This window comes from Pseudooceanicola algae (assembly GCF_003590145.2).
GTDB lineage: Bacteria > Pseudomonadota > Alphaproteobacteria > Rhodobacterales > Rhodobacteraceae > Pseudooceanicola > Pseudooceanicola algae.
Genome location: NZ_CP060436.1, coordinates 3415830 through 3472937 on the forward strand (window position 1 = coordinate 3415830; position 57108 = coordinate 3472937).

At 62.4% G+C, this 57108-nt stretch carries 50 protein-coding genes, 1 tRNA gene and 4 pseudogenes (2 of these 55 running past the window's edge); 29 read left to right on the forward strand and 26 right to left on the reverse strand.

Annotation, left to right across the window (positions count from 1 at the left end; translation table 11 throughout):
• The 6 genes from PSAL_RS15970 to trpB form a co-directional block, all read left to right on the forward strand.
• On the forward strand, window positions 1-45 hold the 3' portion of the coding sequence (locus PSAL_RS15970) for a LysR family transcriptional regulator (protein WP_119838282.1). Its footprint begins 837 nt before the window's first position; only the last 45 of its 882 coding nucleotides appear in the window; its start codon lies beyond the left edge, outside the window; it ends in the stop codon at window positions 43-45.
• Window positions 46-221: 176 nt separating this feature from the next.
• Window positions 222-2039, forward strand: a complete 1818-nt coding sequence (gene rpsA, locus PSAL_RS15975) for a 30S ribosomal protein S1 (protein WP_269212607.1) — start codon at window positions 222-224, stop codon at window positions 2037-2039.
• Window positions 2040-2430: 391 nt separating this feature from the next.
• Window positions 2431-2721, forward strand: coding sequence for an integration host factor subunit beta (ihfB, locus tag PSAL_RS15980; RefSeq protein WP_119838284.1), 291 nt, complete (start codon window positions 2431-2433; stop codon window positions 2719-2721).
• Window positions 2718-3062, forward strand: coding sequence for a lipopolysaccharide assembly protein LapA domain-containing protein (locus tag PSAL_RS15985; RefSeq protein ID WP_119838285.1), 345 nt, complete (start codon window positions 2718-2720; stop codon window positions 3060-3062). Before ihfB ends, PSAL_RS15985 begins: the two co-directional genes overlap by 4 nt.
• A gap of 9 nt (window positions 3063-3071) precedes the next feature.
• Window positions 3072-3755 (forward strand): phosphoribosylanthranilate isomerase, encoded by a 684-nt coding sequence (locus tag PSAL_RS15990; protein ID WP_119838286.1) that lies wholly within the window; start codon window positions 3072-3074, stop codon window positions 3753-3755.
• A 278-nt stretch (window positions 3756-4033) separates the two neighbouring features.
• The gene (trpB, locus tag PSAL_RS15995) at window positions 4034-5284 is read left to right on the forward strand and encodes a tryptophan synthase subunit beta (protein WP_119838287.1); all 1251 of its coding nucleotides are present in this window, start codon (window positions 4034-4036) and stop codon (window positions 5282-5284) included.
• Between the two features lie 76 nt (window positions 5285-5360).
• On the opposite strand, the gene PSAL_RS16000 is transcribed toward trpB, so the two are convergent.
• The 3 genes from PSAL_RS16000 to pth all read right to left on the reverse strand — a co-directional run bounded on the left by PSAL_RS16000 (window position 5361) and on the right by pth (window position 7712).
• Window positions 5361-5747, reverse strand: coding sequence for a DUF2237 family protein (locus tag PSAL_RS16000; RefSeq protein ID WP_196222728.1), 387 nt, complete (start codon window positions 5745-5747; stop codon window positions 5361-5363).
• 169 nt (window positions 5748-5916) lie between these two features.
• Window positions 5917-6951 carry a DUF2332 domain-containing protein gene (locus PSAL_RS16005; protein WP_119838288.1) on the reverse strand — a complete coding sequence of 345 codons (1035 nt, stop codon included), beginning with the start codon at window positions 6949-6951 and terminating at the stop codon, window positions 5917-5919.
• Window positions 6948-7712 carry an aminoacyl-tRNA hydrolase gene (gene pth, locus PSAL_RS16010; RefSeq protein ID WP_119838289.1) on the reverse strand — a complete coding sequence of 255 codons (765 nt, stop codon included), beginning with the start codon at window positions 7710-7712 and terminating at the stop codon, window positions 6948-6950. Before pth ends, PSAL_RS16005 begins: the two co-directional genes overlap by 4 nt.
• A 114-nt stretch (window positions 7713-7826) precedes the next feature.
• Here pth and PSAL_RS16015 point away from each other — a divergent pair, with 114 nt between their 5' ends.
• The gene (locus tag PSAL_RS16015) at window positions 7827-8510 is read left to right on the forward strand and encodes an FkbM family methyltransferase (protein WP_119838290.1); all 684 of its coding nucleotides are present in this window, start codon (window positions 7827-7829) and stop codon (window positions 8508-8510) included.
• Window positions 8511-8620: 110 nt separating this feature from the next.
• On the opposite strand, the gene PSAL_RS16020 is transcribed toward PSAL_RS16015, so the two are convergent.
• Entirely contained in the window at window positions 8621-9247 is a 627-nt protein-coding gene (locus PSAL_RS16020; RefSeq protein WP_119838291.1) for a 50S ribosomal protein L25/general stress protein Ctc, read from the reverse strand.
• Between the two features lie 319 nt (window positions 9248-9566).
• Between PSAL_RS16020 and PSAL_RS16025 the strand changes: the two genes are divergently transcribed.
• Both PSAL_RS16025 and PSAL_RS16030 read left to right on the forward strand, forming a co-directional pair.
• A complete protein-coding gene (locus PSAL_RS16025) occupies window positions 9567-10427 on the forward strand; it encodes a lysozyme family protein (protein ID WP_119838453.1) in 861 nt (286 codons plus the stop codon).
• A gap of 134 nt (window positions 10428-10561) precedes the next feature.
• Window positions 10562-11587 (forward strand): LLM class flavin-dependent oxidoreductase, encoded by a 1026-nt coding sequence (locus PSAL_RS16030; protein WP_119838452.1) that lies wholly within the window; start codon window positions 10562-10564, stop codon window positions 11585-11587.
• 7 nt (window positions 11588-11594) lie between these two features.
• On the opposite strand, the gene PSAL_RS16035 is transcribed toward PSAL_RS16030, so the two are convergent.
• The 3 genes from PSAL_RS16035 to PSAL_RS16045 all read right to left on the reverse strand — a co-directional run bounded on the left by PSAL_RS16035 (window position 11595) and on the right by PSAL_RS16045 (window position 16022).
• A complete protein-coding gene (locus tag PSAL_RS16035) occupies window positions 11595-12770 on the reverse strand; it encodes an alpha-hydroxy acid oxidase (RefSeq protein WP_119838451.1) in 1176 nt (391 codons plus the stop codon).
• A 174-nt stretch (window positions 12771-12944) separates the two neighbouring features.
• Window positions 12945-13736 carry a tryptophan synthase subunit alpha gene (trpA, locus tag PSAL_RS16040; RefSeq protein ID WP_119838450.1) on the reverse strand — a complete coding sequence of 264 codons (792 nt, stop codon included), beginning with the start codon at window positions 13734-13736 and terminating at the stop codon, window positions 12945-12947.
• Window positions 13737-13889: 153 nt separating this feature from the next.
• Window positions 13890-16022: a DEAD/DEAH box helicase gene (locus PSAL_RS16045; RefSeq protein WP_119838449.1), complete on the reverse strand. Its 2133-nt coding sequence runs from the start codon at window positions 16020-16022 to the stop codon at window positions 13890-13892.
• 341 nt (window positions 16023-16363) lie between these two features.
• Between PSAL_RS16045 and ychF the strand changes: the two genes are divergently transcribed.
• Together ychF and PSAL_RS16055 are read left to right on the forward strand one after the other, a co-directional pair.
• Complete coding sequence (gene ychF / locus PSAL_RS16050) at window positions 16364-17461, forward strand: redox-regulated ATPase YchF (RefSeq protein ID WP_119838448.1); 1098 nt, start codon at window positions 16364-16366, stop codon at window positions 17459-17461.
• A gap of 342 nt (window positions 17462-17803) precedes the next feature.
• Window positions 17804-17893 (forward strand) — tRNA-Ser (locus tag PSAL_RS16055).
• 96 nt (window positions 17894-17989) lie between these two features.
• Here the strand turns inward: PSAL_RS16055 and PSAL_RS16060 are convergent.
• Window positions 17990-18262, reverse strand: coding sequence for a hypothetical protein (locus PSAL_RS16060; protein WP_119838447.1), 273 nt, complete (start codon window positions 18260-18262; stop codon window positions 17990-17992).
• Window positions 18263-18593: 331 nt separating this feature from the next.
• Here PSAL_RS16060 and PSAL_RS16065 point away from each other — a divergent pair, with 331 nt between their 5' ends.
• From PSAL_RS16065 to PSAL_RS16075, 3 genes are all read left to right on the forward strand, one after another.
• Window positions 18594-19601 (forward strand): TAXI family TRAP transporter solute-binding subunit, encoded by a 1008-nt coding sequence (locus PSAL_RS16065; RefSeq protein WP_119838446.1) that lies wholly within the window; start codon window positions 18594-18596, stop codon window positions 19599-19601.
• Between the two features lie 139 nt (window positions 19602-19740).
• Window positions 19741-21822, forward strand: coding sequence for a TRAP transporter permease (locus PSAL_RS16070; protein ID WP_119838445.1), 2082 nt, complete (start codon window positions 19741-19743; stop codon window positions 21820-21822).
• Window positions 21823-22187: 365 nt separating this feature from the next.
• Complete coding sequence (locus tag PSAL_RS16075) at window positions 22188-23642, forward strand: GAF domain-containing sensor histidine kinase (protein ID WP_231388550.1); 1455 nt, start codon at window positions 22188-22190, stop codon at window positions 23640-23642.
• 314 nt (window positions 23643-23956) lie between these two features.
• Here the strand turns inward: PSAL_RS16075 and PSAL_RS16080 are convergent, their stop codons facing one another.
• From PSAL_RS16080 to PSAL_RS16125, 10 genes and pseudogenes are all read right to left on the reverse strand, one after another.
• The gene (locus PSAL_RS16080; protein WP_119838455.1) at window positions 23957-24658 is read right to left on the reverse strand and encodes a FadR/GntR family transcriptional regulator; all 702 of its coding nucleotides are present in this window, start codon (window positions 24656-24658) and stop codon (window positions 23957-23959) included.
• An 84-nt stretch (window positions 24659-24742) separates the two neighbouring features.
• Window positions 24743-26269, reverse strand: a complete 1527-nt coding sequence (locus PSAL_RS16085; protein ID WP_119838443.1) for a tripartite tricarboxylate transporter permease — start codon at window positions 26267-26269, stop codon at window positions 24743-24745.
• Window positions 26270-26272: 3 nt separating this feature from the next.
• On the reverse strand, window positions 26273-26725 hold the full coding sequence (locus PSAL_RS16090) for a tripartite tricarboxylate transporter TctB family protein (protein WP_231388551.1): 453 nt from the start codon (window positions 26723-26725) through the stop codon (window positions 26273-26275).
• Between the two features lie 202 nt (window positions 26726-26927).
• The gene (locus PSAL_RS16095; RefSeq protein WP_119838442.1) at window positions 26928-27893 is read right to left on the reverse strand and encodes a Bug family tripartite tricarboxylate transporter substrate binding protein; all 966 of its coding nucleotides are present in this window, start codon (window positions 27891-27893) and stop codon (window positions 26928-26930) included.
• 697 nt (window positions 27894-28590) lie between these two features.
• Window positions 28591-29388: an SDR family NAD(P)-dependent oxidoreductase gene (locus PSAL_RS16100; RefSeq protein WP_119838441.1), complete on the reverse strand. Its 798-nt coding sequence runs from the start codon at window positions 29386-29388 to the stop codon at window positions 28591-28593.
• Window positions 29389-29404: 16 nt separating this feature from the next.
• Window positions 29405-29683 (reverse strand): hypothetical protein, encoded by a 279-nt coding sequence (locus tag PSAL_RS16105; RefSeq protein ID WP_119838440.1) that lies wholly within the window; start codon window positions 29681-29683, stop codon window positions 29405-29407.
• 21 nt (window positions 29684-29704) lie between these two features.
• Complete coding sequence (locus tag PSAL_RS16110; RefSeq protein ID WP_119838439.1) at window positions 29705-30805, reverse strand: mechanosensitive ion channel family protein; 1101 nt, start codon at window positions 30803-30805, stop codon at window positions 29705-29707.
• A gap of 3 nt (window positions 30806-30808) precedes the next feature.
• Window positions 30809-32410: a sodium:solute symporter gene (locus tag PSAL_RS16115; RefSeq protein ID WP_119838438.1), complete on the reverse strand. Its 1602-nt coding sequence runs from the start codon at window positions 32408-32410 to the stop codon at window positions 30809-30811.
• A 179-nt stretch (window positions 32411-32589) separates the two neighbouring features.
• A pseudogene (locus PSAL_RS16120) lies at window positions 32590-32837 on the reverse strand (transposase); the annotation flags it as partial.
• A gap of 1 nt (window position 32838) precedes the next feature.
• On the reverse strand, window positions 32839-33159 hold the full coding sequence (locus PSAL_RS16125) for a hypothetical protein (protein ID WP_196222739.1): 321 nt from the start codon (window positions 33157-33159) through the stop codon (window positions 32839-32841).
• A 204-nt stretch (window positions 33160-33363) separates the two neighbouring features.
• On the opposite strand from PSAL_RS16125, the gene PSAL_RS16130 reads away from it, so the two are divergent.
• The 8 genes and pseudogenes from PSAL_RS16130 (at window position 33364) to PSAL_RS16165 (ending at window position 41036) form a co-directional block, all read left to right on the forward strand.
• Entirely contained in the window at window positions 33364-34623 is a 1260-nt protein-coding gene (locus tag PSAL_RS16130) for an ABC transporter substrate-binding protein (protein ID WP_119838437.1), read from the forward strand.
• An 89-nt stretch (window positions 34624-34712) separates the two neighbouring features.
• Window positions 34713-35582 (forward strand): carbohydrate ABC transporter permease, encoded by an 870-nt coding sequence (locus tag PSAL_RS16135; RefSeq protein ID WP_119838436.1) that lies wholly within the window; start codon window positions 34713-34715, stop codon window positions 35580-35582.
• The gene (locus PSAL_RS16140) at window positions 35572-36396 is read left to right on the forward strand and encodes a carbohydrate ABC transporter permease (RefSeq protein WP_119838435.1); all 825 of its coding nucleotides are present in this window, start codon (window positions 35572-35574) and stop codon (window positions 36394-36396) included. The genes PSAL_RS16135 and PSAL_RS16140 overlap by 11 nt, the downstream gene beginning before the upstream one ends.
• A gap of 35 nt (window positions 36397-36431) precedes the next feature.
• Window positions 36432-37199, forward strand: a complete 768-nt coding sequence (locus PSAL_RS16145; RefSeq protein ID WP_119838434.1) for a glycerophosphodiester phosphodiesterase family protein — start codon at window positions 36432-36434, stop codon at window positions 37197-37199.
• On the forward strand, window positions 37196-38218 hold the full coding sequence (locus PSAL_RS16150; protein WP_119838433.1) for an ABC transporter ATP-binding protein: 1023 nt from the start codon (window positions 37196-37198) through the stop codon (window positions 38216-38218). Before PSAL_RS16145 ends, PSAL_RS16150 begins: the two co-directional genes overlap by 4 nt.
• A gap of 50 nt (window positions 38219-38268) precedes the next feature.
• Entirely contained in the window at window positions 38269-39138 is an 870-nt protein-coding gene (locus tag PSAL_RS16155) for a MurR/RpiR family transcriptional regulator (protein WP_119838432.1), read from the forward strand.
• 377 nt (window positions 39139-39515) lie between these two features.
• A pseudogene (locus PSAL_RS16160) lies at window positions 39516-39927 on the forward strand (transposase); the annotation flags it as partial.
• Window positions 39928-40007: 80 nt separating this feature from the next.
• Window positions 40008-41036, forward strand: coding sequence for an IS110 family RNA-guided transposase (locus PSAL_RS16165; RefSeq protein ID WP_119837610.1), 1029 nt, complete (start codon window positions 40008-40010; stop codon window positions 41034-41036).
• Window positions 41037-41364: 328 nt separating this feature from the next.
• Here PSAL_RS16165 and PSAL_RS16170 read toward each other — a convergent pair.
• The 5 genes and pseudogenes from PSAL_RS16170 to PSAL_RS16190 form a co-directional block, all read right to left on the reverse strand.
• Window positions 41365-41718: pseudogene (locus PSAL_RS16170) on the reverse strand (transposase); the annotation flags it as partial.
• A 68-nt stretch (window positions 41719-41786) separates the two neighbouring features.
• Window positions 41787-42938, reverse strand: coding sequence for a calcium:proton antiporter (locus PSAL_RS16175; protein WP_196941867.1), 1152 nt, complete (start codon window positions 42936-42938; stop codon window positions 41787-41789).
• A gap of 28 nt (window positions 42939-42966) precedes the next feature.
• The gene (locus PSAL_RS16180) at window positions 42967-44784 is read right to left on the reverse strand and encodes a mechanosensitive ion channel family protein (RefSeq protein ID WP_196222737.1); all 1818 of its coding nucleotides are present in this window, start codon (window positions 44782-44784) and stop codon (window positions 42967-42969) included.
• Window positions 44739-45290, reverse strand: coding sequence for a hypothetical protein (locus tag PSAL_RS16185; RefSeq protein ID WP_147407609.1), 552 nt, complete (start codon window positions 45288-45290; stop codon window positions 44739-44741). The genes PSAL_RS16180 and PSAL_RS16185 overlap by 46 nt, the downstream gene beginning before the upstream one ends.
• A 35-nt stretch (window positions 45291-45325) precedes the next feature.
• Entirely contained in the window at window positions 45326-45964 is a 639-nt protein-coding gene (locus PSAL_RS16190) for a GntR family transcriptional regulator (protein ID WP_119838413.1), read from the reverse strand.
• A gap of 75 nt (window positions 45965-46039) precedes the next feature.
• On the opposite strand from PSAL_RS16190, the pseudogene PSAL_RS19275 reads away from it, so the two are divergent.
• Window positions 46040-46264 (forward strand): annotated as a pseudogene (locus tag PSAL_RS19275) (NAD-dependent epimerase/dehydratase family protein); the annotation flags it as partial.
• A 63-nt stretch (window positions 46265-46327) separates the two neighbouring features.
• On the opposite strand, the gene gntR reads toward PSAL_RS19275, so the two are convergent.
• Entirely contained in the window at window positions 46328-47353 is a 1026-nt protein-coding gene (gene gntR, locus PSAL_RS16200; protein WP_119838411.1) for an HTH-type transcriptional regulator GntR, read from the reverse strand.
• A 118-nt stretch (window positions 47354-47471) separates the two neighbouring features.
• On the opposite strand from gntR, the gene PSAL_RS16205 reads away from it, so the two are divergent.
• From PSAL_RS16205 to PSAL_RS16220, 4 genes are read left to right on the forward strand one after another with little or no spacing between them, the layout of a single operon-like run.
• The gene (locus PSAL_RS16205; RefSeq protein WP_119838410.1) at window positions 47472-48494 is read left to right on the forward strand and encodes a TRAP transporter substrate-binding protein; all 1023 of its coding nucleotides are present in this window, start codon (window positions 47472-47474) and stop codon (window positions 48492-48494) included.
• 60 nt (window positions 48495-48554) lie between these two features.
• Window positions 48555-49130: a TRAP transporter small permease subunit gene (locus PSAL_RS16210; RefSeq protein WP_231388552.1), complete on the forward strand. Its 576-nt coding sequence runs from the start codon at window positions 48555-48557 to the stop codon at window positions 49128-49130.
• Window positions 49130-50455, forward strand: coding sequence for a TRAP transporter large permease (locus PSAL_RS16215; RefSeq protein WP_119838409.1), 1326 nt, complete (start codon window positions 49130-49132; stop codon window positions 50453-50455). The genes PSAL_RS16210 and PSAL_RS16215 overlap by 1 nt, the downstream gene beginning before the upstream one ends.
• 10 nt (window positions 50456-50465) lie before the next feature.
• On the forward strand, window positions 50466-52250 hold the full coding sequence (locus PSAL_RS16220; protein ID WP_119838408.1) for an IlvD/Edd family dehydratase: 1785 nt from the start codon (window positions 50466-50468) through the stop codon (window positions 52248-52250).
• A gap of 328 nt (window positions 52251-52578) precedes the next feature.
• Here PSAL_RS16220 and PSAL_RS16225 read toward each other — a convergent pair whose 3' ends face one another.
• Complete coding sequence (locus PSAL_RS16225) at window positions 52579-53946, reverse strand: Hint domain-containing protein (RefSeq protein ID WP_119838407.1); 1368 nt, start codon at window positions 53944-53946, stop codon at window positions 52579-52581.
• A 789-nt stretch (window positions 53947-54735) separates the two neighbouring features.
• On the opposite strand from PSAL_RS16225, the gene PSAL_RS19395 reads away from it, so the two are divergent.
• Entirely contained in the window at window positions 54736-55344 is a 609-nt protein-coding gene (locus tag PSAL_RS19395; protein ID WP_119838406.1) for a Hint domain-containing protein, read from the forward strand.
• Window positions 55345-55408: 64 nt separating this feature from the next.
• Window positions 55409-55708, forward strand: coding sequence for a hypothetical protein (locus tag PSAL_RS16235; RefSeq protein ID WP_119838405.1), 300 nt, complete (start codon window positions 55409-55411; stop codon window positions 55706-55708).
• 266 nt (window positions 55709-55974) lie between these two features.
• On the opposite strand, the gene PSAL_RS16240 is transcribed toward PSAL_RS16235, so the two are convergent.
• Window positions 55975-57108, reverse strand: partial view of a M20/M25/M40 family metallo-hydrolase gene (locus PSAL_RS16240; protein ID WP_119838404.1) — the 3' portion only. The gene runs 519 nt beyond the window's last position; 1134 of the gene's 1653 nt are visible here — the last part of the coding sequence; its start codon lies off the right edge, out of view; its stop codon occupies window positions 55975-55977.

Genomic DNA, 57108 nt, shown 5'->3' on the forward strand with positions numbered 1-57108 from the left:
CTTCTGGCCGGGGAACGCCCCCTGCGGACCCAGCGGCAGGGCTGATTCCCCCGGAGCCGGGCCCGGATGCACGAACCCCGATTCCAGCGGTGGTTCCCCTGATCCGGCAGGAAATGGCCCTGAAGTGGCCCCGAACCGGGGCAGGGACCCGGCCCGGCGACCACTTTACCCTTGATTTGCAGGGGCGCGGCGCTTATCTAGCCCGCGTCGACAAGGCGCAAATGCCGCGATCAGGGAAACGAGCAGGGGTCGGACCAATCCGGCCCTCTTTGTTTTGCGGCAGCTTAAGTGACCAACCCCAAGACCGGCGGAGACAACCGCTCGGCCAGTATAGTGTCAAAAAGGAAATCAGAGACCAGATGGCTCAAAACACATCGATGGAGGAATTCGAAGCCCTCCTGAACGAAAGCTTCGAAATGGACACCCCCGAAGAGGGTTCGGTTGTCAAAGGCAAGGTCATCGCGATCGAAGCGGGCCAGGCCATCATCGACGTCGGCTACAAGATGGAAGGCCGTGTCGAGCTGAAAGAATTCGCGAATCCCGGCGAATCCGCTGAAATCGCTGTCGGCGACGAAGTGGAAGTCTTCCTGCGTTCCGCAGAGAACGCCCGTGGCGAAGCCGTCATTTCCCGTGAAATGGCCCGCCGCGAAGAAGCCTGGGACCGCCTCGAAAAAGCCTATGCAGACGATGCCCGCGTCGAAGGCGCGATCTTCGGCCGCGTCAAGGGCGGCTTCACGGTCGACCTCGGCGGTGCCGTGGCCTTCCTGCCCGGCTCGCAAGTCGACGTTCGCCCCGTGCGCGACGCCGGCCCGCTGATGGGTCTGAAGCAACCCTTCCAGATCCTGAAAATGGACCGTCGCCGTGGCAACATCGTTGTGTCCCGTCGTGCCATCCTGGAAGAATCGCGTGCCGAACAGCGTGCTGAAGTCATCTCGAACCTGACCGAAGGCCAGGCGGTCGACGGCGTGGTCAAGAACATCACCGAATACGGCGCCTTCGTCGACCTCGGCGGTGTGGACGGCCTGCTGCACGTCACCGACATGGCGTGGCGTCGCGTCAACCACCCCTCGGAGATCCTGTCGATCGGCGAGACCGTCAAGGTCCAGGTCATCAAGATCAACAAGGAAACCCACCGTATCAGCCTCGGCATGAAGCAGCTGCAGGAAGATCCGTGGGACCTGGTGGCTGCCAAGTACCCGCTGTCCTCCGTGCACACCGGCCGCGTCACGAACATCACCGACTACGGTGCATTCGTGGAACTGGAACCGGGCGTCGAAGGCCTGGTTCACGTGTCCGAAATGTCCTGGACCAAGAAGAACGTGCACCCCGGCAAGATCGTCTCGACCTCGCAGGAAGTCGAAGTCATGGTGCTGGAAATCGACCCGGCCAAGCGTCGCGTTTCCCTTGGTCTCAAGCAGACCATGCGCAACCCGTGGGAAGTCTTCTCCGAGACCCACCCCGAGGGCGCCGTTGTCGAAGGCGAAGTCAAGAACATCACCGAATTCGGTCTGTTCGTCGGCCTGCCGGGCGACATCGACGGCATGGTTCACCTCTCGGACCTTTCCTGGGACGAACGCGGTGAAGACGCTATCCAGAACTACCGCAAGGGCGACATGGTCCAGGCGATGGTTTCGGAAGTCGACATCGACAAGGAGCGTATCTCGCTCTCGATCAAGAACGTCGGCGGCGACAAGTTCGCCGAAGCCGTTGGCGGCGTGAAGCGTGGTGCCATCATCACCGTGAACGTCACCGCGATCGAAGAAGGCGGCGTCGAGGTGGAGTTCGAAGGCATGAAGTCCTTCATTCGTCGCTCCGACCTGTCGCGTGACCGTGCCGAACAACGCCCCGAGCGTTTCTCGGTCGGTGACAAGGTCGACGTGCGCGTCACCAACGTGGACAGCAAGTCCCGTCGCCTCGGCCTGTCGATCAAGGCCCGCGAAATCGCCGAAGAAAAAGAGGCCGTCGAACAATACGGTTCCTCCGCTTCCGGCGCATCGCTTGGCGACATCCTTGGCGCAGCGCTGAAAGGCGACAACTGAGCCAGCCTGTCGGCGCGGCCCTGAGGGGCCGGATGAAACAGAACGGCTCCGGGGTAACCCGGGGCCGTTTTCCGTTCGAACGGGCTTCTGGCGTGGCTTCGCGTGCCGCTCAGGGGCCTCCCGAAGGCCTTCACACAGGCCTTTGGGCAGGGCAGGTCCAGTTTGCCCGGCCTCACGAATCAACCTCAGCCATACAATTCTGTGCATCGGGATTCCCGCAGCGGCCCGCTCAAACCGCCAGATCGCATCGGCGGATTTGTGAACGCGGTGGCATAAATCTGACGATTCCGGCGTATCGATGTCAGACTGGTTGTTCCCGAAGGCCAAGAAAACTCATATAGTTCCGGGAATTGGTGACCGCACAAACCAACTCTCGGGGAGAGATATCCAAATGATCCGGTCGGAACTGATCCAGAAAATCGCGGATGAAAACCCGCATCTTTACCAGCGCGACGTGGAGCGGATCGTGAACACGATATTCGAAGAGATCACCGAAGCCATGGCCCGCGGCAACCGCGTGGAACTGCGCGGTTTCGGGGCCTTTTCGGTCAAACGCCGCGAAGCCCGCACGGGCCGCAACCCGCGCACCGGGGATGCAGTCGAGGTCGAGGAAAAGCATGTGCCCTTCTTCAAGACCGGCAAGCTGTTGCGGGATCGCCTCAACGGGAACGAAGAAGAATGATGAAGTATATCCGCTATGGTCTGGAAGCCGTCATCGCGCTGGTTCTGATCTCGATCGCCGTGGCGAACCGGGACCTGGTGACGATCCAGCTGCTGCCCGAAGGGCTGGCAGAAATCGCCCATATCAACCCCTCGGTTACCTTGCCGCTGTTCCTGATCATCCTGGCGGGCATCCTGGTCGGGCTGCTGATCGGCTTCGTCTGGGAATGGCGCCGCGAACACAAGCACCGCGTCGCCGCCCGCAAGAAGGATCGCGAAGCGCACCAACTGAAGCGCGAAGTGACCAAACTGAAGGGCGAGAAGGTCAAGGGTCAGGACGACGTCCTGGCGCTGCTCGACTAGGGACCCGCCATGCCTGTCCTCATCCAGCCCGCCCGCGCCCTTGGTTGCCGGGTCAAGATCTGCGGCCTGAGCCGTCCCGAAGACGTCGCCGCCGCCGCCGGGGCGGGTGCCACCTATGGCGGCTTTGTCTTCTTCGGCAAATCCCCCCGCAATGTCTCGATCCCGCAGGCGCGGGACCTGGCCCTGCTGGCGCCGGTCGGCTTTGCCAAGGTCGCGCTGCTGGTCGATCCCGATGATGCGCTGCTTGATGCGGTGACAGACGCCGTGCCGCTCGACTTGATTCAGTTGCATGGCCGCGAAGCCCCCGAACGCCTCGCCCAGATCCGCGCCCGCACCGGCCTTCCGGTAATGAAGGCGGTCGGCGTCGCCACGGCCGACGATCTCGCCACGCTTGACCTCTATACCGGGGTGGCTGACCAGATACTCGTCGATGCCAAGGCGCCCAAGACTGCCGATCTGCCCGGCGGCAATGGCCTCTCCTTCGACTGGCGCCTGATCGCGGGCCGCAGCTGGTCCTGTCCCTGGATGCTGGCCGGTGGCCTCACGCCGGACAACGTGGCCGAAGCGATTCGCCTGACCGGTGCTCCGCAGGTCGATGTTTCCTCCGGCGTCGAATCCGCGCCCGGCCTGAAGGATCCGACCCTGATCCGCGCCTTCACCCAGGCGGCCCTGGCCCCCATCCCCACGACCTGACGACACCGGCAAGGCGGCGAAGACCGCATCGAGCGTTCGCCCCGCGCCGGGGGCTTACGTCCGCCTGCGCGCGCCCTCCAGCCATCCCAATGTTTCCCTGTTCCAAATATCCCGGGGAGTCTCCGGTACGGAGACGGGGCAGAGCCCCTCTTCCCGTTCCGCCCTTTCACGCCCCCACGACACCGCCTCCCTTGCGAAACCCCGCGGGCGCAAGGCTCTCGCCCTTGCTGCCTCCCGGCTCTCGGGCTACACCGATCCCGACAAACGGGAGCCCTGGGATGAACGACCTCTTCAACAGCTTCATGAGCGGACCCGACGAAAACGGCCGTTTCGGCAATTTCGGCGGGCGCTTCGTGTCCGAAACCCTGATGCCGCTGATCCTCGACCTCGAGGCCGAATACGAAAAGGCCAAAACCGACGACAGCTTCTGGGCCGAGATGAACGACCTCTGGACCCACTACGTCGGCCGCCCCAGCCCGCTTTACTTCGCCGGTCGCATGACCGAGGAACTGGGCGGCGCGAAGATCTACCTCAAGCGGGACGAGCTGAACCACACCGGCGCGCACAAGATCAACAATGTGCTCGGCCAGATCATCCTGGCCCGCCGGATGGGCAAGACCCGGATCATCGCCGAAACCGGCGCGGGTCAGCACGGCGTGGCCACCGCCACCGTCTGCGCGAAGTTCGGCCTGAAATGCGTCGTCTACATGGGCGCCCACGATGTCGAGCGCCAGTCGCCCAACGTCTTCCGCATGCGCCTGCTGGGCGCCGAGGTCATTCCCGTCACCTCGGGTCGTGGCACGCTGAAGGACGCGATGAACGACGCCCTGCGCGACTGGGTCACCAACGTGCGCGATACCTTCTACTGCATCGGCACAGTCGCCGGGCCGCACCCCTATCCGGCCATGGTGCGCGACTTCCAGTCGATCATCGGCAAGGAAGTCCGCTGGCAGCTGCCCGAGCACGAAGGCGAAGGCCGCCTGCCTGATACCGTCATCGCGGCGATCGGCGGCGGCTCCAACGCCATGGGGCTGTTCTATCCCTTCCTCGACGACAAGGAGGTTGGCATCATCGGTGTCGAAGCCGGCGGCAAGGGCGTGAACGAAAAGATGGAACATTGCGCCTCGCTGACCGGCGGGCGCCCCGGCGTGCTGCATGGCAACCGCACCTACCTGCTGCAGGACGGCGACGGCCAGATCCTCGAGGGCTATTCGATCTCGGCCGGTCTCGATTACCCCGGCATCGGGCCGGAGCATTCCTGGCTGCATGATATCGGGCGCGCGCAATATGTCTCGATCACCGACAAGGAGGCGCTGGAAGCCTTCCAGTTCTCCTGCCGGACCGAAGGCATCATTCCCGCGCTGGAGCCCAGCCATGCGCTGGCCCATGTCATGAAGATCGCGCCGACGTTGCCGAAGGACCATATCATCGTGATGAACATGTGTGGCCGGGGCGACAAGGACATCTTTACCGTGGCCAAGCACCTTGGCTTCGACATGAGCGATACCGAAGGCCGCACCGCGGATTGATCCCCGGTCTGGCCGACAATCAACTTCCAACAGACAATCGGCCCCTGCCTTGCGGGGGCCGATCTCGTTTTACGCCTCAGTCGTCTTCCGGATCCTCGGCGTATAGCTTCAGCACTTCCAGCGACACCACCTCCAGCGCGCGGCGGTGGGTGCCCCGCAGGTTGACCAGCGGCGCGCAGCCCTCGTCATGGGCCTGCAGGAACCGCGCGGCACAAAGGCACCAGCGATCTCCGGCCCGCAAGCCGGCGAACTGGAAGGCGGGCAAGGGCGTCGACAGGTCATTGCCGACATATTTCGAATAGGCCAGAAATTCGTCGGTCATCACCGCGCAGACCGTATGGCTGCCCTGGTCGGCCGCGCAGGTGTTGCAGGACCCGTCGCGAAAGAATCCGGTTAGCGGCGTGTTGGAGCAGGCATCCAGCTCTCCGCCCAACACATTGACCGACGGTTCCTTGTTCAGCATTGTCGCACCTTCTTCCGGGGGCGCATCCGGTCCGGGCAGCGCCCTCGGATGGCGGGGTCAGGATGGGGCCGGATCAACTGTCCGGGCGGGCTCCGTCATGCAGCCTTCGCAGCATCGTATCAAGATCACGATGAAAATCCATAGAGGCTCTGCTTCATCGGGCGCGCGCTCAGCAGGCCTGGAACCAGCGCCCGTGGAAATCCATCCGTCCCAGCGGGATGTCGTAGGCACCGGGCCAGAGGCGCAGGCGCACCGGGGCGCCGGGGCTCTTGTCGTCCATCTCGAAGGACAGCCAGGCCAGCGGCATATCGTCGGTTGCCCGCAGGGCGGCCGAGGCAAGCGCGGCCTGACAGGCGGCGGCGGTGGCGGTCGGGAAATACTGCCAGGCGATGGTGTGATAGACCAGATCGACCTGGCCCGCAGGGCGGTTCGCCAGCCGGCGCGCCAGCCAGCTTCCCGCGTCTTCCCGGTCGACCGAGGGCGCCGGCAGCGACAGGATCGCGTCGAGCCGTTCCATCCGGTCGGGTTGATCTGGCCAGATATAGCTGCGCAGCCGCAGCATGTCGGCGCGATTGGCGCGATCAAGCGGGTTCACATCCGCGCCGCCGCGCCCGGCAATACGATATGCCCCGCCAGCCGGCAGCGGTCCGGACCAGTCCGGGCGCAGGGTCAGAACCGGATGTTCCGGTCCCACCCGCTTGGCCCCGGCGATCAGGCCGAAGCTGTCGAATTGCAGGTTCAGCCCGGCCGAGGCTCCCAATTCGCTGAGCCGCAGGTCAATCCCCGGAAAATGGCGCGCAATCTGTCCCGCCGCGACGATCAGCGCTGTGGCGCGGCGGGGTTCATTGGTCTGGGGCGCATTGTCGAGCCAGTGGAGCAGGGTGTCGGCCTGGCTGGACAAGGCCGCCTGCACCGCCTCCCACAGGGTGTCCTCATCCGCGCGGCTCGGCGGGTAAAGGGCGGCCAGACGCGCGTCGGCCCCGGTCAGCACAAGGGCGTGCAATCCCCCCGCCAGGCGCAGGGCGACCGCATCCGAGCGCAGGTTGCGTGGCTCCCAGGCAAACAGTCGGTCGGTTACGGCGTTGCCCGGTGCCATGCGCCGGGCCAGCAGGGACAGCAGCCGTTCCATGAAAGGCGAGCCGAGCGAGGCACAGGCGCGGGCCTGGTCCAGGAAATGCGCCTGAAGGTCGGCAGCGGGCGTCACCGGAAGCGGTCTCTGAGCCGCTCGAGCGGCGAGCGGGCATCGGTGGTTTCTGCCGCCTCTGCGGATTGGGCGGTGTCGATGGGCTTGGCGGCGGCGGGGGCAGGCGTCGTCGCTTTTGGCGGCGTCGCATCGGGCTTCGGCGCCTTGGCGGGCTTTTTCTGCGTCCTGTTGTCCGTGCCGCCCCCGCTGCGCGGCGGGTTCACCCGCAGCGCCACGGCGTTGAGGAACTTCGCCGCCTCACCGGAGGCAAGCTCCGGTGCGCCATCCGAAAGACCGCGCAGCAGGTCGTCCAGCCAGTCCTGATCGGCCTTGGCGAAATCCGACAGTACAAAGGGCGCGACACGGTCCTTGTGGCCCGGATGGCCGATGCCAAGGCGGATACGCTGGTATTCGGGGCTGACATGGGCGTGGATCGAGCGCAGGCCATTGTGCCCCGCATGGCCGCCGCCCTGTTTTACCCGGCATTTGCCGGGCGCCAGGTCCAGCTCGTCATGAAAGACGGTGATGTCTTGCGGGCCAAGCTTCCAGAACCGCATGGCTTCGCCCACGGATTGGCCGGAATTGTTCATGAAGGTCGTCGGCTTCAGCAGCAGGACCTTCTGCGATCCCAGCCGACCTTCCGCGACCTCGCCCTGAAATCGCGCGCGCCAAGGGCCGAAGCCGTGATCAGAGGCGATCCGGTCCAGCGCCATGAAGCCGATATTGTGCCGGTTGCCGGCATATTTGCCACCGGGATTTCCGAGGCCCACGAAAAGCTGCATCTTGGTCTCCTGCTCGCGCGGCAAGGGTATCCCAGCCACTGCGGGGGGTCCAGCGCGGCGGCCTTTCCCGGCGGGCCGCGATCTGCGAGAAAGGGTGAAAACGCGGAGGCTTCGGTGGCGGAATATGATCTGGACGGATTGCGGCTTGTCCTGCCCGAAGACCTCGGCTCGGCCGGGATCGCGGCCAAGCTGGCCTCGGGGGGCTATGAACGGGACGAGGCGGCTGCGGTCAGGATGCGCCTGAAGGCCGGTATGCGGGTGCTGGAGTTCGGCGCCGGGCTGGGGTTCCTGACGGCGATCGCGGCGCGGATTGCGGGTCCGGCGAACGTCACCAGCATCGAGCCCGTGGCCGCGATGCTGCCGGTCATCCGGGGCAACCTGGAGCGCAACGGGCTGGCGGGCGTGGACCTGCGCCACGGGGCCGTGGCCGCGGGTGTCGATGACGAGGTCGAGTTCGTGACCGTCGAGTCCTATATCGGCAGCGCCCTGGCGGAGACGGATCAGACCGGCACGCTGGTACCGCGCGCCGATCTGGACGCACTGCTGGAAGAGGTAACCCCCCAGGCCGTGATCATGGATGTCGAAGGAGCCGAGATCGGGCTTTTCGATAACCCCTGGCCGGTGAAACCGCGTCTTGTGGTGCTGGAACTGCATCCCAAGCGTTATGGTGGGGACGAGATCGCGCGGATCTTCACCTGCATGGCCAAGACCGGCCTTGCCTATGATCCCGGCGCGTCACGCGGGCCGGTCGTGGTGTTCCGCCGGATTCGTCGCAAGGGGCGCCGGGCAGAGGGCTGAAGTGGCTTGCCGTCGAAGGCGCCGTTTCGCGGACATGAAAAAGGCCGGCCCCCTGAGGGACCGGCCTTCGATCTTCTGCTGTCCTGAACGCCCCGGAAGGGGCCCCGGGATCAGGCTTCGGCGCCTTCTTCGGCTTCTGCTTCATCGGAGTCATCCGAGGAGGCAAGACCGGAGGGGGCCGTGATGTTGGCAATCACGAAGTCGCGGTCGATGGTCGGCTTGACGCCTTCCGGCAGGTCGACCTGGCTGATCGTGATGGTGTCGCCGATCATCTTGCCGGTCAGGTCGACATAGATGTGCTCGGGGATCTCGCCGGCGATGACCGAAAGTTCGACATCGGCGCGCACGATGGTCAGAACGCCACCGCGCTTGATGCCCGGTGCGGCGTCCTGGTTGATGAACTCCATGGGAATATGGAGGTTCACCCGCGTGGTGCGACGCAAACGCATGAAATCGACGTGGGTCGGAAGGTCCTTCACGACGTCACGCTGAACGCCGCGGCAGATGACGCGGACGTCTTCCTGGCCTTCAACCTTGAGGTTGAAGAGGGTTGCCAGGAAACGGCCTGCCTTCAGGCGTTTCAACAGGTCGTTGAAGGGCAGTTCGATTGCCAGGGGCGCGTTGTCGCCGCCATAGACAACACCCGGAACCATGCCAGCGCGACGCGCTGCGCGAGCGGCGCCCTTGCCCGTCCCCGCACGTTCCTGGGCTACGAGGTCAGGAATTTCTCCAGCCATGTTCGTAATCTCCTAGTTGAGGCGGGCATCCTCCAAGGCTGTATGCCCGCGTGAAGCCCGGCGCTTACATGGAAACGGGGGGGAAGAAAAGAAGAATTTTGGGGTTCGGGAAGGGATTGGGGGATGAGGAGGAAGGGGGGGGCTGACCGGTTTCCTTGTGGTGGGCCGGCGAAGGGAACGAGGGGCTCTGCCCCGTCTCCGTGCCGGAGCCTCCCCGGGATATTTTGAACAGGGAAACGTTGGAGGTGAAGGGAATCTCAAATGTTTGACGGCAAGGTCGGGCGGGTTCGGATCGTGGCTTTCAGAAAGGAAGGGGATCATGGGGCGGATTGTTGGTGTGGTCTGGGTTCTGGGGCTTCTTGGCGGGATGCCGGGAGCGACGGCTCGGGCGGAGATGGGATCCTTGATCGGGGGCGTCCTGCTGGGGGCCTCCGTGATGCGAGGTGAGGCGGAGGATGGTGCCTCCGGTGCGGCGGGGGCTACGCCGGTGGGGCCGTTGCGAGGTGGTGCCTGGGCCCTTGGGCACAGGGCGCGGCCCCTGCAGTTGTCGGAGGGCGCAATGTCGGGCGAGGCGCTGGAAGATGTCATGGCGGCGGTGGTGCGCGAGTTGGGGCCAAGCCTGTTCGGGGGGCGGGCCGAGGGGACGTTATTTGCTCCGGTGCTTCGGTGGGACGGCGGTGATGGCCTGGCCCTGATCGGGCGGATCCCGGCGGAGAAGCTGCGCCACCTGATCGCCACGGCGGAGGCGGGCAGCAAGGGCTATGACGCGGTGCATCATGGGGCGGCGACCGGCACGCCGAGGCGCCCGACGCAGATGAGCCTGGCCCAGATCCGCCAGTGGATCGCGGCGACTCCGGGGCAAAACCATGCCATCGGGCGGTACCAGATCATTCCCAAGACCCTGGAGCACATCGTCGACGCCCTTGGCATAAGCGGGGATGCGGTGTTTTCTCCGCGACTGCAGGATCGAATGGCGGATTTCCTGTTGGAGCAGGCGGGATACAGCGCCTTTCTTGGCGGGGATCTGTCGCGCGTGGGTTTCATGAACAACCTTGCGCGGATTTGGGCGGGGTTGCCGAATTCCTCGGGTCAAAGCCACTATCATGGCTATGCGGGCAATCGCGCCGTGATCAGCTGGGCCCGGTTCGATGCCGCGATGACCGAGATCTTTCCGAGCTGAGACGGTCGCTGCGGCGGCGCACAGGTCCTTGCGCCCTGCCGAACGGCCCGTCCCATTGCCCCGACGCCCCGGTGCCCCCTATCTATCGGGCAAGGCGGTCCGGATCCCGGGCGCGCAGGAAATGAGGTTTGAAAATGAAGAAACTGGGCTTCCTGTCCTTTGGACATTGGTCAACACAGAACGGATCGGCGGTGAAAAACGCCAGTGACGTGCTCCTGCAAAGCATCGATCTTGCTGTTGCTGCAGAAGAGCTGGGGCTGGATGGGGCTTATTTCCGGGTGCACCATTTCGCCCGGCAACTGGCGTCTCCCTTTCCGCTGCTGGCAGCGGTGGGCGCGCGGACCTCGACGATCGAGATCGGGACCGGCGTGATCGACATGCGCTATGAAAACCCGCTGTATATGGTTGAGGATTCCGGTGCGGCGGATCTTATTGCCGGGGGGCGGCTGCAACTGGGCATTTCACGCGGCTCGCCTGAGCAGGTGATCGATGGCTGGCGCCATTTCGGCTATGGCCCGGACAAGGAGGCGGGCGAGGATGAGGCGGCTTTCGCGCGCCGCCACGCCGAGATCTATCTGGCGCATCTTGAGGGCAAGGGCTTTGCCGAGCCGAACCCGCAGCCGATGTTCCCCAACCCGCCGGGCCTGTTGCGGCTGGAACCTCATGCGTCTGGGTTGCGCGACCGGATCTGGTGGGGGGCCGCGTCGAACGCGACCGCCGAATGGGCGGCGCAACTGGGCATGAACCTGCAAAGCTCCACCCTGAAGGTGGACGAGACGGGCGAGCCGTTCCATGTGCAGCAGGCCAAGCAGATTCGGGCCTATCGCGCCGCCTGGAAAGCCGCCGGGCACACGCGGCAACCGCGCGTTTCGGTCAGTCGGTCGATCTTTGGCATCGTGAACGACCAGGATCGGATGTATTTCGGCCAGGGCGGGAAGGAGAGCGACAGCATTGGCATCATCCATGACACGCGGGCCGTCTTCGGGCGTGGCTATGCGGATGAACCGGACCGCCTGATCGAACAACTGAAGGCCGACGAGGCGATTGCCGAGGCCGATACCCTGTTGCTGACCGTGCCGAACACGCTGGGGGTGGATTACAACGCCCATGTGATCGGGACGATCCTGACCCACGTGGCCCCGGGGCTCGGCTGGCGCTGAGGGAAGCTCAGGGCGCCTGCCAGCGCCCTGAGAAATCTTCGGGCACCATCAGGATGTCGCGGCTCACGTCGCGGATATCGCGTTTGCCGCAAAGCGCCATGGAGGTATCCATCTCCTTGGCGATCACCTCGAGCGCGGCGGTCACGCCGGCTTCGCCAAGCGCGCCGAGGCCATAGACGAAGGCCCGGCCGATCATCGTGCCATCGGCTCCCATGGCCAGAGCCTTCAGCACGTCCTGGCCCGAGCGGATGCCGCTGTCGAGGTAGACCTCGGTTTGCCCGCCGACCGCCTGCAGGATCGGGTCCAGCATCCGGATCGAGCTGAGCGCGCCGTCCAGTTGTCGGCCGCCGTGGTTCGACACCACGATGGCGTCGCAGCCCATTTTTGCGGCCATCTTCGCATCCTCGGGGTCCAGCACGCCCTTCAGAATGACCTTGCCGCCCCACATTTCCTTGATCTGGGCAATCTTGGACCAGTCGAGACGCGGGTCGAACTGCTCGGCTGTCCAGCTCATCAGCGAGGCCGGGTCCCCGACGTCGGTGACATGGCCGACGATATTGCCGAAGCCGCGCCGTTTGGTGCCAAGCATTTCGAGCCCCCAGGACCAGCGAGTGGCGAGGTCGGCAAGTGTCTTGGGCGTCAGCTTGGGCGGGGCTGAGAGGCCGTTTTTCAGGTCCTTGTGGCGCTGTCCGAGGATTTGCAGGTCAAGTGTGATGACCAGGGCCGAGCAATTGGCCGCCCGCGCCCGTTCGATCAGGCGGCGCAGATAATCCTGGTCCTTCATCGTGTAGAGCTGGAACCAGAAGGGCGCCGAGGTGTGTTCGGCCACGTCCTCGATCGAACAGATCGACATGGTCGAGAGGGTGAAGGGCACGCCGAATTTCTCGGCGGCACGGGCGGCCTTGATCTCTCCGTCGGCGCGCTGCATGCCGGTCAGCCCGACCGGGGCAAGGGCGACCGGCATGGCTACGTCCTGACCGATCATGGTTGAGCGCAGCGAGCGGTCGGACATGTCGACCGCGACACGCTGACGGAGGCGAATGTCGCTGAAATCCGAGGTGTTCTCGCGGAAGGTCTGTTCCGTCCAGGCGCCGCTTTCACAGTAATCGTAGAACATGCGCGGCGCGCGGCGCCGGTAGAGGCGTTTGAGATCGTCGATGGAGGTAATGACGGGCCGGGACATGGGCGCTCCTCTTCGCTGATATGCTTGGGTAGCAATGCGCAAGGGGCAGGGCAAGGCGCAGGTGAAGGGGGCTCTGCCCCCTCTTGAGCCGGTGGCTCAATTCATCCCCGGGATATTTGGCACAGGGAAACGGGTGGAAGGGGCTTTGCGAGCGGGCCGTTTTCGCCGTGGGCGTCAGGCGGAATGGGCGCCGTCGGCGAGGCCCTTGACGAAGGCGAGGACCTCGGCCGGGGATTTTCCGGAGCCGATCAGGTCGACGATGGCAGAGCCGACGACGCAGCCATCGGCGACGGAGGCGATGGCCTGAGCGCGTTCTGGCGTCTTGATGCCGAAGCCGACGATGACGGGCAGGTCGGTGGCGGATTTGATGCGGGTGACCTCGGGCGCGACGTCGGTGGCGTTGGCCTCACCCGCGCCGGTGATGCCAGTGATCGAGACGTAGTAGACGAAGCCGGAGGTGTTCTGCAGGACCTTCGGCAGGCGCTTGTCGTCGGTGGTCGGCGTGGCGAGGCGGATGAAGTTCAACCCGGCGGCCTGGGCGGGGATGCAGAGTTCGTCATCTTCTTCGGGGGGCAGGTCGACGATGATCAACCCGTCGATGCCAGCCTCCTGCGCCTGGGTCAGGAAGGTGTCGACGCCGCGGGAATAGATCGGGTTGTAATAGCCCATCAGGACGATCGGGGTGCTGTCGTCCCCGGCGCGGAAGGCGCGGGCCATGGCAAGGGTCCGGTCGAGGGTCATGCCCGCGTCCAGCGCCCTTTGACCGGCGAGCTGGATGGTCGGGCCGTCTGCCATCGGGTCGGTGAAGGGCAGGCCGAGTTCGATCACGTCGACACCGGCGGCCGGGAGGCCCTTCATGATCTCGAGCGAGGTGGAATCGTCCGGGTCGCCCGCCATGATATAGGTGACGAAAGCCTTGCGCCCCGTGGTGGCGAGTTCGGCAAATTTGGCGTCGATGCGGCTCATGAGGCTGACCTGTCCCGTTCCTGTCCCGTTTGGCCAAGGGTTTGGCCGAAAAGGGGGAGCGAGGCAAGGGGCAGAGGCTGTGCAAGCGAGGATGGGGCGCACAAGGGTAGGCGGTGCAAAGTCGGGGCGGCGAAGGGATCGCCGCCCGGCTCGTTACTTGCCGCGCTTGGGGGCGCTGCCCTGAGGTTTGCCACCCTTGCCGGCCGGTTTGCCGAAGCTCGGCTTGCCGCCTGCGGGTTTGCCACCGCGGGGTTTACCGTCACGGGGCGGCTCGAACCGCTTGGAGGTATCGGATGCGCGACCTGCGGGCGGGCCGGAAGGTTTGCCACCCTTGCCGCCAGCCGCAGGTTTGCCACCTTTGCTGAAGCTCGAGGGTTTGCCGCCCTTGTTGAAGGCGGGTTTGCCTCCTTTGCCGGCTGCGGGCTTGTCGCTTTTCCATTTGGGTTTCGCGTCGGCGCCGCGGGCGACATGCTTGGGCGCGTGGCCTTCGCGCAGACCGGCGGGTTTTTCGCTGCGGTCACGCGGGGACGCGGGTCGGGGGGTCTCCTCGGCGGGTGCCGGCTGAGTGGCCTCGGCCGCGTCCTGCTGCGGGGCCGGACGCGGGGCGGGGCGTTCGCCGCGATCGGGGCCGCGATCCTGGTCGCGCGGTTTCTGGAACTTGCCGGGCTTGGGGCTGCGGGCGCCTTCAGGTGGGCCATCGGCGCGGCGCACGGTGACGCCGTCTTCCAGTGTGCCGCCATCCCCTACGGTGGCAAGGAAGCCATCGACGCTGGAATTGGCCAGCTCGACATAGGTTTCGTCCTGCTGGACACGGATGGCACCGATGGCTTCTTTCGGCAGGTTGCCGGCGCGGCAGAGCAGGGGCAGCAGCCAGCGGGCCTCGGCACGGTCATCGCGACCGACGGACAGGGCGAACCAACTGCTGGGACCGAAGGGCGCGCGTTCGGCGCGCTCGGGGCGTTCACCGCGTTCGGGACGGGCCGGGCGGGCATCGGGGGGCGACAGGTCCTCGGGTGCGGAGTTGCGCGAGCGGAACAGGCGCAGGTAGGCGGCCGCTACGGTTTCGGGCGACTTGTCGGCCAGCAGGCGGGCGGCGAAGGCCGCGTCGTCTTCCGAGATCTCCTCGCTCCAGGTCGGGTCGTTCAGAAGCCGTTCCTCGTCACGGCGCAGGATGTCGTCGGCGCCGGGGGCGGCGATCCATTCGGCGGTGACCTTGGCGGTCTTCAGCAGGCGGTCGGCCTTGCGCGCGGATTTCGGCGGCACGATCAGTGCCGAGATCCCCTTGCGACCGGCGCGGCCCGTCCGGCCCGAGCGGTGCAGCAGGCCTTCGACGTTCGAGGGCAGCTCGGCGTGGATGACCAGTTCGAGGTTTGGCAGGTCGATGCCGCGGGCGGCCACATCGGTGGCGACGCAGACGCGGGCGCGGCCATCGCGCATGGCTTGCAGCGCATGGGACCGCTCCGCCTGGCTCAGCTCACCCGACAGGCAGACCACGGCGAAGCCCCGGTTGGCAAAGCGGGCGGTCAGGCGGTTCACCGTCGCGCGGGTATTGGCGAAGACGATGGCGTTCTGGGCTTCGTGGTAGCGCAGCACGTTGATGATCGCGTTTTCGGCGTCATGCTGGGCGACCTGCACCGCCTGGTAGGCGATGTCGGCGTGCTGGCCCTTGCCGGTGATCGTCGTCACCCGGACGGCGTCGCGCTGGTACTTCTTGGCCAGCGTCGCGATGGTGGCCGGAACGGTGGCCGAGAACATCAGCGTGCGGCGATCCTTCGGCGCTTCGCCGAGCATGAATTCCAGATCCTCGCGGAAGCCGAGGTCGAGCATCTCGTCCGCTTCGTCCAGCACCACGGCGCGCAGGCCCGACATGTCGAGCGATCCGCGCTGGATGTGGTCACGCAGGCGGCCTGGCGTGCCGACGACGATATGGGCGCCGCGATCAAGGGCACGGCGTTCGTCGCGCATGTCCATGCCGCCGACGCAGGACACCACGCGGGCGCCGGCCTTCTTGTAGAGCCAGTCGAGTTCCCGCATCACCTGGAAGGCCAGTTCGCGGGTCGGCGCGATGACCAGTGCCATGGGCACGCCCGGCGGGCCAAGGCGGTCATCTTCGCCAAGCAGCGTCTTGCCGATGGCAAGGCCGAAACCGACGGTCTTGCCGGACCCGGTCTGGGCCGAGACCAGAAGGTCGGCGTCTTGCAGTTCGGGGTTGGTGACAGCCTCCTGGACGGGGGTCAACGTTTCATAGCCGCGCTCGGTCAGCGCATCGGTAAGGGTCTGGATCATCTGGAAGCCGTTCTGAAAGGGTAGGCGACGGGGCAGGTGCCGGTCGCATCGCCCGCGTCAGGACGACAGGGCGGAAAAAAGGTCCTCTAACGCAAAGGATGAGAAGTGTATACCGCATTTTTCGCGGAAAGGGGAGAGAGTTGCTGTCGCCCTGGTTTCCGAGCTGTGAAAACCTGGCCGTGACCGGGGCTGTTTTCCTTTTTCGCAGGCCCAGGCGGTGGCAAAACCTGCCAATTGCCCTGAAATACATGACCTCGGGCCGTCTTGCGCGGTTTGCGGCGGCTTGCGGCAGGGGCCCGGGCGCTTTATGAGGCGCGCAACAGCTGAAAAGGAGCGTGGCAATGGGATTCAAGATGGGCATCGTGGGGCTGCCGAATGTCGGCAAGTCGACCCTGTTCAACGCCCTGACCCGGACCGCCGCCGCGCAGGCGGCGAACTTCCCCTTCTGCACCATCGAACCCAACGTGGGCGAGGTCAACGTGCCCGACGCGCGGCTTGACGCACTGGCCAGGATCGCCAGTTCGAAGCAGATCATCCCGACCCGCATGACCTTCGTCGATATTGCCGGTCTGGTGAAGGGTGCTTCCAAGGGCGAAGGGCTGGGCAATCAGTTCCTGGCCAATATCCGCGAAACCGACGCCATCGCCCATGTGCTGCGCTGTTTCGAAGACGGCGATGTGACCCATGTCGATGGTCGCGTCGATCCGGTAGCCGATGCCGAGACCATCGAGACCGAGCTGATGCTGGCCGATCTTGAAAGCATCGAAAAGCGCCGCGCCGGTCTGGTGCGCAAGCTGAAGGGCAACGACAAGGAAGCCCAGCAGCAGGACCGTCTTCTGGCCGACGCCCAGGCCGCGATCGAGGATGGCCGCCCGGCCCGTACCGTGGACGTGGACGCCGAAGACCGCCGCGCCTGGAAACTGCTGCAATTGCTGACCTCGAAGCCGGTGCTCTACGTCTGCAATGTCTCTGAAGAAGAGGCCGCCACCGGCAATGCCCATTCCGAAGCTGTCGCGGCAATGGCTGCCGCCCAGGGCAACGCCCATGTGCTGATCTCGGCCCGCATCGAAGAAGAAATCTCGCAGCTCGACGCCGAGGAATCCGAGATGTTCCTGTCCGAAATGGGCCTTGAGGAGCCGGGGTTGGATCGCCTGATCCGCGCCGGCTACGCCTTGCTGCACCTGGAAACCTATTTCACCGTCGGCCCGAAAGAGGCCCGGGCCTGGACCATCCGCGAAGGCACCAGCGCCCCGCAGGCCGCCGGGGTCATCCATGGGGATTTCGAAAAGGGCTTCATCCGCGCCGAGACCATCGCCTTTGACGATTTCGTCGCCTGCAAGGGCGAGGCGGGGGCCAAGGAAGCCGGCAAGATGCGCGCCGAAGGCAAGGCCTATATCGTCAAGGACGGCGATGTGCTGCATTTCCTGTTCAACACCTGATCGCGGCATTTCCCTCGCATTTCAAGCACGGCCCGCCCCGGAACAAGGGCGGGCCGTTTTCGGTTTCGGGCAAGGGACGCCGGTCTCGCCGAGGGCGGCATCGCGAGGCGGTGGTGCCTCTGCCGCGCCGGATGGCCCCCATGACGCGTACTGCGAAGTCCTTGCAGGGCGCTGAATTCCGCGTGGACATGAACGAATTGATTTGAAGGCCGGGTCGCAAACAGGCCTCGTTCCGGTGAGCTTTCGGCGATTTTTCAAGGGCTTGGCCGTCCCGCCCCGAATTGTCGCATCCCGGAGATTCCGCCTTGTATTTCCTCGGCTTGCGCGGTTATACCCGTCAGCGGAGATGTGGCCGAGTGGTCGAAGGCGCTCCCCTGCTAAGGGAGTAGGCCCGGAAGGGTCTCGTGGGTTCGAATCCCATCGTCTCCGCCACCACCCCCTGATTACATGATGAAATGCCCGAGAGGCGAAGCAGCCTTGCGTGATGCGGGGGCGCGGACCTGCGTCCACCCGCACGCCGCTGTATGTTTATCGTATGGCTTCAGCCAGTATCACGTCCCGGGAATCAAAAGCCCCGACGTGATGGCCGGGGCTGCTAGAATCGGAGCCGCCCATGATCTTCCTGGTGTCCTCTGCGGCCAAGTAGCTTTCGCCATCCGGATAGTGGTGGACGAAATCCTCAGTCTGGAGGGTGCCTCCGATGCCGTCGAAGACGATCCCGAATTCGGAGGTGTGGCTGCCCTCGAACTTGATCTCGGTGCTGTCCGGCAGTTGCTTGTTGTAGCGACGAGAGAGGATCAACAGGTGCAGTGCGCCCCTGGAGCCCCTGTTGGGATGCTCATGGCCAGGGTCTTCGGCTCACGGGTGCCTGTGCTTCACCGCGGCACGCCACGGCTGCATGTTCCCGTTTCACCTGCACCTGAAGGCATCAATCGCCGGTGCATCTGTGCCCAAGGTGCCTGTCTTGCCAAACCAGGCCCGGATCATTTCCGGGACGCCCCGCCTGACAGGGGGCCGGACGGCCGCTGTCTTGCCAAAATGGAAGGGGGCGCCAAGGCAACCTTGTCGGAAGGGCGGAAAAGACACTAGAGTTCCTCATCTTAAAGACGATTTCCAAAAGGGAGAGCTCTCGATGAAACATCTGACACTTCTGGCCGGTATGGCCGTCGCTGCCACGCTGACGGCCGGGTCCGCCAGCGCGCAGGACATGTCCTTCTTCCGCATCGGTACCGGCGGCACCGCTGGCACCTATTACCCCATCGGCGGCCTGCTCGCGAACGCGATCTCCAGCCCTCCCGGATCGCGCGCCTGCGACGAAGGCGGCTCCTGCGGCGTGCCGGGTCTGGTGGCCTCGGCGCTGTCGGCCAACGGCTCGGTCGCGAACATCAACGCGATTGCAGGCGGCACGCTGGAATCGGGCTTTTCGCAGTCCGATGTGGCGACCTGGGCCTATACCGGCACCGGCATCTGGGAAGGCAAGGAGCCGGTCGAAAGCCTGCGTGCCATCGCCAACCTCTATCCTGAGTCGATCCACCTGATCGCCCGCGCCGATGCCGGGATCTCCGGCGTCGCAGACCTGAAGGGCAAGCGCGTCTCGATGGACGAACCCGGCTCGGGCACGCTTGTCGACGCCCGCATCATCCTGGACGGCTATGGCCTGACCGAGGATGACATCGATGCCGAGTTCCTCAAGCCCGACCAGGCGGCAGACCGGATGCGTGACGGCGCCATGGACGCCTTCTTCTTTGTCGGTGGCTACCCTGCCGGTGCGATCGCGGAACTGGCCAGCCAGCATGACGTGACCATCGTGCCGATCTCCTGTGACGAGGCCCCGATGATCTGCGAGAACTTCGGCTACTTCTCGAACGACACGATCCCGGGCGGCACCTATGAAGGCGTGGCAGACGACACCGAGACCCTGTCGGTCGGCGCACAGTGGATCACCTCGGCCGATCAACCCGAAGAGCTGATCTATGGCATCACCAAGGCGCTGTGGAACGAGAACACCCGCAAGCAGCTGGACGCGGGCCATTCCAAGGGCAAGATGATCACCGCCGATACGGCGCTGGACGGTGTCGGCATCCCTCTGCACCCGGGTGCCGAGCGTTTCTACAAGGAAGCCGGTCTGCTGGCCGAGTAAGCCGGCCCGACCTGACACACCCCGGGGGGGGCGCGTCGCCGCGCGCCCCCCCACCAGGCCGCGCAAAACCGGGGCCTGGCACGACCTTCCCCCCTTTGCTAATTCTCTTTTCCCTGTTCTCAGCCAGTCCGGACGCCAGATGACCCAAGACCGCCAGAAATCGCCGGAAGGCGAGGATATCCACACCCTCAGCGCTGAAGAGCTTCAGGCGCTGGAAGAGAAGTTCGATCCCGAACTGCGTTTCAGGGTGCTGGCCCCGCCGCTGGCGATGGTCGCCGGGGTGCTGCTGTTCCTGCTGGCCTGCTATCACTTCTACACTGCCGGTTTCGGCATCCCGCAGGCAACGACCCACCGCGGTTTGCACATGGGCACGACCCTGGCGCTGGTGTTCCTGAGCTTCTCGGCCTTTGGCCGCAAGGAAATTCCCCCCTCGGCCACGGCGCCGCTTGGCCTGCCGCTGTTCGACTGGGTCCTGATGTTCGCCGGGGCCGTCGCCGCCTTCTACGTGCCCTGGATCTATGCCGACCTGGCGTTCCGCGTCGGCAACCCGCTGCCCATCGACGTGGCCATGGGGACCGTGCTGATCGTCGTGCTGCTGGAGGCCGTGCGCCGCTCCATGGGCTGGCCGCTGCCGGTGATCGCGATCATCTTCATCAGCTATGCCTACTTCGGCCAGAACATGCCCGGCATCCTGGTCCATCCCGGCGCCAGCTGGTCCAACATCGTCAATCACCTCTACCTGACGTCGCAAGGTATCTACGGCACCGCGCTTGGCGTGATCGCGACCTACGTCTTCCACTTCGTGCTGTTCGGCGTCATGGCGACGCGTATCGGGTTGGGGCAGCTGTTCATCGACATCGCTTCGGCGCTTGCGGGGCGCTATGCCGGCGGGCCGGCCAAGGTGTCGGTCGTGTCCTCGGCAATGCTCGGCTCGATCTCGGGTTCGTCGATTGCCAACACGGTCACTACCGGGTCGCTGACCATTCCGGCGATGATCCGCATCGGCTATCCCCGCCACTTTGCCGCGGCGGTCGAGGCCGCCTCGTCCACCGGCGGGCAGATCACGCCGCCGGTCATGGGGGCCGTGGCCTTCCTGATGATCGAATACCTCGGCGTGCCGCTGACAACGATCCTGACGGCGGCGTTGGTGCCTGCGTTCATGCACTTCTTCGGCGTGTTGGTGCAGGTTCACCTGGAAGCCCGCCGCCTTGGCCTGCGCGGCCTGTCGGCGGCAGAGCTGCCCAATGCCTGGAAGGTCTTCAAGGCCGGGTGGCTGTCGGTTCTGCCGCTGGTGATCCTTGTCGCCATCCTGCTGTCGGGGCGTACGCCGTTCTTTGCTGCCTTCTGGTCGATCTCGGCCTGTATCGCGGTGATGGCCATCCAGCAGGTCATGGCCTCGGGCCTGATGGGCGGGATCAAGGGCACGGTGCAGGGCGTCTGGGAAGGCTTCATCCTTGGTGCGCGCCAGTCGCTGGCGGTGACGGCCGCCGCCGCGCTGGTCGGCGTGGTGATCGGTGTGGTGACGCTGACCGGGGTCGGCTTCAAGATCGCCTACATGGTCACCGGCGTGGCTGCCGACTGGGCCACCAACGTCTCGGGCTGGCTGGCCGTCCTGCCGTTCGAGATCATGGGCGTGCAGACGCTGACGCTTCTGTTCACGCTGATGCTGACGGCTGTCGTGTGCATCCTGATGGGTTGCGGCATCCCGACCACGGCGAACTACATCATCATGGTCGCCGTGGCCGCCCCGGTACTGGGCCTGCTGCAGGTCGAGCCGCTGGTCGCGCACTTCTTCGTCTTCTACTACGGCGTGCTGGCGGATGTGACGCCGCCTGTCGCCATGGCCGCCTACGCGGGCGCCGGGATCGCGGGATCGAATGCCTTCAAGACCGGCAACACGGCCTTCCGCCTGAGCATGGGCAAGGCGCTTGTGCCCTTCATCTTCGTGTTCCAGCCCGCGCTGTTGCTGGTCACCGAAGACTTCACCTGGTCGGCCTTCGCCCTGGCCTTCGGGGGCGCAGTGCTGGGCATCTGGGCCTTGTCGGCGGCGGTCTCGAACTGGCTGTTCGCCCCGCTGCACTGGATCGAGCGTCTGGTGCTGACACTGGCGGCGGTCCTGCTGGTCGCGCCGGACCTGACGGCGACGGTGATCGGTGTCGTGCTGATCCTGCCAACAGCGATCCGCCAGTTGATCGGGAACCGGCAGGCGACCTCCACCTGAACGACCGGCGCCGGGGGGCTCTCCCCCCCCCCCGGCGCGCCCCTGACCTGCCACGGTATTTGCCTCCATCGCCGATAAGAGCCCGGCCCCACCTGAGGACAGACAACGCAGCGACCAAGATTTGTGGGCGAACAGATCAGCGGCACCCTTTCGAAGCGTGTGGCAGGCGGGAAGTGCGCGTACCTGTGTCGCATGCAAGGGATGTCGGATCGCCGGAGCGGATCGCAAGATGGTCCGCTACCTGACAGCACGCCGGACAGCGACCGGCATGGACGTGAAAAAGAGGGGTATGGGCGCCTGACCGGGCGCATCAAAGGCGGCATGAACACCAAGCTGCACTCGTCATCTACTGGCTGTGAAACTCGATGAGTTCAGACCCCAGACTGGCCTACACCCCGTTCCCTTGGTGGGCAGTCGCTTTGAATACCTGCGAAACGCTGGAAAAGACTTGCTTCCTGGCAAGCTTGAATTGCAGTCCGACAGAAAATTTCCTATTCGTCGCAGGTCCGAAAGTGGTACCTCGACGGGGCGCCGTATTCCCTCCCCAGATCACACGCGCGTCTTGCTTAAGGGCCAACCGCGAGGAAACCGGAATGAGTGATAAGGCCGTGAAGCAAGCTGTCATCCAGGATCATGCCGCCTTCCTGGACGGAACACACAAGTTCCAGGCTGATATCGAGATGCTGGCGAACAGTCCCTTGATCGGCACCATTCTCGAAACAGTGATGCTGGCGACGAACATGCGTTTTGCGGCTGTCGCACGGGTCACGGCGGATCACTGGGTGGCGTGCCGCACGGTGGATGAGGTCAATTTCGGCCTCAAGGCAGGCGACGAGATCGAGATCCAGTCGACCTTCTGCCAGACCGTTCGCGATACGTCGCGCAAGGTCATGTTCAGCGATGTAGCGACCGATGATGTCTATCAGGGTCATCCGATCGCGGCCAGGTTCGGCATCGTAAGCTATGCCTCGATCCCCATCCATCGCGGTGACGGGACCTTCTTTGGCACGCTGTGTGCGATCGACACGGAGCCGCGTGATGTAAAACACCCGCGTTCCGTGGCAATGCTGGAAATGTTTGCCGATATCATCGGGCAAAGCCTTGAAACAGAAGAACGCCTGGAAGCCCATGAAGAGATGATTGCTCACGAGCGCAAGCTGAGCCGCATTCAAGAGGAGTTTGTCGCCGTTCTGGGGCACGACCTGCGAAATCCTGTCGCTGCGATGGACGCCGGCTTCCGGATGCTGAGCAGGGAGCCGATGACGGATAAGGCGCAGAAGATCCTGCCGATGATGCGCTCCTCGCTGCACCGCATGAACGATCTGATCGAAAACATCATGCTGCATGCCAAGGCGCGTCTGGGCGGCGGCATTCGCATCTCGGATCAGCCCGACGCCCCTTTGGCCGAGGCGATAACGCATGTCGTCGAGGAAGCCCGCGCCGCCGCTCCCGAACACGATATCAACCTTGATTTGAAGTTTGACCGCCCCGTTCGCTGCGATGCCGCGCGCGTCGCGCAGGCGATTTCCAATCTCTTGTCCAATGCCGTCCGATACAGCACAGCCGGTTCGCGCATAGCCGTCCGGGGCTTGATCATCCCGGACGGCATCGAAATCAGTGTCGCAAACGAAGGCGCCGCCGTTCCCGAAGATCTGCGTCAGGATTTGTTCAACCCGTTCCAGCGCGGCGCGCATGCCGCCGGAGAAGGGCTGGGGCTTGGCCTTTATATCGCGTCGTCCATCGCCACCGCCCACAATGGCCGGATCGACGTCACATGCGAACAGGGCGTCACCACCTTCAGCTTCCGGATGCCTGTGTAGAAGACTTTATAGCCCCGATGGACGGCCCAATAGACGGCGAGGACCAGGCGCATGGAGAAAACCCCGTAGGGCGGCCAGCCTTGAGCATTCCCGAAGGCATTCAGAGATTTCATGTGTTTTCCTTTGTTTCAGCGTTCCATTGAGCGCGCTGAGATGGGCAGCCGGTACATGGCTGCAGGCCTGTGGCCGGCACGCAAAGGGTAGTTTTTTCTGAAATGCCAAGGCTCCGGCTGAACAAGTCGCTTCCGTCCGGGCGGCGGTCTGATCGTCAGCCCTTCGGCGTCTCTGGCTTGATCTTGCAATGCATGGGGACGTCAGTCCTCTTGCGTGCCCACGAACATCCGGTCCTTCGCGGCGGTGATGTGGTGGCGCATTGTTGCTTGTGCCACCTCGGGCTGCTTCAGGCGGATCGCCTCAAGCACCGCGCGATGCTCTGACAACACCAGCTCCTGGCGCACGGGGGCGTCAAGCAGGGTCAGCGACCGCGACAGCTTGACACCATAGGCAATCTGATCGCTCAGGGATTCCAGCACTGACGAGAAAAACGCGTTCTTCGTCGCGCGGGCGACGGCCAAATGCAGACTTTGATCCGCTTCCACACCAAGTGCGTTCTGCTGATAGCTTTGCTCCATCACTTCATAGGCTGCATCCATCGCCGCCAGGTCCTCGTCGTCACGCCGCCGGGCCGCCCAGGCGGCGGCAGCGCCTTCGACATCTATCCGAAATTCATAGCAGCGCTGAACATCCGAGACGGTTTCAAGCGGCACCAGGCTGATCAGCTCGCGGTCGGGACGGCGCAGCACATAGCTGCCGGACCCACGACGCGATTGCACGATGCCATCGTCCCGCAGCCGGGACAGGGCCCCACGCACAATGGGTCGCGAAACACCGAAGCTTTCCGCCAGCATCTCTTCGGTGGGTAGCCGGCCGTGGACTGGGTATTCCTCTTCGAGGATCTTGGTCAGCAGCTGATCGTAGACCTGATCGGCCAGTGAAGGTCGCCTTGCCTCTGACAACGTCATCTCCTTGCTTGGGGGCGGTGCGCGGCGCTGCAATATGCGCGGCCGCCCCTCGGAAAGGGACGGCCAGAGATCCGGGGCCTACTCGGTCTTGGCGACTTCGGGCGTCTTTGCCGGTTTGCGGATCACCAGGAAGTAGATGAACACCAGCGTCAGCGCGACAAAGAACAGGCTGTCGGGGTTGGTGAAGAAGGTCGTCGGATCACCGTTCGACAAGGCCAGGGACCGCCGCAGGAACTCTTCCAGGTTTGGCCCCAGGATATAGCCCAGAAGCATGGTGATCACCGGAAAACCGTTGCGCCGCAGGTAGAAGGCCAGGATCCCCATGCCAAGCGCCATGAACATCTGGAAGGTCGAATAGGTCGAGACGAAGCTTCCGACGACGGCCAGGAGCGCGATAACGGCATAAAGCACATCCTTGCGCACCGAGACGATCTTGATGAAATACGGCCCGATCAGCCAAAGCGTCAGCGGGATCAGCACCACGGCGCTGAACAGCAGGGCAGCCAGCATCGGGGCGATCAGCCCGGCCTGATCGGCCATCAGCTGCGGTCCCGGCTGGATGCCGTTGATCACAAGAACGCCCAGCATGATCGCGGTAATCGGATCGCCGGGAATGCCAAAGGTCAGCATCGGCACCATGGCGCCGCCACAGACCGCGTTGTTGGCGCTTTCCGAAGCGGCGATGCCCTGCGGGTTGCCCTTGCCAAAGGTTTCGGGCTCGGACGAAGTGCGCACCGTCTCGGTATAGGCCAGGAACGACCCCATCGAGCCGCCTGCGCCCGGCAATGTGCCGACGAAATAGCCGATCAGAGAAGACTTGAGGTAGCAGCGAAGGCCGATCTTGCGGATATCAGACCAGGCCGGCAGGAAGTCACGGCGGCGGATCTTGACCTTGCTGGCCGCAGCGGCCGCAGCGGTGATATCCGTGCGCGAGCTTGCCTGGGTCAGAACCTCGGCAATGGCAAAGGTGCCGATGATCACGGGCATCAGGTCGATCCCGGCGGTCAGGCTGGAATAGCCATAGGTGAAGCGGGTGATCGGCTCCATCGCATCAAGCCCGACAGTCGCCAGCATCAGGCCGATACACGCGGCCAGCCCGGCCTGCGGAATGCGACCGCGTTGCGCGATCACCACGACGATCAGCGCGAAGGCCAGCAAAGAGAACTTGCCCGTGGTCTTCACCAAAAGCGACAGTTCGGCCACGAAGGGGGCGAGCGCGATCAACAAGAGCGCCCCAAGTGCCCCACCGAACATGGACCCCAGTGCAGCATGGCCTAGCGCCAGCGCGCCCTTGCCCTGTTGTTGCAGCGGGTAGCCGTCAAGGGCGGTCATCATGGAGGACGGTGCGCCGGGAATGTTGATCGTGGTGGCCGTGATCGATCCGCCGCACATGCCGGCCATATAGATACTGGCACAGGCCATCAGCGCGGTTTCGACGCTCAGCGAATAGGTCAGGGGCAGCAAAAGTGCCATTGCCAGCGTCGCAGTCAGGCCCGGAATGGCGGCGAAAATCGTGCCGATCACGAAACCAAGGATCACATAAGTGAAATTGACCGGGTCGGCCAGCAGGGAAAAGCTGCTGAAAACTAGGAAGATGAAATCCACGACTTAACCCCACAGTGTCGGGAGTCGAACCCCGAACAATTGTTGGAACATGATGAAGGCGACAACGACGATTGCGGCCGAGATGAGGGCCTTTTGCAGCAGCTTCTCAAACTTCGAAAACAGAAGGATCAGCGCAAAGACGAAAAGGCCGGAAGACAGGAAATACCCCAGCGGCTGGAATGCCACGATGTAAAAGAAGATCGCGACAACGACCCAGACGTGGGTGTAGTTTCGACCCTCTTCCACTGGGTCGGCCTCGGGTCCGGATCGCAGCGCCTGCAGGATGAGGATGCAGCAAAAGACGATTGCCAGACCGCCGATCAGGGTCGGAAAGAAGGCAGGGGTCAGCCCGCTTTCAGCAATCGGCGCGCCCAGGCTGAGGGCGGTAACCAAATAGCCAACAGACGCCGCAAGAGTGAAATACAGAAATATCAATTGCCTGTTAAAGAGCATCATCTTCTCCCGAGATGTCTGTGATGGGGCCGTCAACGCATGGCGGCGGTTGGGACCTCAGGGTCCCGTGGCCACGGCTGACCGGGCATCTGGCTTCAATGTAAAAAGGTCAGCGGTCGGCCAGCGGCAGCCTTGGCTGCGTCGCTGGCCCCGCCGAAGTCATGCCTCCGGCTTTTTGGGCCGAAGACATGAAAGGCGCAAAGGCTTACAGGTTCAGTTCGTCCATCAGCGAGAACGTCTTGGTTTGCAGTTCGTCAACCCAGACGTCAACGTCACCGGAGCCGAGCCAATCGGCGGTCACGCCGATCTGCGCCAGCCAGTCCTGGAACTCGGCACTGTCGTAGGCCGTCTTGAAGCTGGTCTCCAGCGTCTCGACCGCGTCATCGGGGGTGTTTGCAGGCGCCGCCAGAACGATAAAGCTGCCGGTCTGCAGGTCATGCCCCTTGGATTTCAGCGTCGGCACATCGGTGTAAGTGGCGTTTTGCACAGAGGTCAGCTCGACCACGCCCTTGGCATCGCCGGATGCCAGAAGACCGCTGAAGTCACCAAGGCTGGAAATTGCCGCATCCAGTTCGCCCGAAAGCAGTGCTTCGGCTTCGGCACTGGACGAGCCGGCATAGGTGATGACGTTGAAGTCCACGTCGAGCAGTTGTTCCAGCTGCATTGCCGAGAGGTAGGGGCCAGAGCCTTTGGGCGCCACGCCGATACGCACTTCGCCGGGGTTTTCCTTGGCGCGGGCAATCAGATCCTCGTAGCTTTCGATGCCGGAATGCTTGGACACGACGATAGCGTCGGCCTCACTGGTGATGCGTGCGATCAGCTTCATGTTGTCGAGCGAATAGCCCGGCACCATCTGGCCGCGCGGCAGGGTGATGATGCTGTCATAGGTCAGCACGCCAACGGTGTGGCCATCCGGACGTGCGTTGGCCATCTGGATCAAACCGGTGGCGGTCACCGCACCTGCGATGTTTTCCACATAGATGGATTTCGGCAGATCCTGCTCGGCGATGTTGCTGATCTTGCGCGAAATCGCGTCTGCGCCGCCACCTGCGGGCCATGGCACGATCAGGCGAACATCACGGGTCGGAAAATCCGCCGCGGCAACAGATGTGCCGAGGATTGCCACGCCAAGCGCAGCGCCAAGTGCCGTTTTCAAGCTTTTGTAAAACATAGATCTGTTCCTCCTCTACAGATGTCGTGTGCCAGACAGGTCTGACGTCTTGCGTGCAACGAACGGTTCGGAAAAGCAGTGCTTTTCCGGTTCGGCATCATGAATGTGGGGCGGTATTGTCGTAAACGAATTGCGCGATGAGGCCAGATAGGCTGGCTAGCCCATGGCCGTGGCAGCTCCGAGAGAGCGAGTGCGCACTGTGCGCTTACTGCTACGGTCTTGTGCTTTGCGCATGGAAGCACATGTGACTGTGCTTGCGATGCAGCTGATACGATCCTCCCCTATCGTCTCTGCGTACGGCTTCAGCATATATCTGCCATCTTGGCGGAGTCGTTGAAGCTTGGGTGAGCTTAGGCAGGGAATATTTACAAATCAACACAAATATATCCGTTGATCACATTTATTCGCACGGAATGTTCGATTATTTGTTCAGTATATATACATATTTCAGACAATGTCGAAGCAAGCGCCTCTGGGCGGTGCGCCCCTTGGCGCAAGCCCATCAACCTATTCCGGCCAGCGTCTCTTGCGGGTGGGGCAGGCTAGGCGATGTTGCACACGTCGGTGTGGCGAGGATTCACATCTTGCGTCCATGCGGATTGACAGACCGCATGGACGCAAGACATCTCCCGCCCGCTAGGGGCCGAAAGCGCGGTACGGCGGAGCCGCGTGCTGGCGGATGTCCGGCCCCGCCTTGTCACATGGCGATCGCTGCGACCGAACCACCATCGACGCGGTAGTTTGCACCAACGACGAAGCTTGCCTGCTGCGAACACAGGAAGGCGATGGTATGGGCGGCTTCCTCCGGCTTGCCACGCCGTTCCAGCGCCAGCCAGGGGCGCTCGGTCTTCAGGAACTGCCGGATCGCCGCGTCGCGGTCGGTGCCGTCCGCCTGAGCCTTCTTGTCCATCATCGCATCGGTCATCGGCGTCTCTATGAAGGCCGGGGAGACGCAGTTGACCAGCACGCCACGCTGCGCCGCGGGGCCGCTGAGGCCCTTGGCGAAATTCAGCAGGCCCGCCTTGGCGACATTGTAGACGGCTTCGTCCGCGTAAGGCTGCACTGCGTTTTCAGAGCACAGGATGACAATCCTGCCCCAGCCACGGCTTTCCATCGCGGGCTCGAATGCGCGAACGGTGCGCACGACCGACATGAAGTCCGTCTCCCAGGCCTCGTGCCAGTCTGCGTCGCTCATCTCCAGCGGGTGACCCTTGGCGCCGGTCACGCCGGCCGCGCAGATCAGGATGTCCGGCATGGAGATGCGCTCCTCGGTAGTGGCGGCCAGCCCCCTGATCTGCGCCGGGTCGCGCAGATCGGCCTGAAGGGCCGTCGCGTTGTCGCCCAGGTCCTGCGCGGCGCGAGCGACGTCATCGCCCTTGAGGTCGACGAGGATGACCTGAGCGCCCTCCGCAAGAAGAAGCTTGGCTGTTGCCTTGCCGATGCCGGAGGCGCCTCCAGTGATCAGCGCGGTCTTTCCCTTCAATCCGTAGTCCATCGGTCCGTTCCTTTCGTCAGATCAGTTGCAGGTTCAGTTCGTCCGCCACAGCATTCACGCGGGCCGCATCGTTTGGGGGGGGCGCGAGCCCCGGGGCTATGTGGACGTCGGGGCGCGAGAGGAAGAACGGAATGCCGGTCCCCGCGTCCAGAGCCGCGCAGGGCCTGCGCCGCCGGAGCGGGTCACGGTCGAAGACGTGGCTCTCCGCGAACCCGGCCGCGATCCGGGTCAGGTGATCCGGAAGATGCAGATGGGCACCGCCCGATGGGAAAAGTGATTGGGATGGTCCTAGCATGTTCGTTTATTCTTCTGACAGTCAGCCCGGCGTGCTCTCTGCCTTGGCAGGCAGCAGTTCTCCGCGCAGGCGGGGCAGGGCCTCCGGATGCTCGGCCCGGATCCATGTGATGACCTTCTCGCGGACCTCGCAACGCAGGTCCCAGGCCTGGGGCGATGTGCGGGCGCTCATCAGGCCGCGCAGGGCGATCGTGTCCTTGTCCGCATCGGTGACCTGAAGGTTGATGACGTTGCCGTCCCAGTAGGGCGACGCGCGCACGATCTCCTCCAGCTTTCCGCGCAGTTCTTCCACGGGGACGGTGTAGTCGAGATGCCAGTGAACCGCGCCGATGATCGAGGCGCTTTCGCGTGTCCAGTTCTGGAAGGGTTGTTCGATGAAATAGCTCAGAGGGACCACCATGCGGCGCCAGTCCCAGATCCTCACCACGACATATGTGGCGAAGATCTCTTCGACCCAGCCCCATTCCCCGTCGACGATGACCACGTCTTCCAGTCGGATCGGCTGGGTGATGGCGATCTGGATGCCCGCAATCAGGTTGGCCAGCACCGGCCGTGCCGCAAGGCCGAGGATCAGGCCTGCCGCCCCTGCCGAGGCGAACAGACTGACGCCATATTGCTGCACAGTCTCAAAGGTCAGAAGGACGGCGGCCGTCGTGAAGATCGTGAGCAGGATCGTGGCTGTACGCCGCAACACCCGGAACTGGGTTACCAGCTTTCGCGCTGCAAGGTTGTCGTCGATATCCATTCTCTGGTGCCGGATGACCCGGTCGCTCAGATGGCGGGTCACCAGGATGGTGGTCCAGCCTACCAGGATGATCAGAAGGATCAGGAACATGTGGCCCAATCCGTCCTGCAATCGCCACGGCAGATCCAGGCGTGGGACGATGATCGCCATGGCGCCCAGTACAAAGGCCAGGCGCGTGGGACGTCTGGCGTGGCGCAGGGAGGACCCGGCCATGCCGCTGTCGGTATCCAGCCAGCGCCGTAGAATGCGGAACAGCAGCGCATGCAGCAACAGGGAAAGGATCAGCGCCCCGGACAGGACAGCAGCCGACCCGAGCCATTCAGGCCAGTCGGCCACCCTGCGCCAGGCAGCGTCGAGTATGCGGGTCGCCGTCTCCATCTTTCAGGCGAACCAGATCACGAAGCCGGCAAGGCAGAGAATGAGCAGACCCGCCCAGATCGACTGGTTCTTCCACAGTGGCTTTTCCCAGCGGGTGAAGATCTCTGCCGTTCCGCTCCTGGACCATACGAGGTTGTCGATGTCTTCCTTGCGGTCCTGCCGGGTCATCGCGGAGATGCCGAAGTGCGTGACGATCCCCAGGCCCATCATGATCGAGGACATGACCGTGTAGTGGATCTCCGGCATGCCCCATGCCTCCCACATGCCGGTCACTTCCTTGGCAATGAACAGCGGCACGCCGACGAGCAGGCCGATCACGATCGTCCAGAAGGCACCGTTCCCGTTCAGCCACGGAACGAAAAGGCCAAGAATGAACACGACGACCATGGACGGTATCACGTAGGACAGCGAGGATTGGAAATACTCGAACAGGCTTTCGAAACTGGCGATCGAGGGGGCGTAGATCGCCCCGAAGACCATCACAAGTCCGGTGACGACGCGCCCCAGCCAGACTTGGCGATCCTCGCCGATCTTCCATTTCGGTTCGATGAAATCCTTCACCACGAGGGTGGAGGCCGAGTTGAGCGCAGAGTCCAGCGAGGACATGATCGCCGCGATCAATGCCGCCATGATCAGCCCGCGCAACCCGATGGGCATCAGTTCGAATGCCAGCGTGGGGAAGGCAAGGTCGGGGGTTTCCAGATCGGGATAGAGTTTCAGCGCGATCAACCCCGGCAGAATCATCAGGAAAAGGTTGGGCAGTTTCAGGAAGCCGGCGAAGAGGGCGCCCACCTGACCCTCCTTCAGGTTCTCGGCCCCCAGGGTGCGCTGAACCACGAACTGGTTGATCGTCCAGTAATAGAAACCCAGCAGGACGACGCCCCAAAGCCCGGTCCATGGCAGGAAGTCGTCGTTTGCCGGCAGGATCAGTTTGGTCTTCTCTTCCGGGACGTCGACAAAGAGCTGTTGCCAGCCGCCGATCTCGTCGAGGCCGAGCCAGAACAGCGCCGCGGCCGCCACGATCAGCAGGATGGCCTGAACAGTATCGGTCACGACCACCGCGGAAAGGCCACCGAGAATCGTGTAGACGCCTGCGACGAGGGCGAGCAAGGCCACTGCCGTCCAGAGGTTCAGCACTCCTGTCACGTTGGAGATCACCAGACCGCCAGCATACAGGGCGCCTGCCGTGTCGATGAACATGATGGCAAGGATGGTGAACAGTGAAAACGCCCGCCGGGAGCGGACGTCATAGCGTTCCTCAAGGAACATCGGCACCGTTCCGATCTTGGCACGCAGGAAAGACGGCAGGATGAAGATCGCGAAGATGATCAGCACCAGCGCGGCAGTCCATTCGTAGTTGAATATGACCAAGCCATTGTCATAGGCGCCGCCCATCAGGCCGACAAAGCTGGAGCCGGACATGTTGGAGGCGAAGAGTGAGAAGCCGATCAGATACCAGGGAAGGCTGCGGCCGGCGAGAAAATAGTCGTCCGCGCCGCCCTTCATCTTTCGCGAAATATAGAGGCCGTGGCCAATCACCGCCGCGAAGTAGACCAGGACGATGGCATAATCTACCCAGTGCAGGTCAAATGATGCGTTTTCCATTTTGCCTCTCTTATATTCTGGCGCTTGGACGCCCAGGGCCGCGACCCGATCTGAGACAGGGAAAAGCGCAGGGCTATGCCGAGCCAACCCAGTTGGTCCCGGCCCAGTTCAATTTTAGCCAAAAAAAAGCGATGGAACTGCGCCGCCCCCTGCGCGTTTGTGCGCCTTGGGGTCCAGACTCATTGATTCAGAGCCAGAAAAACGGTCGCGGCGAGCGCGATTGCTGAGAGGAATACGGTGAGGGATCTGTCGTAGCGAGTGGCAACCCGCCGCCAGTCCTCAGGCGTCCGAACATGATCTCGATCCGGTTGCGCCTCTTGTATCTCCGCTTGTCGCATTTGATCGGTTTGTCGCGCGTCCTACGTCCCGGGATGCAGGGCTTGATCCCCTTTCCTGTCAATGCCTCACGGAACCAGTCCGCATCATAGTTATTGTACCTGTGCGGTCGAAAACCCAGCCAATCTGGAGTAGCCGTTGACGATGGCATCTCGCGCCTCGAAGGGCAGGATACCCCCAAGATCATTGAACTTTTGGCCTGGAAGATCGGCAATGCGCGCCTCGACCTCGTCGATCACCCGCTTGGGCCCGCCAGAGCGGGTGCCCGCGACAATCTCGTTCACCGGGCGCAACCGCTCGGCCTCATAGGCTTGCATCCGATGTTCGTCTCGCAATTGCGATGTTGCACCGCTGCCAATATGACGCTGCGGGACGGAAAAAAGTCCGGCGAACCGGCTTTCGGAGAACTGCAATTTTCATTGCAGGTACGGGGGGTTCGCCATCATCGCCGCTGCAATAACAACCCGCCGGGTAACGACCATCCAGTCCTCGCGGCCCCCGGAAAACGGCGTAACCGTCAAGAAAACTTAACATATCGTTGGGTTTTGCGTCACACACCGCGTCTATCCCGACCACCGATACAACGTGCAACCTGAATTGCAAAAAAGGTGGTCCTCATGGACAGAAAACTTATCCGTATCGCCGTGCTGGGCCTTGCTGGCCTGCTTGGCTCGACCTCTCTTGCGGCTGCAGAGGTCTCCGTCGAATTCTGGCACAGCTTCAGCGGCTCGTCCGGCGACGCGCTGACCGAGATCATCGCCAACTTCGAAGAAGCCAACCCCGGCATCACCATCGAAGCCGAACATGTCGGCAACTACAACGACATCGTTGCCCGCCTGCAGGCCGCCATCCCCGCTGGCCGTGGCCCCGATGCCGTGATCATGGAAGTCACCCGCTACGGCCTGTTCGCCGACCGTGGCGTGCTGATGGACCTGACCGATTACCTTGAAGCCGATCCGCTGAAGGACGAACTGTTCGACTTCGCCCGCGAGGTCGGCGTCTACGAGGGCAAGAACTATATCGTGCCCTTCAACAGCTCGACCCCGGTGACCTATGTCAACAAGGACATCTTCGAGCGGGCCGGTCTTTCGGAAGACACGCCGCTGACCACCTATGACGAGATCCTTGGCGCCGCACAGCAGATCCAGAACGAACTGGGCGACGAAGGCATCTACGGCATCGCGGCGCCCGGGCAGTTTGCGCGCTGGGGCCTGATCATGGACAACGACAGCGACCTGATCGACAGCGTGTCGGGCGAGATCCTGATCGATGCGCCGAACACCATCGAGGCCTATGAATGGATGGCATCGCTGGTGCATGACCACGGCGTCGCTTCGGCCGACAACGTCACCGAAGAAAACACCGGCCGGGACGCGTTCTTCGCGGGCAATGTCGGGATCATGATGAACTCGACAGGAAACTACCGCCAGTCCAAAGCATCGCTGGGCGATGACCTGATGGTGCGCCCGCTGCCCTGCAACAAGGTCTGCGCCGCACCAATCGGCGGCGCAGGCATCGGCATCCTGTCCACGGCGGAGGCCGAGGTGCAGGACGCGGCCTACCAGTTCATCAGCTTCGCGGCTTCGGCGGAATCGAACGCGATCTGGTTTGCCGGCACCGGCTACATGCCGATCAACCGCAACACCGCCGACCAACCGCTGGCCGCCGAAACGCTTGAAAACGAGCCTGGCATCCGCGTGTCGATCGAACAGCTCGAGGTCGCCCGTGGCCGCCCGCGTCCGCCGGTCGTGACGTGGATGCGCGCCACCGAGTACGGCATGTGGCAGGCGATGGCCCTTGGCCAGCGTGACGTCGAAGAGACGCTAGTCGACTTCGCCGACCGGACCCGCAACGAAGCGGGCCGCCTGGGCCAGTAGGCCGCCCGAACCATCCGCAGGGGGCCCCGAACCCGGGGCCCCTTGTCTGTCCGGTCCCGTGGACCCGCGCCCAAGGCACATTTCCCGACATGCTTCGCAAACTGACCCCTTACCTGTTCGTGCTGCCGCTTCTCGGCTTCATGGCGGTCTTCACCTACATCCCGATCCTGCAAAGCGTGAACCTGTCGTTCCGCGTGTGGGATTTCATGTCGCCGACCAAGCCCTGGGTGGGGCTCGACAACTATCGGCTGCTGCTGACCTCGCGCGATTTCTGGAACTCGCTGAAGATCACCGCGGTCTTTGCGCTGATCTCGGTGCCGCTGCGGCTGGCGCTGGCACTGGCGGTGGCATCCTTCCTGATCCGCGAGACGGCGGTGTCGCGCATCACGCGCGGCGCGATCTTCCTGCCCGCCGTCACCTCGACCGTGTCGATCGCGGTGGTGTTCAGCTGGGTGTTCTCGACCGATTACGGCGCGATCAACGGCTTCCTGCAGATGCTGGGCTTCGACAAGGTATCATGGATGCAGGACCCGCAACTGGCACTGTACGTGATCATCTTCGTGAACACGTGGAAGCAGCTGGGCTACGACGTGATCATCTACACAGCCGGGCTGCAGGCGATTTCCATGGAATACTACGACGCGGCGGCGGTGGACGGCGGGGGCCGGTTCCATGTGTTCCGGCGCGTGACCTTCCCGCTGGTGATGCCGACCACGTATTTCCTGCTGGTGATCTCGGTGATCGACGCATTCCAGGTGTTCACCATCGTCGACGTGATGACGCGCGGCGGGCCCGCGGGCGCCACCGACATGATCGTCAACATGCTGTACCGCGTCGGCTTTACCCTGTTCGACATCGGCACCGGGTCCGCGCTGGCCGTGCTGCTGTTCATTTTCCTGATCGCGCTGGCCCTGGTGAAGGCCCGCGTGATCGGCCGGAGGGTCCACTATGACTCGTGAAACGTCCGCCCGCGCCCTCTGGATCATCAACGGCCTCACGTTGCTGGCCGCCGTCATCTTCCTGTCGCCGGTGCTGTATTCCATCTGGATGAGCTTCCAGACATCGGATGCCTATTACTCCGGCGGGGTCGACTTCACCCTACGCAACTACGATGTGGCGATCGGACAGTACAACTTCGCCCGCTACCTGCTGAACTCGGTGATCGTGTCGGGCATCGTGACGCTGCTGGGCATCTCGTTCGCCACGATGGCCGCCTTCGCCTTTGCCCGGTTCGAATTTCGGGGTGGCAACCTGATGTTCGGTGCGGTGGTGGCGACGCTGATGATCCCCAGCCACATCACGCTGATCCCGAACTACCTGACGCTGGCGCGGGCCGGGATGCTGGACAGCTACGCGGGCCTGATCCTGCCGGCGATCTCGTCGGGCTTCGCCGCCTTCTTCCTGCGCCAGTACATCCGCGGGATCCCCCGCGCGCTGGACGAGGCGGCCTACATGGATGGCGCGACCCCACTGAAAGTGCTGTGGCGGGTGATCGTGCCGATCTCGAAGCCGGCGATCTTCTCGATGGGGCTGCAGTTGTTCATTGCCGAGTGGAACAACTACATCTGGCCGCTGGTCGCGATCAGCAAAAGCGACCTTTTCACCCTGCAAATCGGGTTGGCGCGGCTGTACCGTGTGAATCCGGGCGAGGACGTAATCGACTGGCCGCTGGTAATGGCGGCGTCGACGATCACCATCCTGCCGGTCCTGCTGGGCTTCGTCCTTGTCGAACGCCACCTCGTGCGCGGCATCACGATGGGGGCGGTGAAATGACCACGGCCCCGGAACACCAAAAAGAAGACACCGCAATGACGCATCTTTCCCCTTTCACCCGTATCGCCTCGCACCGGGGCGGCACGCTGGAATTCGGCGACAGCACGCCGCGCGGCTTCCGCACCACCGCTGCGATGCCCGTGGACGAGGTCGAGTTCGACGTCCATCCCACCGCCGACGGCGCGATCATGGTACACCATGATGCCACGCTGGATCGCACCACCGACGGCACGGGCGCGATCCGAGATCTGCCCGAGGCAGCGGTGCGCTCAGTCGTCATCGACTATTCCGGCGGGCAGCACCCGATCTCGCTGGCCGAGCTGTGCGATATCTACAAGGATAGCCAGGTCACCCTGCGCTGCGAGTTCAAGCCGGGACCGGGCGGCCTGGCCTATGCCGATTTCGCCCACCGCGTCGTGGCCGAGATCGAACGCTGCGGGATGCTTGCGAAAACCGGCTTCACCTCGTTCCTCGTGCCCACACTGGACGAACTGCGTGATGTCACCGACCGGCCTTTGCTTTGGCTGGTCAGCCCGCCGGTCCTGACCCAGCTTGGCGCGCGCGCCGTGGCGGACCTGGCGAAGGCGCATGGCATCCCCGAGATCGGCGTCAACGTCGACACCGCCACGGAAACACTGCGCGATCACATACGTGGCGAGGGGCTGGAATTCGGCTGCTGGGCCGCCCACAGCGCGGCGCAGATCGACCATGCCCTGCGGCTGGGCGCCAAGGTGTTCACAACCGACCGCCCCAGCCTTGCCATCGCCCGCCGCGACGCGTTCCACCAGGAGACGACAGCATGAGTTCGATCACCCTTCGCGACATCCGCAAGACCTATGCCAATGGCCCTCGGGTCCTGCATGGTGTCGACCTCGACATCGGCGACGGCGAATTCGTCGTCATCGTCGGCCCCTCGGGCTGCGGCAAGTCGACCCTGCTGCGCCTGATTGCCGGGCTGGAACGCTGCGATGACGGCGAGATCGTCATCGACGGTCGCCGCGCGAACGCGCTTCCGCCGCAGGACCGCGACATCGCGATGATCTTCCAGAACTACGCGCTGTACCCGCACATGTCAGTGCTGGAAAACATCGCCTTCGGGCTGGAACTGCGCAAGGTCCCCCGCAAGACGCGCGAGGCCCGCGCCCGCGCGGTGGCCGAGACGCTTCAACTGACGCCCTACCTGGACCGCAAGCCCGGCGCGCTGTCCGGCGGCCAGCGGCAGCGGGTGGCGATGGGCCGCGCCATGGCGCGCGAGACCTCGACCTTCCTGATGGACGAGCCGTTGTCGAACCTGGACAACGCCCTGCGCAACACGATGCGGACCGAGATCAAGACAATCCATCAGCAACTGGGTGCCACCATCGTCTTCGTGACCCACGACCAGACAGAGGCGCTTTCGCTTGCCGACCGGATCGCGGTGATGAAGGACGGCTACCTGCAGCAGTTCGACACACCGGCGGCGATCTACGACCGTCCCGCGAACCGCTTTGTTGCGTCCTTCCTGGGAACGCCGAAGATGAACTTCGTCACCGCCGAAGCGGTCACGGGCTGGACGGGTCGGCGCGGAGTCGAGGTGGGCCTGCGCCCCGACACGTTGAGGCTGCACCGCAAGAAACCGGGCGTCGCGTCGATCGAGGCCCGGCTGGCCCTGACGGAAATGACCGGATCAGAGGTCGTGCTGCACTGCCAGACCCAGTCGGGAGCCATGTCCGCCATCGCCCACCGCGGGCAGGACCTGCCCGCGCCGGGTGACCGGATCTGGCTGGAATACGACGTGGCCGCCGCACACCTTTTCGACATGCAAAGCGGCGCGCGCGTCTGACGCCGTGCGCCGCTGGACTATGCGGCCCGATCAAGAGACCATAAATCCCCATGCAAAGCGACGACACAACGTTCCTCGGCGACCTCATCACCCGCCACTCGGACCAGTTGACCGAGGCGGACACCCGTATCCTTGACGTGATGGTCCGCGACCCGATCCGCGCGGCGATGGAAAACGGCAAGGAGGTCAGCTTTCGCGCGGGGGTGCATCCCGCCTCGGCGGTGCGGCTGGCGCGGCGATTGGGGTTCAAGGGCTACCCGGAGTTCCGGGCCTTCCTTCAGCAGCGGCTGGTCGAGGGCAAGGGCGAGTTCGAGGACCCCACCGCCCGCATCGCCGCCCGGCTGGCCAAGGCGGGGGAAGGCGGGCTTTTGGCCTCGGTTCTGGACAGCGAGATCACCGCGTTGCAAACCCTGCGCGCCAGCGTGACCGATGCCGACATCCGCGGCTTTTCCGAGGCGCTGCTGGGCGCGCGGCGGATCTTCCTGTTCGGGCAAAGCCACGCTGCCACGCTTTGCCACCTTGTCGCGCTGCGCTTGCGCCGGTCGGGCTATGACGCGGTCGACCTGTCGCTGATGCAGCACCAGTGGCTGGAACAGGTCGCAGGCATGACCGGCGACGACGTGCTGTGGCTGATCAACTTCCGCAAACTGCCGGCGGCGGTTGCGCGGATCATGCAGGTCGCCGCCACGCGCGGCGCGACGACCCTGGCGCTGACCGACAAACGGGGCGCCGCGCTGGACCCGTCCCCCGACCGGCATATCGCGGTGTCGCGCGGCGATGCAGGCGAGTCGCAAAGCCTTGTGGTGCCGATGACGGTGGCAAACACGGTGATCCTCGACCTGGCGACCATCGACGACGGCCGCACGATGCGCGCGCTGGCCGAGTTCAGCGACATGCGCGAGCGATTGGCGCCTTACTGATCGGCGGTTTCGCGGCCGGACAGTTCAACGATATTGCGGTTTTCAAGCGCAAGCGCCGCGATTTACAGGAATACGGATACCCGCCCCGCGACAGCAGTCAGCCTCGCTGCGACGCACCAAAAGCTGCCGTTTTGACACAGAGTGTCGGACAATTTCGGCCCTTGGCGGACTTTCGTCATGGCCACCGATTGCTGCAACCACAGCCCACCTTGCGGTCACTCGCCGCGCCTCCGAATTTCGCCCAAGGCTCAAGGGCTGCAGTTCAGCCACTGAACTCGGGCTCACTTCAATTGCCGTGATTTTGCAGGTAGCGAGGCTCTGTCGCATAAACCCCATGAGGGATTCATCTCGTGACTCCAGCATGGTAGATGGGATGCATGAGCAGACCTACACCCCCAACCTACAAGACCAGAAACTGACGGGCCTATAACGAAGCGCTCAGGCGCCGTGGCTCGCTCACAATCCATTGCCCGGCAGTCGCCGCTTGCAGTTATGAGAGGGTGGTTTGATCCTGAGATGACTTGGGTGGCGGCGCCAACGGGTCGGCGTGGCCACCAGCCGACCTACAGCGATGCCGCCATCCAGACATGCCTTGCCATGAAAGTGCTGTTCGGCATGGCGTTGAGGCAGGCGACGGGGGGCGTCGAAAGCCCGCTGCGCCTGGTTGGCCTGTACTGGGCGGCGCCCGACCTCGGCACACTATCACGCTGTCAGAAAACGCTGGCCGTGAACGTCCCCTATCGGGGCTTCAATGGCCCGCTGCACCTTCTTCTGATCGATAGTACTGGTAGGCTTTGATGATGTAACCGCCCCCCGACGACATCTGTGTGCCAAGGTGTGTCTGCGAGGATCCACAAAGAGGAGCGGTCATGTCGGAGATTATCACGGTCGGACTCGATCTGGCAAAGAATGTGTTTCAAGTCCATGGAGCGGACGGCGCGGGTCGTGCAGTGCTGCGTAAGAAGCTGAGGCGAATGCAGGTGTTGGCGTTCTTCAGCCAGCTGCCGCCTTGCGTTGTCGCGATGGAAGCATGCGGCGGCGCTCACTTCTGGGCGCGCGAGATCGGCAAATTGGGGCATGACGTTCGGCTCATCCCACCGGCCTACGTCAAGCCCTACGTCAAACGCCAGAAGAATGATGCGGCAGATGCCGAAGCAATCTGTGAAGCGGCTGTGCGTCCGACAATGCGCTTCGTTCCGGTCAAGAGCGAAGAGGTTCAGGGTGCGGCGATGGTTTTCCGCGTGCGGGAATTGCTGATCCGGCAGCGGACACAGGCGATCAACGCTCTGCGCGGTCATCTGACAGAATTCGGCCAGATTGTGCCGCAAGGGGCGGCCAACGCCTCGAAGCTGATCGCCATCGTCGAGGACCCGGACAGCGGCATACACGCCGATGCCATTGCCACTTTGAAGGTGCTGGTTCTGGCACTCGCTCACCTCGAGGCGGAGATCGGGAAACTGAACGCAGAGATTGCCCGCCGGGCCAAAGAGAATGACGTGGCCCGACGACTGATGACGATCCCAGGCATTGGGCCCCTGATTGCCACGGCCATCGCAGTGCTGGCGCCACCGCCTGAGACCTTCCGCAAAGCACGAGACTTTGCGGCGTGGCTTGGTCTGGTGCCGCGACAGCATTCGACCGGGGGCAAGCAGCGGCTCGGGGCCACGACCAGGATGGGTGAGCGATCCCTGAGACGGTTGCTCATCATCGGGGCCAACAGCGTCATCATCAAGCGGCATGTCCATGCTACGGCCAAGCCCGGCACTTGGCTGGGCGGGATGCTGACGCGCAAGCCACCGATGCTGGTGCGGGTGGCGCTCGCAAATAAAATGGCGCGGATCGTCTGGGCCCTAATGGCCCGAGGTGGCGTCTACAAAGCTCCGGCCGCGGCGGCGTAAGCCCGCTGTAGGTCGCGAGGACGTCGGAGCGGAAGGAGCAGTTTGGCGCAATCGTCGTGAGACGGGATCGGGAGAACCAGTGTGCAACAGAGTGCCTTCGAGCACGCGGCTTTGATCTGGACCCGACCCTCGAACACCATACGGGCCCGCGGCATGTGTGACGCCGCATCGTGAGGCCGGATACATGTCAGCACCCGATGACGCGCTAAAATCAGCTCTGGAAATATCTCTTGCGCAAGGGGCGGTTATACATGTTGCACAAAGCACTTGCTGACCGGAGTGCCCCTTTTCCCCGGACGCAGTTATCCGATAGTTTTCGCGACGGGCAGTCCGGAACGGGACAGGCCAGTTCCGCGAGTCGCAGCAGACTGGCGACCATCCCGGCGGTCTGTCTGCGCGGCAGCTTGAACAGCACTTTGATCCCCTCTCGGGACATTGCTTCGCAATGCCCTGCCGGGCCGTGGACAGGCAGAATTGGATAGCCGTATTCGAGAACACCGGCGGGCGCCCAGGGCGGCCCTCATCCGGCGCGTGCAAGGCCATCTCCTTGTCCAGCCACCCTGTCACACATGCAAGCATGTGCTGCCGGGCAATGGATCAGCAAAGACCCGCGTTTGCGGAGCGCAGCGTTATAGGCGGACCAATTCGTCGTGCGGTAGCGGGCGGGTTTGGGCTTGCTCATGTCATTCGTCCAACCGCATGGATCCGTGATGTGAATCCTCCGCCGCGAGAGTTCTGCAACAATGCCCATCACGACTGAAATAGCAACAGGATGAAGGCCATGAACAGGAGCAGGTGGACCGCGCCTTGCATTAGGTTTGTCCGCTTGCTTGAGAAGGTGATGATGCTGGTGGCCAGCATCGTGACCAGAAGCAGCATCTGTGTCGGTGGAAGGCCGAGGTTCAGTTCCAGACCGAGGATGCTTGCAACGACAAGCATGACGGGCACGGTCAGACCTATGGTGGCCAGGACAGACCCGAGGAAGATGTTGATGGAGCGCTGGAGGCGGTTGGAGAGCGCCGATTTGACGCCGCCAACCGCTTCAGGCGTGGCGACCAGGACGGCCATGAGCACGCCGCCCAATGCCTGTGGCGCATGCAGGGTCTCGATCACGTAATCGATCGGGTGCGCCAACTGCTCCACTAGGTAGACCACCGGGACAATGTAAACGAGCAGCAAAAGTATGTGGCGAATCATGGACGGTTGGTCGTGCGATGTACCATGCTCACCGCTTTCCCCATTGTCTTCCGGCGTCGAAAAGTACGCCCGGTGGCGGCCGGTCTGGAGCGCAAGAAACACCACGAAGAGGCCCGCCGACATCGCGCCAACCATCACCTTCTGCATGGTCGAAAGGGTCGGCCCGGCGGTCGTGTTGGTGACGTCCGGCAGGATCAGCGTGAAGACCGCTAGCGGGACGATGACGCCAAGGTAGGCATTCGCGCCCTGCAGGTTGTACTCCTGCTCCTTGTACCGGAGCGCGCCGACCAAAAGCGCGGTGCCAATCATCCCACCGAGTACGATCATGACGACGGAGAAGAGCGTGTCACGAACGAGATCGGGATTGCTTTCACCGTGCATCATCACGGCGGTGATGCTGCAGACCTCGATCCCAGTGATCGAAAGCGTCAGGACAAGGGTGCCGAACGGCTCGCCTAGGCGCTCTGCTATGGCCTCTGCATGACGCACGACCCCCATTGCCGTGCCCATGACCACGAAGAAGAGCCCGGAGAGAAGCCCGACGAGGCCGAGGGGCACATGTACCAGCGGCAAGATGGCCTCGCCGAAGAAGACGAAGACCAGAACGGTCGCAAGGGTGACGGCCAGAAACCACTCCTGTGCCCAGGGACTGCGCCGGACTTTCTTCAAGGAGCTGGATGAGGGCGGCGTCTGCGTGGCTGACAAGGGGGTCTCCTCAGGGGCTGCGATAGGCTCAGCTTGGCGCGGCCTCACGGTCGTTCCGCAGGACGTTGCGCGTCTTTAGCATGTCAATCAGCGCGAGCAGAAGCTTTTGCCGCATGTCGAGGAAATCCGTCCAGTCCGCAATTAGGGACTGCGCCTGTATTTCCAGTTTCAGGGCATCCTCGGGCATTTCGCGCACCAGCACGCGAACGCTGTCCTGCTGAATGCGATGATCCTCGCGGAGTTTCGCGGCCACCTCGTTGATCGTTTTGATCACCTGCGATCCATCGGCATCAGGCCACACGTCGAATTCGAATTGAAGCTGGTTGCCGTCGCGCCTTGAGAAGTTGGTGATCGACATCTCGGCAAAATCGGAATTCTGCACGGTGATCAGGGTCCGGTCGACCGCCCGGATCTTTGTCGAGCGCAAACCGATCGCTTCCACGGTGCCCTGGACCCCGCCAAACTTGCACATTTCACCGACTGCGACGGGTCGGTCCGCATAGAGGATCAATCCGCCGATGAAGTTCTCGAGGGTGGGGCGGACGGCGAGTGCCAGTGCCAGGCCACCAACCCCCAGGCTGGCGACCACCCCGTAGAGAGGCATACCCAGCCGCGTGGCGACCGTGGCCAGAATGAAGGCGGCCAAGATGATCCCCACCACACGTATCGCCAGCCTCAGCAGGCTAGCGTCCAGACCTTCGCGCCGGTCGCCGGGCAAGGTATGCACCATCCGCGCCAAGCCGTAAAAGACGAGCACGACCAGAGCGGCCAGCGTCGCCCCCTGCAGGACGAGCACCGTCACCTCGATCGCGGCCTGCAGCTCGCCGGTCGTATTGATGATCTCGTCATTCAGCCAGCCATAGATCCCCAGAAGAAGCGCCACGACCAGAAGCACGATAGCGCGGGGCACATGCGAGCCCTGTGTCGAACGCCCGAAGACCCGCACGAGGAGGGTCGCGCTTGTCCCGAGAAGGAGAACTGTAAGGACGCCAAAGGCCATCCACTGCCAGGCTGCCTGTCCCCCGTAATCCCGCAGGAACGCGGGCGGCAGGCGTGTCAGATAGCTGTAGAGTTCGATGGGGGCCGAAAGCCCCGGGCCGAGGGTGAATGTCCTGTAAAAGTCGATCTCGCTGCCGGTCTTCTGAGGCAGGTCACGCACACGAGCATAGAACTCCGGCAAACGCTCGACGGTGTCCGACGAAAACTTGTAGCGTAGGGTTCCGTTTGCATCCGGCAAGCCGACCATGCGGATCTCGGTGCCCGGAAGGCTCCAACTCGGCTGGTCCTTGTTGGGCGCGACTTCGCCGCTCAGCGGCGCCTGAGAGATGTCGGGCACATCAATGCGCTCCAATATCTCTTTCAGAAGCAGAACGGCATTCAACCCCATAGACCGACGGCTTTCAGGCGCGACGGAGGACAGATCCAGAGTCTGAGTCGCCGCCACCAGTTCGCTCATGCCCTTGGCCTTGAGCGCCTTGACCTCTGCCGTGTCAAAAAAGGCGTTGTTGTTCGAGGCGACATCGATTGCCTCCAGAATAGTGTCGACCGCGTTTTGCGAAAGGGTCTGAAAACTGCCGAACGTGGCGCGTGGGCTGTTGAGCGGGAGCGGTGCCAAGGGCGAACTGGTCAGGGGGGACGGCATATCGGCTTCCGCTTCCATCTGTGCCGATTGAGCATTCGCGAAACCCGCGCCGCACATTCCCATCATTGTCACAAGAAGAAGCTGGCAGAACCACTGGCTCAGAGATCGGGGGAAAAAACGGGTCCGCGATAATGCATTCATTTTAAGCTCTTTCTGAATCAATCGCGCGCGATCGAGTTTAAAGTATCCGCGAGGAAGGTCCAAAGTGCAGTGCCTTTCAAGTATGAATACGCGCCGGTCGTTTCCGGGAAAATGGTGTGGAACCCTGAGTCGCTGACGGTCGCGATCAAAGGGCTTTGTATTTCTGACCTGCCACGGGATTTTTCCTTCACTGTCGATTGGAGTCCAGCCCAAACAGCTGTCCGGTGCCACTTACCTCGTTTGCCGAACCGGCCGGCAAGGGAAAGGGCGATGCCTTGTTCGAGCCGGCAGATGAGCGCCCACCTAGGTTTGCAGGACTCTGAATTCCGGACTGGACCAATAGCCGAACGCTCAAGGGTGGCGGGGCCACCGATGATCTCTACGGGCTCCTCGCCACCGAGCCGAATGCGGAAATCGCCGAGATCCACTCCAAGGCCACGCCCGTGATCCTCACGGATCCGTCGGACCGGGAGACCTGGATGACAGCGGGCTGGGCAGTGGCGCAGGTGTTGCAGCGACGGCTGGCCGAAGGGAATTTTTACGGGATCCTTGAGTTCGGCGGTGTCCATCACCGTCTGTATCCAGCTCGGCCGGCGGCGGTGTTTCAGGCGCTCCTTTTCCCGTTCCAGATGTGTCTGTCGGTGAGGCCTGCGATGCGTTCGATGAGGGTTGAGAGGGCCTGCCCTTCGGCGGCGATGCTCAGGGCCTGTATGCTGGCGGTGCACAGGGCCCAGTGGGCCTGGGGATCCGTGCGGATATCAAGCGCGCGCCAGCGCATCACGCGCCAGAAAGCCGCCGTTCCGGCGGCGCGGATGACCTGATCGGGGACGTCCTCGACGATCACCATGTGGACGCGGGTCATCAACCTGACGTAGTCGTCCGCCGTCCCGTCTTCAGCGCCGTTTACCATAGTCAGGATGCCGCTCAGCTCGATCCGGGTTCTGGCTTGCAGGGGGATGCCGTCGCAGTGCCGCGCCGCGATCAGCATGAGGTCCCGGTAGAGCGCCAGGCAGCTTTGACGCGAATCTACGGCAAGCTGGACGACGCCGGCCCCGACGCTGGGCTTCACTTCGACCAGCCCTTCGCGGACCAGCAGCTGGACGATCTGACGGACCGGAGTCCGCGACACTCCGAACTCCTGCGCCAACCTGTTTTCGGACAGCGCAAAGCTCTCCGTGGGCGGCGTCAGGCAGATCCGCATGCGCAGCGCATCCAGGATGGAGTGATGTGACTCTGTTTCCATGTCATGTGCCGATTTCCCACGTATTCGTATACCGGTATACTGGAACTCTTCCCCGGGCAAGGCCACTTCCCCCTGCTGGCCGACCTGCGTCCCGACGCCATCATCCAGTTCGCCGAACACCGCGCCGCGCCCTATTCCATGAAGGACGCCGCCGGCAAGATCTACACCGTCAACAACAACATCAACGCCACCCACAACCTGCTGGTCGCCACCACCGAGCTGGGCCTGGACGCGCATATCGTCCACCTCGGCACCATGGGCGTCTACGGCTATGACGGCGACGGCCTGAAGATCCCAGAACCCGATTAATGCGTCCTGAGCCTAGCTGCTGCCATATGCCCGACTTCGTGCTCTTCGTGAATTTCACCCCCGTTTCGTCGACCCGCGCTTCATCAGCTGCACGCCTAGACGGATTTGAGGCGTGCCGATGGCCGCGCGGTCAGCGATTGCGTCCCGCAGCAAGGTCATTGCACCGGCGCCAACCTCATAGCGCGGGGTCGCGACTGAGGTGATGGCCGGGTTTAGGTGCCGCGACATTTCGAGGTCGTTAAATCCGCAAATTCCCAGGTCCCTGGGGACGTTGATTCCACGGCGTTCGGCCTCGAACAGCGCGCCGGCGGCGAGGTCGTCGTTGTTGCAAAACACCGCGTCGGTGTCTGGTGCCTGGGCAAGAAGGTCGCTTAGCAGCTGCCCCCCTATGCCGACCGAAGACGGGTGTGTCGTCGTGATTACCCGGTTCGGATCGTAAACGCCGCGGGCCTGCGCTTCTGCGGTAAAGCCAGCAAGTCGCGCCTGCGAGCGCGGGTCCATTCGCGCGCCAAGAAATCCCGGCCGTTCATAACCTTCCTCGATCAAGTGCTGCGTGCCTTCGACAGCGCCATCATAGTGCGAAAACCCGATCATGAGATCAATCGGGGCATCCGACACATCCATGATCTGCACAACCGGACAGGGCGCGCTTTTAAGCAGGGCGTGCGCCGCCTCGGTCTGGTCGATCCCGGCTACAATCAGGCCCGCAGGACGCTGACGCAGGAAGGTGCGCAACAGATTTTCTTCCTTGCTGGGGCTATAGCGAAAATTACCGATTTGCACCGATAGGCCTGACCCCTCGATCACATCGTAAACACCGCGCAAGACGTCAGAAAATACCGAATTGGCGAGCGATGGGACCAGCAACCCCACCACATTTGTCCGCTCGGACGCGAGCGCGGATGCTGCTTGATCCGGCACATAACCCAGCAAGTCGATCGCGGCCTGAACTTTCTTTCGCACGCCAGCCGAGACCATGGTGGGCGCGCGAATCGTCCGCGAAACCGTGATAGCGCTGACACCGGCCTCTGCCGCGACATCGTTAAGCGTAACCCGTTTGTATATATATTTCTTTTCCATTCAATGAAGCGTATCACGCAGGCATGTCTTTGTGAATATTTGACAGATGACAGCGCTGTCAATAGCGTTCACCCATCGCCATCGTTCTACGGTTGCGACGTTTTAGGGAGGATAAAACATGCGCTTTACTGTCAGGCTTCTGGCCGCAACCGCACTTGTCAGCGCCGGGCTGACCGGTGCTGCCGCCGCACAGGATTTTTCGCTCAAGTTCCAGTCATCCGATCCGGCGGGCAACGCCAACTTCCTGCTTCAGCAAGAGTGGGCCAAAGACGTTGCCGCCAAGACCGATGGTCGCGTCGAGGTCGATCTGCTGCCCGTCGAGACAATTGTCGCACATACCGAATCTCAGGACGCAGTGGCGGCTGGGATCATTGATGGCCACGTGACCGACACCTCGTATTTCGCGGGCAAGGAACCGGCCTTCGGCCTGATTGCCAACCCCGTCGGGGCCTGGTCCGACCCGCAACAGATGTTCGACTTCATGGAGAATGGGGGCGGCAACGAGCTGATGAACGAAATGCTTGAACCCTACGGCTTGCACTTCATCGGCGCGACGACGCCCGGTCTTGAGGCGCTTTTGTCGAAGGTGCCGCTTGACGGCGTGGATGACCTGAAGGGACTAAAGATGCGTGCGCCTGAAGGTATGGTGCAAAAAGTCTTTGCCGCGGCCGGGGCGTCTCCGGTCAACCTGCCTGGCTCCGAGGTTTTCACCTCGCTCGACAAGGGTGTGATCGACGCGGCGGATTATACCGTCTTCTCGACCAATCACGCGCAAGGCATGCATGACGTGGCGAACCACCCGGTCTATCCCGGCTTCCATTCCATGCCGCTGGTCGAGGTTTCGATCAACAAAGGTGTTTGGGATTCGATGCCCGAGGATATCCAGTCCGCATTGGTGGAATCCGTGAAAGACTTCCGGCAGCTACAGGTATCGACCCTGGCGGAAAGTGACCTGGCCGCGGTCGAAGAAGCCAAGGCCAACGCCGACATCACCGTGCATAATTGGTCCGAAGCAGAGCGCGCCAAGTTCCGAGCCTTTGCCAAGACCGAATGGGAAGAGGCGGCCGAAGCTTCCGACGCGTCCCGCAAGGTCTATGACACGCTGATCGCCTATCTCAAAGAAAACGGGCTGCTTCAGTAAGCGGCCTTTTCATTCACCCTTCCGGAGAGTCCGGAGGGGTGTTCGCTCGGGGAGGGGCAAATGCAGGACAGTATCGATCTCAATGGCACGGCAAGCGCACCCGTGGATATCGACGCACCCAAAGGGGCGATCTCCGAGGCAGGGCTGCTGGGGCGCGGCATCGACTGGGTCGGCATCCTCTTCGCCTTTGCCATTCTCGCTTCTGCCGCGATCCTCGGGATCGAGGTGGTCTTGCGCTACGTTTTCAATGCGCCGACGATCTGGGCGCATGAGACGGTGATTTTTCTGAACGCCACCGCTTTTGTTTACGGTGGGCTTTATGTGGTGTCGCGGGACGCGCATATCCGCGTGGTCCTGATCTACGACTATCTGTCCCGACCATGGCGACGGGTGTTTGATGTGGTGATTTCGCTGATCTGCCTCGTGGCGACGGCCTTCTTCGGCTGGGCCGCCTGGCAAAGCCTTGTCCGTGCGGTCTGGACGCCGACCGGCGCGATCCGGCTGGAAAGCAGCGGCAGCGCATGGGACCCACCTACGCCCGGGATGCTGAAGATCTTTCTCTTTACAATTCTCGTGGTCATGGCTGTGCAGTTTGCCGTGCTGACTTGGAACTACATGACAAGGCCGGACCGGTGATGGACCTTCTCACAGTGCTGTTCGACTTCAAGGCGATGGGGATCGAAGTGGCGACAGGGGCGATGTTCGTCGCCTTGTTCCTCCTGCTGATCACCGGCATGCCGCTGGCTTTCGTGACCCTGCTCGTGGCGCTGATTTTCGCGCTTGGATGGTTCGGCCCGATGGCCGTGCCACTGATCACCAGCCGGATCTTCAGCTTCGTCAACTCCTTCGTTTTCGTGTCGGTGCCGATGTTCGTCTTGATGGCAGCGATCCTGGACCGGTCGGGCATTGCGCGCGATCTGTTTGACGCGATGCGGGTCGTCGGCGGCCGTCTGCGGGGCGGCATCGCGATCCAGACCCTGCTGGTCGCCGTGGTACTGGCCGCGATGTCCGGCATCATCGGGGGCGAGGTCGTGCTGCTGGGGCTCCTGGCGCTGCCGCAAATGCTGCGGCTTGGCTATGACAGGCGCCTGGCCATCGGCGTCTGTTGCGCGGGCGGCGCATTGGGCACGATGGTCCCGCCGTCGATCGTCTTGATTATCTATGGGCTGACGGCGTCGGTCTCTATCGGTGATCTGTTCACCGCTTCGTTCCTGCCCGGTCTGATGCTGGCAAGCTTCTATATCACCTACGTATTGGTGCGGGCCTATATCAACCCCGACATCGCGCCTATCCCAGAGCCGGACGAGACATCGGCTGCCGAAAAAATGCGTCTTCTCAAGGGGTTGATTCTGCCGATCATGGTTGTGATCTTTGTGCTGGGGTCGATCTATGGCGGCATTGCCTCTGTGACCGAAGCCTCTGCCATCGGGGTCATCGGCGTCACGCTGTCCACGATGATCCGCGGCGAATTCACCTTCGAACTGATGGTCGGCGCGGCCAAGCGTACCCTGGCGACCGTCGGGATGATCGTCTGGATCGGGATCGGCGCCTCGGCGCTGGTCGGGGTCTTCAATCTGATGGGCGGCATCACCTTCGTGTCCAACCTGATCACCGGTGTGTCCGACAACCCCACCGTGATCGTATTGTTCATGATGGCCATCCTCTTTGTGCTGGGCATGTTCCTCGACTGGGTCGGGATCGCATTGCTGACCATGCCGATCTTTGTCCCGATCATCCGCGATCTTGGCCTTGATCCTGTGTGGTTCGGTGTTGTCTTCGCGATGAACATGCAGGTCAGCTTTCTGTCGCCGCCCTTTGGTCCCGCCGCCTTCTATTTGAAGTCGGTCACGCCGCCCGATATCTCTTTGGGTGAGATCTTCCGCTCCCTTCTTCCCTTCATTGCCCTTCAAATCCTCGCGCTTGGTATTCTCATTGCCTTCCCAGGCGTGACCGGCCGCTGAAAGACAGAACATGACCGACACCAAATCTTTGCGCTCCCGTAAGTGGTTCGACAATCTGGACGATCCGGAGATGACCGCGCTTTATATCGAGCGATACCTGAACTACGGGCTCACGCTTGAGGAACTGCGCTCGGGCAAGCCGGTGATTGGTATCGCGCAAACCGGCAGCGACCTGAGCCCTTGCAACCGGCACCATATCGAGCTGGCAAAAAGAACACGCGACGGGATCATCGCCGCCGGGGGTATCCCGATGGAAATCCCGGTGCATCCGATACAGGAAACCGGCAAGCGCCCTACGGCGATGCTGGACCGCAACCTTGCCTATCTCAGCCTGGTCGAAAGCCTCTATGGCTATCCGATCGACGGCGTCGTCCTGACCATCGGCTGTGACAAGACCACGCCTGCGCTGCTGATGGCGGCGGCGACGGTGGGGATGCCTGCCCTGGCCTTCTCTGTCGGGCCGATGCTGAACGGCTGGCATCGCGGTGAACGTGCGGGTTCGGGATCGGTGATCTGGCAGGCGCGGCAAGAGCTCGCGGCAGGCGCGATCGACGCTGAAGAATTTCTTGAGATCGCCGCCTCTTCCGCCCCTTCGGTCGGCTTCTGCAACACGATGGGCACCGCGTCGACGATGAACTCGCTGTCCGAAGCATTGGGCATGCAGTTGCCCGGCGTCGCATCGATCCCGGCACCCTACCGCGAACGCGGGCAGGCCGCCTGGTATACCGGACAGCGGATCGTTGATATGGTTCGCGAAGACCTGCGTCCGGCTAAGATCATGACCCGTGAAGCCTTCAAGAACGCAATCGTCGTCAATTCCGCGCTTGGCGGGTCGACCAACGCCCCAATCCACCTGAACGCCATCGCGGCGCATCTGGGGATTGCGCTGAGCAATGGCGATTGGGAGGAAATCGGCCACGCCGTGCCATTGCTGGTCAACATGCAGCCGGTCGGCACCTATCTGGGCGAAGACTTCCACCGGGCAGGCGGCACCGCCGCTGTGATCGGGGAATTGTTGCGGGCAGGCCTTCTGCCACATCCTGATGCGTTGAGCGTGACCGGACAGACGATCGCCGACCTTTACGCCGACATGCCGATCCTGGATGACGATGTGATCCGCCGTGCGGCGGCACCGCTGAAACCCAATGCGGGTTTTCTGAACATGAGCGGCAACCTGTTCGACAGCGCCCTGATGAAAACCTCGGCGATTGATGAGGGCTTTCGGGCGCGTTACTTCTCGAACGCGGAAGAGACCTTTGAGGGCCGTGTCGCGGTGTTCGACGGGCCAGAGGATTTTCACGCCCGCATTGATGACCCGGCCTTGGGTCTGACCGACGACAGCGTACTGGTGATGCGCGGCGCAGGGCCAAAGGGCTACCCCGGCGGGGCCGAGGTCGTGAACATGCGCCCTCCAAGTTACCTGATCAAACAGGGTATCCGGGCCTTGCCCTGCATTGGGGATGGCCGGCAATCGGGGACCTCCGGCTCGGCGTCGATCCTCAATGCCTCGCCCGAAGCTGCGGATGGCGGCGGGCTCGCGATCCTGAAAGACGGTGACCCGATCCGCATCGACCTTAAACAGCGCCGCGTCGACGTGTTGCTGGAGGAAGCCGAGATTGCCGCGCGCCGCGCAGCCCTCGATGCCGCAGGAGGCTATGCGCAACCAGACAGCCAGTCCCCCTGGCAAGAGATCTTCCGCGAGAAAGTACGCCCATTCTCGGAAGGTATGGTTTTTGAAGGTGCCACCGAATACCGCGACATCACAAACCGCAGCTTGCCGCGCAACAATCACTGACCCCATGCGCGAATGCGGTATCATCTGCATAGGGGAACCGCTGATCGAGCTCAACGAGGGGTGCAATGATATCAGGGGGGTGGCGGTGACCTGCCTTGCTGCGCAATGTAGCGGGGACCGGACTTCCCCTGTCTTCAGGCTCGTTTAACCCACGGCCTTCATGATCGGGTATGCCGCGTGCGGTATATCCGATCATGAAGACAATGCGGAGTTGAACCCCGGCATTCAAGGGCCCCGTTACAGGCTGGCCAGTTCGTCGTTTTGTCGGTTGCGGGGGGGGGGTGCCCATGCCTGCCAGCTACAATGCTGAATTCACGAGATGAATCCGTCACGTGCTTTGTAAAGCAGGCTCCTTTGATGCCTCAAATCCCGTCGTTTTCTCTGCGTTCATCACGCGCTTTTGGTGTTGCCGGATCTTTCCAGGCGCGAAAAACTCATTGCGCTTGGCACCCGCATTTTTCAGGATTGCAAAGGCATCCTTCTTTTTGAGCAAGGAATACTTCGTATCCGCTCCCGATTTGAACCGGCGCGCGTACTCCGGAATCAATTGCTCAATTTCAGACCGCGTTCCAGGGTTCAAGCTTCGGGCGGTATAGGGACCGATATACATGCTCTCGGTTGGGAGGTTCTCGGCCCAGATCACCTCATGATTTTCCAGCAGGATATGGTAGTAGGTCACCTCGGCGGGTTTCCTGACAACATCGATACCTGGAAGGTCCGTCATGTGTTTTGCTGCCAATAAACCGAACGGAGCCTCGGATACGCTGTGTATTGAATGCCCGTTGACGAAAATCCGGTGTTGCGGAGAAACTTCCAGATCTCGCTCGGGGAAACCTGTCCCAAGCGCGTCTCTCCCTATCCGGATAGGCCACATATTCGGCAATAGATCGAGAGCATACGCATCCAACGTGCTACAGCCGACCCAAACAATTGGCGCCAGGCTGCCGTCATAAGTGCGCAACAACATCCCCTTCCGAAGGCTTTCTACCGGCAGATATCCATCTATGGTGAGAATGCGCGTTCCAGAGCCGAAGCAAACGATAATACCGGGGTAGGTGAAATCTCCCCCCGACAAGTAGGTGCCCTCACTGGCCGAGAAGATAGCATAGTCAGCTGGCGACATTTCAATATGCGCATAGACGTTTTGGTCAAGCGCCCCGCCGAAACCGGTGCCGTATTCCAACGTCAATACCTCGGTTACGGCATTGTAGCTGGAACCTGCCCAGGATTCACCACCAAGATCCAGCTCATCACCGGCCTGCATTCCAGTAACGTTGAAATTGATCGCGCCGAGCACGGAAAGACCCGGTGGGTCATACTCGAACCGTCCGACCGTCGCACCAGAGAAATCGACATGATAACTGCTCAGCAAATTCGTGATGCCGCTCCCGACACTCAATCCGGAGCCATCCAGAATGATTTCTCCATCGTCAACTATATTGAATGTAAAGGCGTCCAGCGCAGATATATTCAGGAGACCCTGGTCAAGCGTAAGGCTTCCACCATTCTGGGCCTGAAACGTTGGAGACGAAGCAAGTTCAACGCCCAGAATAGACTGAATGGAGACGTTCACATTGTCCACGATCAGAGTGTGATCCCCCAACGCGGTAATGTTCAGGAGATCTCCATCATTCGCATCGGACTCGGATATGGTTGTTGTCCCACCGCCAGCAAGATTAACGTCAACGACAGCCATGGCGCCCCTCTTTCCCGACCTGATACTCGGCAAGTCGATTACGAAAAAATCTCCGGTCCGATTGCTGGCACGCAAACGAATTGAGTTGGACGTTCAGGAACGTGGAGCCATTCCAGAACGGATTACTTGGGGTTTCCTTTTTCAGCGTCAGTCAAACCCATTAACCAACAGTACCCAGATAGATTTTTTCATGTCAACATTTCTGCGCAACCGAAACGGCAGTCAGCCACCATATTTGTGGGTCTCCGGCCCTCGGTGGCGATGAGAAAAATGTTAGAAAAGTCAAATTTTTGGGCTGTGATACTGGTCATTTATTCTTTTAACTTAAGGGTTTGAGGCGGGGAGGGTCCCAGAATCCCGTGATCTCCAAGCACTTTGCCTAAGCACCCACCACCACCCATGGTGGTAGTTCAAGAAACCTTCCGAGAGACTTCCAAATTTAACAAATCGTTACTCATATCTATTTGGATCCTGCCAAATTATGACATCACTGACGCTCATAGGTGAATGGCTTAGACTGATATATCACTGCTCATTACTCAGTGATTCTGAAAATCTGGGCCGATGACTGGTATTGCCTGTAGACTCCCCATTGGACTCGTGAAAGCATATCAGAGCTGAAGTAATAAATTATGGTCCGACATGGCAGCCGGTAGAAGGTGGTGTCTAATAACGAAATTTTGCCTTCGAATACCTCAAGTCCAGAGGGGATTCACTGAGTTCGGCACCCGGCGGTATCCTTTTGTTGCATGTCTTGCAACGTCCACCTTTTAGTCGAGTGGAGTGGCGATGGCTTTTCATCCTAAAACATCTGTCAAAACATCTAGAGGAGAGGTGTCATTAGAAGATCTTCAGCGCGGAGATCTTGTGATGACCATGGATAGTGGCTATCAACCAGTACAATGGTGCGGGCCTTTAGACAGGACATGCAGCGACTTCATATTCATTGGTAAGGACGCCTTTGCGAGGTCTCAACCGGAACGTGGGTTGTTGGTCACACGGAGCCATCGCCTGCATTGGAGTCTTTTGGGGTGTCCGAAATCTGTACTTGATAAGGAAATATTCATTCCAGCCTGGCGCTTATCAAGCTTCCCTGGCTGTGAGAGTATATCTTGCACGATGGGGCATCGGATTTACGACATATGCTTGCCCAGACATGAAGTGATCTTTGCGAACGGTCTTCCTGTCGAGCATTCCTATGTCGGGACCGAGATCACAGAGGCTGACCAAGGTGCTGCCGGCCTGCCTGATCACCGCAAATTCATACTGAACCGGCCCTTGCCGGAGGAAACCGCCCGGAAATGCATGGCAGATTCCCTACCTCAGGTGACTGGTGCCCCATACGAATGGCGGAAGGGGGGGCAACTAACGGTTGCTGCTGTAGGTAAAGAATGGTGATAGGTAAGCTTGGGTGCCGTATCGATAATATCTGAGTAGGAACACTTGTGGAAAGGAAGCCATTATGTCGTCCAAATTCTTGTGTGCCTGTACCCTTGCACTGACCTTTTCCCTGTCCCCAGGAACGATGCTGGCTGAGACCGTCTATCCTGTACTCGCCTCTTGTTACCGAGGGCCGTGGGAAGACGTCATCTGGGATAAGGCAAACCCCGAATTCATGGAAACCCTTATGCAGAATGGTATTACGCCTGACGCCGCTGAAGAAATCGGCGAACGCGTTTGCCGGGATCCGGCATTGGTGGGAAAACCGGACCTTATCATCGATCGAACCCGTGAATTGATGCGGCTGGCCTCAGGCGCCTGAGAGAAGAAACACCTGGGCCTTGCTGGATAGTATGAGCCATCGGGGTCATTGCGGCCTTCTGGTCAAGGCGGCGATCGTCATATGTGTCACCTACGACCAAGGCGAAGCCGCAGCGGCGGGGCTCGCAGTCTGCCTGTGCCTGGTCGCCTTCCGAAGGGGCCAGGCTCGCCAATCTCAGACGTGTCACCGCTCGTTTTCGTGCGATGAACTTCGCCGAAACGCGGAAAACGTTGGCTCCGGTGCCTGATCCGAGATTAAGGACAATATCATGGCCGATCAGCTTGGACGTCGCCGAGGCTTCCTCGGACAAGTTCGCAGAGCAATTCCGGCAGGACCGTGAATGCATAGTTGAAATTGGCCCGTTCAAGGCTTCGATGATAATCGCGGCCCCAAGGACCCGCGTTGATGGCTGGCATGCGGGGAAAACCGTCGACGTCCCATTCGATACCGCATCCCCATAATGGGTTGTTGTCTGCGGCGGCGTGGTACCCTTCGGCATCGTCCTGTCCGGCAAAGCTCATGTCCGTCACGATCGGAAGCCAGTTGAGGATACCGATTGGCGTGTCGTGAGCGGCGGACACCTTGGTGGTCGCTCGTGCGACCAAGGCCGCCAAGGCCTGTTCGCCACGTGAGGCGAGGGGGGGGACGGCGGGATATGACAGCCCGCCGAACCCGATAACCACGGCAGGGCCTGCAAGCTGCGCGTGATCCCAAGCCAGCTCGGTCAACAGGCGCGCCCGTGCCGGCATGGGCAGGTCCTCTCGCTCTCTCAACTGGGCAGCCAGCACCTGTTCTTGCGCCTCATAAGTTGGGGAAGCCGCCGCCTGTTCCTCCAGGTCCTTGAAGGTATAGATCGGGATTTCCCGGTCCGGGACCGCCGCTCCGGTCGCCCGGACGCGGGCGCCATGAAGCGCCACCGCTTCGTCCAGCGCCTTTGCGAAAATGGCGGTGCATTGCGACAGCACCTCCCCGGCGGTGCGCGTCCGAGTGATCATGTTCCAGGCACACCAGGCCCTGGCGGGGGTGGTGATGTCGTAATGCGCGCGCAAGTCATTCTGAACCAGTGCCACAGGGGGCGCGGACGCATCCCCGTGGTCGCCTTCTGCAAGCGCCGGGTGGCATTCCATTTCCCGCACTAGGGACGAGGCGAGAAACAGCGCATTCAATCCATCCAGCGGATAGCAGGCATGGGCCTCGCGTCCGACGACAAGGGCCGTGACGAGGTGTTTGCCGATGCATCCCGTCCCGACGGCCTGGGCCCGGGCCACATCGCCTTCGTCCTGCAGGGCATCCATGTTGATCTGCAACACGTACTCCAGATCATGATCCTGCGCGACCTGGTTGAGAAGGCTGCCTGCGGCGCGCATTCCCGCCGACTGGTTTTCCTCGTCCGGTGAGGC

Coding starts and splice junctions, on each gene's coding strand:
- rpsA (WP_269212607.1), top strand. CDS start 222: ATGCCGCGATCAGGGAAACGAGCAGGGGTCGGACCAATCCGGCCCTCT.
- ihfB (WP_119838284.1), top strand. CDS start 2,431: ATGATCCGGTCGGAACTGATCCAGAAAATCGCGGATGAAAACCCGCAT.
- PSAL_RS15985 (WP_119838285.1), top strand. CDS start 2,718: ATGATGAAGTATATCCGCTATGGTCTGGAAGCCGTCATCGCGCTGGTT.
- PSAL_RS15990 (WP_119838286.1), top strand. CDS start 3,072: ATGCCTGTCCTCATCCAGCCCGCCCGCGCCCTTGGTTGCCGGGTCAAG.
- trpB (WP_119838287.1), top strand. CDS start 4,034: ATGAACGACCTCTTCAACAGCTTCATGAGCGGACCCGACGAAAACGGC.
- PSAL_RS16000 (WP_196222728.1), bottom strand. CDS start 5,747: ATGCTGAACAAGGAACCGTCGGTCAATGTGTTGGGCGGAGAGCTGGAT.
- pth (WP_119838289.1), bottom strand. CDS start 7,712: ATGCAGCTTTTCGTGGGCCTCGGAAATCCCGGTGGCAAATATGCCGGC.
- PSAL_RS16020 (WP_119838291.1), bottom strand. CDS start 9,247: ATGGCTGGAGAAATTCCTGACCTCGTAGCCCAGGAACGTGCGGGGACG.
- PSAL_RS16025 (WP_119838453.1), top strand. CDS start 9,567: ATGGGGCGGATTGTTGGTGTGGTCTGGGTTCTGGGGCTTCTTGGCGGG.
- PSAL_RS16030 (WP_119838452.1), top strand. CDS start 10,562: ATGAAGAAACTGGGCTTCCTGTCCTTTGGACATTGGTCAACACAGAAC.
- PSAL_RS16035 (WP_119838451.1), bottom strand. CDS start 12,770: ATGTCCCGGCCCGTCATTACCTCCATCGACGATCTCAAACGCCTCTAC.
- trpA (WP_119838450.1), bottom strand. CDS start 13,736: ATGAGCCGCATCGACGCCAAATTTGCCGAACTCGCCACCACGGGGCGC.
- PSAL_RS16045 (WP_119838449.1), bottom strand. CDS start 16,022: ATGATCCAGACCCTTACCGATGCGCTGACCGAGCGCGGCTATGAAACG.
- ychF (WP_119838448.1), top strand. CDS start 16,364: ATGGGATTCAAGATGGGCATCGTGGGGCTGCCGAATGTCGGCAAGTCG.
- PSAL_RS16065 (WP_119838446.1), top strand. CDS start 18,594: ATGAAACATCTGACACTTCTGGCCGGTATGGCCGTCGCTGCCACGCTG.
- PSAL_RS16070 (WP_119838445.1), top strand. CDS start 19,741: ATGACCCAAGACCGCCAGAAATCGCCGGAAGGCGAGGATATCCACACC.
- PSAL_RS16075 (WP_231388550.1), top strand. CDS start 22,188: ATGAGTTCAGACCCCAGACTGGCCTACACCCCGTTCCCTTGGTGGGCA.
- PSAL_RS16090 (WP_231388551.1), bottom strand. CDS start 26,725: ATGATGCTCTTTAACAGGCAATTGATATTTCTGTATTTCACTCTTGCG.
- PSAL_RS16095 (WP_119838442.1), bottom strand. CDS start 27,893: ATGTTTTACAAAAGCTTGAAAACGGCACTTGGCGCTGCGCTTGGCGTG.
- PSAL_RS16100 (WP_119838441.1), bottom strand. CDS start 29,388: ATGGACTACGGATTGAAGGGAAAGACCGCGCTGATCACTGGAGGCGCC.
- PSAL_RS16105 (WP_119838440.1), bottom strand. CDS start 29,683: ATGCTAGGACCATCCCAATCACTTTTCCCATCGGGCGGTGCCCATCTG.
- PSAL_RS16110 (WP_119838439.1), bottom strand. CDS start 30,805: ATGGAGACGGCGACCCGCATACTCGACGCTGCCTGGCGCAGGGTGGCC.
- PSAL_RS16115 (WP_119838438.1), bottom strand. CDS start 32,410: ATGGAAAACGCATCATTTGACCTGCACTGGGTAGATTATGCCATCGTC.
- PSAL_RS16130 (WP_119838437.1), top strand. CDS start 33,364: ATGGACAGAAAACTTATCCGTATCGCCGTGCTGGGCCTTGCTGGCCTG.
- PSAL_RS16135 (WP_119838436.1), top strand. CDS start 34,713: ATGCTTCGCAAACTGACCCCTTACCTGTTCGTGCTGCCGCTTCTCGGC.
- PSAL_RS16140 (WP_119838435.1), top strand. CDS start 35,572: ATGACTCGTGAAACGTCCGCCCGCGCCCTCTGGATCATCAACGGCCTC.
- PSAL_RS16145 (WP_119838434.1), top strand. CDS start 36,432: ATGACGCATCTTTCCCCTTTCACCCGTATCGCCTCGCACCGGGGCGGC.
- PSAL_RS16150 (WP_119838433.1), top strand. CDS start 37,196: ATGAGTTCGATCACCCTTCGCGACATCCGCAAGACCTATGCCAATGGC.
- PSAL_RS16155 (WP_119838432.1), top strand. CDS start 38,269: ATGCAAAGCGACGACACAACGTTCCTCGGCGACCTCATCACCCGCCAC.
- PSAL_RS16165 (WP_119837610.1), top strand. CDS start 40,008: ATGTCGGAGATTATCACGGTCGGACTCGATCTGGCAAAGAATGTGTTT.
- PSAL_RS16185 (WP_147407609.1), bottom strand. CDS start 45,290: ATGGACACCGCCGAACTCAAGGATCCCGTAAAAATTCCCTTCGGCCAG.
- PSAL_RS16190 (WP_119838413.1), bottom strand. CDS start 45,964: ATGGAAACAGAGTCACATCACTCCATCCTGGATGCGCTGCGCATGCGG.
- gntR (WP_119838411.1), bottom strand. CDS start 47,353: ATGGAAAAGAAATATATATACAAACGGGTTACGCTTAACGATGTCGCG.
- PSAL_RS16205 (WP_119838410.1), top strand. CDS start 47,472: ATGCGCTTTACTGTCAGGCTTCTGGCCGCAACCGCACTTGTCAGCGCC.
- PSAL_RS16210 (WP_231388552.1), top strand. CDS start 48,555: ATGCAGGACAGTATCGATCTCAATGGCACGGCAAGCGCACCCGTGGAT.
- PSAL_RS16215 (WP_119838409.1), top strand. CDS start 49,130: ATGGACCTTCTCACAGTGCTGTTCGACTTCAAGGCGATGGGGATCGAA.
- PSAL_RS16220 (WP_119838408.1), top strand. CDS start 50,466: ATGACCGACACCAAATCTTTGCGCTCCCGTAAGTGGTTCGACAATCTG.
- PSAL_RS16225 (WP_119838407.1), bottom strand. CDS start 53,946: ATGGCTGTCGTTGACGTTAATCTTGCTGGCGGTGGGACAACAACCATA.
- PSAL_RS19395 (WP_119838406.1), top strand. CDS start 54,736: ATGGCTTTTCATCCTAAAACATCTGTCAAAACATCTAGAGGAGAGGTG.
- PSAL_RS16235 (WP_119838405.1), top strand. CDS start 55,409: ATGTCGTCCAAATTCTTGTGTGCCTGTACCCTTGCACTGACCTTTTCC.